The following is a 55,003-nucleotide window of genomic DNA, read 5'->3' as shown; positions in this document are numbered from 1 at the left end:
GGTCGACACGCCGCGCTCGAACCCCAGCAACGCCATGGCGATTTTCCAGCCGTCGCCCGGCGCGCCGATAATATTGGCGGCGTCGGTGCGGGCGTCATCGAAGAACACTTCGTTGAACTCCGAGGTGCCGGTCAGTTGCTCGATCGGTCGCACGGTGATTGAAGCCTGGGCCATCGGGACCAGCAGGAAAGACAAACCTCGATGGCCGACGCTGCCCGGTTCAGTGCGAGCAATCACAAAGCACCAATCCGATTCATGGGCCAGGGAGGTCCAGACTTTCTGCCCGTTGATCACCCAACTGCCGGTCGCTTCGTCCAGCGTCGCGCGGGTCTTGACGTTGGCGAGGTCGGAGCCGGCCCCTGGCTCGGAATAGCCCTGGCACCAGAAGCTCGTGCCGTTGACGATCCCAGGCAGAAAACGCTGTTGCTGCTCGACCGTGCCGAATGCGGCAATAGTCGGCCCGGCCAGGCCTTCACCGATATGCCCCATGCGCCCTGGGCCGCCAGCGCGGGCGTACTCTTCGTGAAAAATCACCTGCCGCGTGATCGACAGCCCACGCCCGCCATGCTTAGGCGCCCAGCCGACGCATGTCCAGCCGCCCTCGGCCAGTTTGCGCTCCCAGGCTTTGCGCTCTTGGGGAAACATGTGCTCATCGCCAGGGCCGCCGCGAAAACGCAGGGACTCGAATTCGCCACAGAGGTTGGCGCTCATCCAGTCGGCGACTTCCTGGCGAAAGCACTCGTCTTGCTCGCTGAAACTGATTTTCATGGTTGCTCTCCAAGAATCACCGCGGCGATCCGCTCGCGATGCCAGGCCGGCAGCCCGAGGAAGCTCTCGCTGGCGCGGGCGCGCTTGAAGTAGAGGTGTGGGTCATATTCCCAAGTGAAACCGACGCCGCCATGCAACTGGATCGACTCGGACGCGCAGTGGAAAAAGGTTTCCGAGCACTGCGCCTTGGCCAGCGCTGCTGCCAGCGGCAGTTCGCCCGCCACGTCGGCATCGCCCCGGGGATCAAGGGCTTCCTGAGCGACGCACGCCGCGTAGTAGCAGGCCGAACGCGCGCATTCGACTTGCAGCATCATGTCCGCGGCACGGTGTTTGAGGGCCTGGAAACTGGCGATGGGGCGACCGAACTGCTGACGCTCCTGCATGTAGGCCACGCTGAGGTCGAGCACCTGCTGCGCGCCGCCGGTCTGTTCGGCAGCCAGGCCGATGCAGGCCAGTTGCAGGACCTGCTCCAGGTGCGGCCAGCCGTTGCCGAATGTACCCAGCAGGCAGTCGGCTTCGAGGTACAGGCCCTTGAGCTCGATGCGAGCCTGGCGCCGGGTCTGGTCCATGGTCGGCAGCATTTGCCGCTCGATGCCCGCCCGCGCGGCGTCAATGGCGAACAGACTGATGCCCGCCTCGCCGGTCGATCCGGGTTGCCGTGCGGCAATGATCAAGAGGTCGGCGCCATGGCCATCCAGTACATGCTTGAGCGTGCCGTCGAGGACAAAACCGTCGCCCTCAGCCACCACCGTGGCCTGGACATCGCCGGCCGACCAGCCGTTGGCACTGCTGAACGCCAGGGTCGCGGTCAGGCTGCCGTCGGCAATCGAAGGCAACCAACGCTGCTTCTGTTCATCATTGGCGGCCAGCAATAACGCTGGCGTGGCCATGCAAGCAGTGGCGAAAAACGGCGAGCACAACAATCGCCGCCCCATCTGCTCCAGCAGGATTGCCAGCTCGACGAAGCCCAGCCCGAGGCCGCCATAGGCTTCGGGAATATGGATCGCGGGCCAGCACATTTCCTGGCATAACCGCTGCCAGAGGGCCTCGTCGAAACCCCGTTCGCTGACCATTGCCGCGCGCACGGCGGCCGAATCCGACACATCGGCGAGCAAGCCCTCGGCCGATGCGCGGATCATTTCCTGTTCGTCGCTGAATGCAAACTCCATCGCGGCGCCTTCTGCTCGTCTGGTGGGGCACGCGTGGCGCAACACCCCTTTGAACATGAAGTCTGCCGCTGTGCGGGCGCGGTGAAATCGTCAGCCTTGCCTAGTCCGAACGAGCGATGCCGTGGACAATGAAGCGCTGCACGCAGGCAAGGCTCGACTAACCTCCATCAACGAGGTCTTATAAGCCGAGAAAATCCTGACCAACCCTTAGCGAGGTTCCAGACACTGTGAGTACTGAGCAAGAAACGACTTTCGACGAACCACGCCTGAACAGCACGGAAATCCGCATTCTGGGTTCCCTGATCGAAAAACAGGCCACCAGCCCGGAAACCTACCCGCTGACCCTCAATGCCCTGGTGATTGCCTGCAATCAGAAAACCAGCCGCGAGCCGGTGATGAACCTCACCCAGGGCCAGGTTGGCCAGAGCCTGCGCGCCCTCGAAGGACGCGGCTTCGCCAGACTGGTGATGGGCAGCCGCGCCGATCGCTGGGAGCACAAGGTCGACAAGGCACTGGAACTGGTGCCAGCGCAGGTGATCCTGACCGGGCTGATGTTTCTGAGGGGACCGCAGACGGTCAACGAACTGCTGACCCGCAGCGGGCGCATGCATGATTTCGAGGATGCGGAGCAGGTCGTGCATCAGCTGGAACGCCTGATCGCCCGTGGCCTGGCAGTGCTGATCCCGCGTCAGGCCGGACAACGCGAAGATCGTTATACCCACGCACTGGGTGATCCGGCGGATATCGAAGCGATCCTCGCGGCCCGCCAAAACGCGCCGGAGCGTGGTGCTGGCGGCGCGGTATCGGTTGAACGAATCGAGGAGCTCGAAGCACGAATTGCCGCGCTGGAAGAGCGCTTGGCACGCCTCGAATAAAGGGGCGAGCCTTTGCGGGCGGCAATTGCGGCTGCCCGTCAATCAATAGGCAAGGCTGCTGCGGGCAAACTCCACGGCTTTTTGAAACTGCTCATCGGTCGGGCGCACACCGGTATAAAGCACGAATTGCTCCAGTGCCTGGATCGCAATCACTTCGAGCCCGGTGATGACATGTTTGCCCTCGGTACGAGCGCGCACGATCAGCGGAGTTTCCGCAGGAACCGCGACGACATCGAAGACGATATCCGCAGCCGCAATGGCATGGGCATCGAACGCCAACTGCTCGGCATGTGGGCCGGTCATGCCGATGGGCGTGACGTTGATGAGCATTTGCGGACGTTGCTCACCGAGCTCGGCTTGCCACGGGTAACCCAGCGACTGGGCCAATGCCTGGCCCGCGCGCTCATTACGCGCCACGATCAGGCCATCGCGGTAACCGCCATCGCGCAAGGCGCTGGCCACTGCCTTGGCCATGCCGCCACTGCCAAGCAACGCAAACGTGGTGTCCTTGGACACCTGGTGGGTCTGCAGCAACTGGGCAATGGCGATGTAGTCGGTATTGAAGGCCTTGAGATGGCCGTCGGTATTGACGATGGTGTTGATCGACTGGATGGCTGCGGCAGAAGGGTCCAGTTCATCGACCAGGGCTATGCAGGCTTCCTTGAACGGCATCGATACACCGCAACCCCGAATTCCCAGGGCGCGAATGCCGCCGACGGCGCCCGGCAGATCCTGACTGGAAAACGCCTTGTAGTAGAAATTCAGCCCCAACTGCTCATACAGGTGATTGTGAAATCGCAGGCCAAAGTTCCCAGGGCGTCCGGAGAGGGACATGCACAGCTGGGTGTCTCTGTTGGGGTTCATCTGCATATGAATCTCCTTGTGCTGCACTTTCGGATGGAAGGGATTAGCCTGCCCATCGGGTTCTGATCAATCATATTTGCGTGCACTGGCGGACGCCGCATGACCGTAAGGATGACGACACAGACCTTACACAAAATTTACCCGGCGGCTGTGCTGTTTTTTTAAAAAAAGCTGTCTTAGAAGTATCCCCGCGACATTCCTTGAGTCTATTGCAGACACAAGCGCCGGGGCGAAGCACCGAGGAGTCATCATGATCCGTAGAATCCCCACAGTGGCTTTGCTGATCGGCGCCCTCGCGGTCGCAGGCCAAGCAGAGGCCCATGGCGGTGGCGGTTGGGAAGGTCCGGCGGTATTTGGCGCGATCGTCGGCTCTGCCATCGTTGGCTCGGCAATCATCAACAGCAACCGGCCTGTGTACGTGACGCCGCAACCGGTCTACGCCCAGCCGGTTTATGCGCAACCGCAGCCGGTGTACATGGCGCCGCCCCCACCGGTCTACTACCAAACCGCACCGGTGTATGTGGGGCAACCGATCTACTACCGCCCGGCACCGGTCTATTACGGCCCACCCCGTGGTTACTACGGCCCACCTCGCGGCTACTACGGTCCGCCCCACGGCTACGGCCGCTGGTAATCCCGCGCGCGCAATCCGCCGTTCGTCGTCACAGGTCTGGAAAGATCCTGTCGGTGTCGTTCTCGGGACAGTGTCGACCGGTGAAGTCGGCAAGATTGACTCGCCCTTCCCTTTTGCGCCAGCAACAGCAATAACGGCGCCTGCAACGGGTCAATAACAACAAGGACGAGCTCATGCCCACGCAAAACCCGCACCGCATCAATGGCCTGTGCACTTGCAGCAAGGTCTACAACGCCCTGACGGAACTCAAGCAGCTCGAAGGTCATCGCAGCGCCAAGTTCCTTTCGCTACTGACGCAGAACCTGGTGAGAAAGGGACTGCTCAGCGAGCAGGAAGTGGTTCATATGCTCGACCAGGTGGTCGTCTGAGCGTCAGCCGGTGGGCTGACCTCACTGGCATCAATGACCACTATTGAAAACGTTGATTTTCCCTCGACGCACCCGGACCGTAAGGTGACTCCACAGATTGATGGAGGTCCCTATGATGTCTCAGATTCAGATCATGTCCGTTATCGGCAGCGCCGTTCCCGCACCGCTCAGAGCGCTTGGGTTGCTCGCCTGCTGGTACCTGGTCCAGGACGGCGAACAAATCAGCGGCCCGCTGACCTCACTACCGGACGCCCAGGCGTTGTCCCTGCAAATCGGCACGGGACAGCCGGGCAAGCTCAGTGCCTAAGGCAGCTGAACCCGCGGTTTGGTCTCGATGAAAATGGCCCAGCTCGACATGAACAGGGCCGCGATCAACGGACCGATGACAAACCCGTTGAGCCCGAACAGCGCCAGGCCGCCCAGGGTCGAGATCAGGATCATGTAGTCCGGCATCTTCGTGTCCTTGCCCACCAGGATCGGGCGCAGCACGTTATCCACCAGGCCGATTACGAATACCCCGAACAACCCCAGCACCACGCCTTGCCAGACTGCGCCGGTCAACAGGAAAAACGCCGCCACCGGCGCCCAGACAATCCCTGCCCCAACTGCTGGCAACAAGGACAGAAGCGCCATCAACACCGCCCAGACCAGCGCGCTCGGAATGTCGAGAAACCAGAAAATCATTCCGCCCAATGCACCCTGGGTAATCGCTACCAATAGGTTGCCCTTCACCGTGGCTCGCACCACGCGGTTGAACTTGAGCTGCAAACGGCGTTTCTGGTGTTCTTCCAATGGCACGGCCATGCGTACCTTGCGCGCGAGTTCAGCGCCGTCGCGCAGGAAGAAAAACAACAGGTAGAGCATGATGAAAAAGCTGACGATGAACTCGAATGTACCCTGGCCAAGACTGAACACCCGATTAGTCACCTCGCCGCCTGCCATCGCGCTCTTGACGATTTTCTCCCGAAGCCCGTTCAACTCTCCCACGCCGAACCGATCGAGCAAATGCTGGAAATACGGTGGCAAGTGATGCTTGAACTGCGTTACATACGCGGCAATGTCCAGCTCACCGCTCTCGATACTCTTGTACAGCGCCGTCCCTTCCTGAACCAGCAGGAAGCTGATGATGATCACCGGCAGGATCGCAATCACCAGGCAGATGCTTAACGTACAGAACGACGTCAGGTTGCGCTCCCAGCCGAACTTGAGCTGCAGCCGGCGCTGCATGGGCGCAAAGACAATCCCCAGGATCACCGCCCAGAACACCGCACCGTAGAATGGCAGCAGGATCCAGATGAACGCGATGCTCACCAACACCAGCAAAACCGCCAGCGATTTATCTTTTAGCGTCTCTTCGTTCATATCCGATCCTGGCCAGTCACCGGGCGCAACGTTGCGCCCTGATGCTTAGGCCATCACAGCGAGCGCGAGTGCCGTACGTTGTTCAAAAAGCATCGGAGGAAGGCGCCCAGGGGACCAATGGTGAAAATTCGGGCAAAAAAAAGGGGAGCACATGCCCCCCCGAGGTTTAAAGCGTTGTATCGCGGCCGTTAACTCAGCCTTCGATCTCGATCAGGATCTCGCCCGGGTTCACCCGGTCGCCCTTGGCCACGTGAATGGCGGTGACTTTGCCGGCGATGGCGGCCTGGACTTCGGTTTCCATCTTCATCGCTTCGGTGATCAGCACAGCCTGGCCCGCCTTGACACTGTCGCCTTCCTTGACCAGCACATCGACGATGTTGCCCGGCATGGTGGTGCTGACGTGGCCCGGTGCGCTGGCCTGCTTGCGCTTGCTGCTACCACCGCCGACGAATTCGTTGAGCGGCTCGAACACCACTTCTTCCGGCATGCCGTCGATGGACAGGTAGAAGTGACGCTTGCCTTCAGCCTTGACGCCCACACCGGTGATGTCGACGCGGTAGGTTTCGCCGTGGACGTCGATGACGAACTCGGTCGGCACGCCTTCGCCGCCAGCCGAAGCGACGCCGCCAGCTTCCGGAATCGGCAACAGCACTTCCGGGGTCAGGGTGCCCGCTGCACGCTCTTCGAGGAACTTGCGCCCGATGTCCGGGAACATGGCGTATGTCAGCACGTCTTCTTCAGACTTGGCCAGGGCACCGATGTCGGCACGTAGCTTGGCCATTTCCGGCTTGAGCAGGTCGGCTGGGCGCACGTCGATCACTTCTTCGCTGCCGATAGCCTGGCGACGCAGTTGCTCGTTCACCGGGGCCGGCGCCTTGCCGTAGCCACCTTGCAGGTACAGCTTCACCTCGTTGGTGATGGTCTTGTAGCGCTCGCCGGCCAGCACGTTGAAAAACGCCTGGGTGCCGACGATTTGCGAAGTCGGGGTCACCAGTGGCGGGAAGCCGAGGTCTTCGCGAACCCGCGGGATCTCTGCCAGCACTTCGCTCATGCGGTTCAGTGCGCCCTGCTCTTTCAACTGGTTGGCCAGGTTGGAAATCATCCCGCCCGGCACCTGGTTGACTTGAACACGGGTGTCGACCGCGGTGAATTCGCTTTCGAACTGGTGGTACTTCTTGCGCACGGCGTAGAAGTACAGGCCGATTTCCTGGATCAGCTCGAGATTCAGGCCGGTGTCGTACTCGGTGCCCTTGAGGGCCGCGACCATCGACTCGGTGCCTGGGTGGCTGGTACCGGAGGCAAAGCTGGAGATTGCGGTGTCGATGTGGTCGGCGCCGTTTTCAATCGCCTTGAGCTGGCACATGGTTGCCAGGCCGGCGGTGTCGTGCGAGTGAATGAACACTGGCAGCGATTGCTCGGCCTTCAGCGCCCTGACCAGTTCGCCGGTGGCGTAGGGGGTCAGCAAACCAGCCATGTCCTTGATCGCCACCGAGTCGCAACCCATGGCTTCCATTTGCTTGGCCTGTGCCACGAACGCGTCGATGGTGTGCACCGGACTGGTGGTGTAGGCGATGGTGCCCTGGGCGTGCTTGCCGGCGGCTTTCACCGCTTCGATGGCGGTACGCAGGTTACGCACGTCGTTCATGGCGTCGAAGATGCGGAACACGTCGATGCCATTGACCGCTGCCTTGGCGACGAAAGCCCTGACCACGTCGTCGCTGTAGTGGCGATAGCCCAGCAGGTTCTGGCCGCGCAGGAGCATTTGCAGGCGAGTGTTAGGCAACGCGGCGCGCAGTTGGCGCAGACGCTCCCACGGGTCTTCCTTGAGGAAGCGTACGCAGGCGTCGAACGTTGCGCCGCCCCAGCATTCCAGCGACCAATAGCCGACCTTGTCGAGCTTGTCGCAGATCGGCAGCATGTCTTCAGTGCGCATGCGGGTCGCGAGCAGCGATTGGTGGGCGTCGCGCAGGATGGTGTCGGTTACGAAAATCTTCTTGGACATTGTTCTATTCCTCACAGGCCTGCGTGGGCGGCAATGGCGGCGGCGATGGCCAGGGCCAGCTCTTCGGGTTTGCGCTTGATCGAGTAGTTGGTCAGTTCAGGGTGGCTTTCGACGAAGCTGGTGTTGAACTGGCCGCTACGGAATTCCGGGTTACGCAGGATTTCCTGGTAGTAGGCCGCGGTGGTCTTGACCCCTTGCACGCGCATGTCGTCCAGCGCGCGCAGGCCGCGGTCCATCGCTTCTTCCCAGGTCAACGCCCAGACCACCAGTTTCAGGCACATGGAATCGTAGAACGGTGGAATGGTGTAGCCGGTGTAGATCGCCGTATCGGTCCGTACGCCCGGGCCGCCGGGTGCGTAGTAACGGGTGATCTTGCCGAAGCTGGGCAAAAAGTTGTTTTTCGGGTCTTCGGCGTTGATCCGGAACTGCAGCGCGAAACCGCGATGCTGGATGTCTTCCTGTTTCACCGAGAGCGGCAGGCCGGATGCAATGCGGATTTGCTCGCGGACGATGTCGATGCCAGTGATTTCTTCGGTGATGGTGTGTTCCACCTGCACCCGGGTGTTCATTTCCATGAAGTACACCTCGCCCTCGGCGAGCAGGAACTCCACGGTACCGGCGTTCTCGTAACCCACGGCCTTGGCTGCGCGCACCGACAGGTCGCCGATGTAGGCGCGCTGTTCCGGGGTCAGTTGCGGGCTCGGCGCGATTTCGATGAGCTTCTGGTTGCGGCGCTGGATCGAGCAGTCACGCTCGAACAGGTGCACCACGTTGCCAAAGCTGTCGCCGAGGATCTGCGCTTCGATGTGCTTGGGGTTGACGATGCACTTTTCCAGGAACACTTCCGCGGAACCGAACGCCTTGGTGGCTTCGGAAATGACGCGCGGGAACGCCTGTTCAAGTTCTTCACGGCTGTTGCAGCGACGGATACCGCGACCGCCACCACCGGAGGTAGCCTTGAGCATCACCGGGTAGCCGATACGGTCACCCTCGGTCAGGGCTTCTTCGATGCCCGAAACGTTGCCTTCGGTACCCGGGGTGACCGGGACACCCGCCTTGATCATGCTGCGGCGAGCTTCGGTCTTGTCACCCATCCGGCGAATGACTTCAGCCGATGGACCGATGAATTTGATCCCGCGTTCGGCGCAGATGTCGGCCAGTTCAGCGTTTTCCGAGAGGAATCCGTACCCAGGGTGCAAGGCATCGCAACCGGTTTCCACCGCCAGGTTCACCAGCTTGCGCGGGTTCAGGTAACCGGCCAGTGGCTCGGCACCAATACTGTGGGCCTCATCCGCACGTTTGACATGCAGGGCATGGCGATCGGCGTCGGAATAGATCGCGACCGAGCGAATGCCCATTTCGGCACAAGCGCGTACGATTCGTACGGCAATTTCACCGCGGTTGGCGATCAGGATCTTTTTTATCACTTGGAGTTTCCCTTGATCCGGTGGTACCCACGACCTGCTAGACCAGGTCGACGAGTGACCAAATGTTTCAATTTGGTCGCACCGCCACACTAGCGCTCACAAGGGATTAACAAAAATGAATAATTATTGGGTCATGCATAAGTAAAGACTTATAGTTGACGCACCAGCCGTGGCCAGAGTGTTCAAAAAATGCGTAAGTCCTTGATGCGAATGACATTACGTCAATTGCAGATCTTCAACGAAGTCTGTGACCTGAGGTCCTATAGCCGGGCAGCCGACGAAATGTCCCTCACGCAACCGGCCGTCAGCCTGCAGATTCGTCAACTTGAAGAGCTGGTTGGCCAGCCCCTGTTCGATTATGTCGGCAAAAAACTCTACATGACCGAGGCCGCAGAAGCGCTGCAACGAGCGAGCCGGGACATTTTCGGGCGCCTGGAAAACCTCGACATGCAACTGTCGGACATGCAGGGCTCCTTGCAAGGCCAACTAAAACTGGCGGTGGAATCGAGCGCCAAGTATTTCGTACCGCATCTGTTTGCCGCCTTCAAGCGCCAGCATCCGGAAGTGAACCTGCAACTGACGGTGGTCAATCGCGCCCAGGTGATTCGGCGACTGTCGGACAACCGCGATGACCTGGTGATCATGTCCATGGTGCCGCAGGACATGGGTCTGGAGTTCCTGCCGTTCTTGAACAATCCGATCGTTGCGGTGGCACCGCCGGACCATCCGCTGTGCCATCAAGGGCCGTTGCGCCTGCAGGATCTTGAGCCTTACACCTTGCTGATGCGCGAGGTGGGTTCGGGAACGCGATTGGCTTGCGAAGAATACTTCAAGGAGAAACGTGTGCACTTCAACCAGACCCAGGAGGTCTCCTCGGCCGAAGCCCAGCGCGAATGTGTGCTGGCGGGCCTGGGCGTGGCACTGTTGACGCGCCACGCCCTGAACCTTGAATTGGCCACCGGCGGCTTGATCGAGTTGCCGATCGAAGAACTGCCGCTCTACCGCAGCTGGTGCCTGGTACAGGCCAAGGCCAAACGCCTGTCACCGGTGGCTCACGCCTTCCTTGCGTTCATTCGAAGCGAAAGAATTCAGATCAGCGCGCTGGTTGAGCGCTTCGACGGGAAGCTGTCGCGGCCGCCTGCCAGTAATTGAGCTCAAGGTCGCCAGTAAAATCGGCAATCTCGGCCAGCAGCTGACGCTGCTCACAACGATCTTCGATCGCACGGCGAAACGCCATGCGGCGCCGGTCTTCCTGCTGGCGACGGGTTTTGACGACACTGTTGCGTTCTTCGTAGGGCTGGGCCATTTGAGTTCTCCCAAGTCGAATACGGGAGTTTCAAGATAGGCGCGAGGGATGACGGTTTGGCGGCGGGTCGGTGACAGAGAGATGAACAATCAAAAGATCGCAGCCTGCGGCAGCTCCTACAGGGATTTGTGAACACCTGTAGGAGCTGCCGCAGGCTGCGATCTTTTGACCTTAGTCGTCCAGCGCTTTCACCGACTTGGGTGACAGGCGCAAGCTGCGCAGGCTGCGCTTGACGCTCTTGAGGTGGTTGACCAGGCTCGGCCCGCGGGCCATGGCCACGCCCATGGCCAACACATCGATCACCACCAGGTGGGCAATGCGCGAGGTCAGCGGCGTATAGATTTCGGTGTCTTCGTGCACGTCGATGGCCAGGTTGACGGTCGACAGTTCAGCCAAAGGCGTCTGGCTAGGGCACAAGGTGATCAATGAGGCGCCGCTCTCACGCACCAGGTTGGCGGTGATCAACAAATCCTTGGAGCGGCCGGACTGCGAAATGCAAATCGCCACGTCGCTTGGTTTCAGGGTAACCGCCGACATCGCCTGCATGTGCGGATCGGAATACGCCGCGGCCGTGAGCAGCAAGCGGAAGAACTTGTGCTGCGCATCCGCCGCCACCGCACCGGAGGCGCCGAAACCATAGAATTCGACGCGCTGGGCCTGGGACATGAGCGTCACCGCACGCTGCAACTCCAGCGGATCGAGCTTCTCGCGAACCTCCATCAGCGTGTGCAGGGTGGTGTCGAAAATCTTCAGGCTGTAGTCCGCTACCGAATCGTCCTCATGGATCGCGAACTGCCCGAAACTCGCGCCCGCCGCCAGGCTCTGGGCCAGCTTCAGCTTCAAGTCCTGGAAACCCGAGCAACCGATGGCGCGGCAAAAGCGCACGATGGTCGGCTCACTGATCCCCACGCTGTGGGCCAGGTCCGCCATGGAACTGTGCATCACGGCCGCAGGATCAAGCAAAACGTGATCGGCGACCTTGAGTTCCGACTTGCGTAACAGGTGGCGAGACTGGGCGATGTGTTGCAGCAGATTCAAAGGGCTGGACTCTTTTTTATTTGGCAGGCGCCGGGGATGTAGCACGCTTGTAGTTATACTACATGAATCGCCTTTTTGCCTGCTCAATAAGTAACTGAATTGTCTTCGTCACACCCTGTTTTGGCGGGATGGGCTTTATGTAGCAGCGGATCCAGCCTTTGCCACCCAGGATTTTTTGCGAAAAAAAGCCCGCAGTGTGAGCGGGCGAAAGACCAAAGAAGCTATATGCGCAGTCGCTTCCAGGTGGAGAAAGCTGCTTGGGGGATCAGCTTCCTCGGTACGTTGAATAGCTGTAGGGCGAAATGAGCAGCGGTACATGGTAGTGATCCTGCTCGGCAGAGATGCCAAAACGCAGCACCACCACATCCAGGAATGCCGGCTCCGGCAACTGGACACCACGGGCGCGGTAATAGTCGCCCGCATGAAACTGAACCTGGTAGACGCCGGTCCGGTACTCATCGCCTTGCAGCAGCGGCGCATCGACACGACCATCGCTGTTGGTTATCGCGCTGGCGACCAATTCCAGCTGCGAACCTTCAACGCGGTACAACTCGACCTTGATCGAGCTGCCCGGGCAACCATGTGCAGCGTCCAAAACATGTGTAGTCAAACGTCCCATTGATTCTGCGCACCTGTCTGCGTGGAGCAGCCAGGCTTCGCGCCTCCCGAAGTCAGATGAAAAGGAGACCGCACCGATTCGGAGCACGAAAAGCTGCGGCGAGCGATTGATTAAGACACTTTTCAAAAAAATTGTACACAATAAAAACGACATTTTTGCGACTGATGGCGCCAACGATAAAAATCCCGCGGATTTCCTGTGAAACCCGCCACCTCTGAACCGTGCAATCATTAACTGACCAGCCAGGCAGGTTTCTTGCAGGTGCTTGTCATTAACACGCGAAGATGACCGTTAACGAAAAATGCAAAAAATCAGGCTTACAAAGTGAATATAAAGTTGTATACAATCACCCCATCGCTGTGACGCCACCCAGTGATCCAACCTTTAGTCGCGTCACACCAACTGTCACCACGAATATAAGAAGGAAGACTGCAGTGAGCGCTGACTACCCTCGCGACCTGATCGGTTACGGCAGTAACCCTCCGCACCCACACTGGCCGGGCAATGCCCGCATCGCCCTGTCATTCGTTCTCAACTACGAAGAAGGCGGCGAGCGCAATATCCTGCACGGCGATAAAGAGTCCGAAGCATTCCTCTCGGAAATGGTGTCTGCCCAGCCGCTACAGGGCGCGCGCAACATGAGCATGGAATCGCTTTACGAGTATGGCAGCCGCGCCGGCGTCTGGCGGATTCTGAAGCTGTTCAAGGAATTCGACATTCCGCTGACCATCTTCGCCGTGGCGATGGCCGCCCAGCGTCACCCGGATGTGATCCGCGCGATGGTCGATGCCGGCCACGAAATCTGCAGCCACGGCTACCGCTGGATCGACTACCAGTACATGGACGAAGCGCAGGAACGCGAGCACATGCTCGAAGCGATCCGCATCCTCACCGAAATCACCGGCGAGCGTCCGCTGGGCTGGTACACCGGTCGCACCGGCCCCAACACCCGCAAGCTGGTGATGGAAGAAGGCGGTTTCCTCTACGACTGCGACACCTACGACGACGACCTGCCCTACTGGGAACCGAACAACCCGACCGGCAAGCCGCACCTGGTGATCCCGTACACCCTGGACACCAACGACATGCGCTTCACCCAGGTGCAGGGCTTCAATAAGGGCGACGATTTCTTCGAATACCTCAAGGATGCGTTCGACGTGCTCTACGCCGAAGGCGCGGAAGCCCCGAAAATGCTGTCGATCGGCCTGCACTGCCGCCTGATCGGCCGTCCGGCGCGTCTGGCTTCGCTCAAGCGCTTTATCGAATACGCTAAAAGTCATGAACAGGTGTGGTTCAGCCGCCGCGTCGACATTGCACGCCACTGGCAGGAAACCCACCCGTACCAAGGGGCCGCGAAATGAGCGCCTTTCAAACATTGAAACCCTCGACCCTGAGCCGCGACGCCTTCGTCAAAGCCTTCGCCGACATCTACGAACATTCGCCATGGGTGGCCGAGAAGGCCTTCGACCTGGGCCGGGATGCCTCGATCGACCAGATCGAAACCCTGCACCAGCGCATGAGCGACATCCTGTTGAGCGCTGATCACGAAAGCCAGTTGGCCCTGATCAACGCTCACCCGGACCTGGCTGGCAAAGCTGCCGTCCAGGGCCAATTGACCGAAGCCAGCACCCATGAACAGGCTGGCGCCGGTATTCACCAATGCACGGCCGAAGAGTTCCAGCGCTTCACCGAGCTGAACGACGCCTACAAGGCCAAGTTCAAGTTTCCCTTCATCATGGCGGTAAAAGGCAGCAACCGGCATCAGATCCTCGCGGCGTTCGAAACGCGCATCCACAACCCGGTAGATACCGAGTTCAAGTGCGCGCTGGCGGAGATCAACAAGATCGCCCTGTTCCGATTACTGACCCTATAGCGAGTTTTGCCCGAGTGTTAAAAACGCTGAAGCACCCAGGGCACTGCAAGCATCCCAAGCCAACTTATTAAAGGCAGACAAGAAGAATGAAAGCTTACGCCGTACCTTTCGAGAAGTTCGTCAACCTGGCCGACGCCCGCCTGGGCACCAAGATCATCTCGGTCACCGATGACTGGTTCGCAGACGCCAACCGTCTGTTTCAACCGACCCCGGCCGTATGGAAGGAGGGCGTGTTCGATGATAACGGCAAGTGGATGGACGGCTGGGAGTCGCGCCGCAAGCGCTTCGAAGGCTACGACAGCGCCGTGATCCGCCTGGGCGTGCCTGGCTCGATCAAAGGCGTGGACATCGACACTTCATTCTTCACCGGCAACTTCCCGCCGTCGGCTTCCCTGGAAGCCTGCTTCCTGGCCGAAGGTGAGCCAGACGAAAACACCCAGTGGACCGAAGTGCTGTCGGCCGTCGAGCTGCAAGGCAACAGCCACCACTACCACGAAATCAGCAACGACCAGGCGTTCAGCCACCTGCGCTTCAACATCTACCCGGATGGCGGCGTGGCTCGCCTGCGCGTGTACGGCATCCCGTTCCGCGACTGGTCGGCGGTGGGTGACAACGAGCAGGTCGACCTGGCGGCAGCCCTCAACGGTGGCCGTGCCCTCGCCTGCTCCGACGAACACTTCGGCCGCATGAGCAACATCCTCAACCCGGGCCGTGGCATCAACATGGGCGACGGCTGGGAAACCGCACGTCGTCGCACGCCAGGCAATGACTGGGTGATCGTCGCCCTCGGCCATCCGGGCGAGATCGAGAAAATCATCGTCGACACCCTGCATTTCAAGGGCAACTACCCGGACAGCTGCTCGATCCAGGGCGCGTTCGTCAAGGGCGGTACCGACAGCCAGATCGAAACCCAGTCGCTGTTCTGGCGCGAACTGCTGCCAAGCCAGAAGCTGGAAATGCACGCCGAACACACCTTCGCCGAGCAGATCAAGGCCCTGGGCCCGATCACTCACATCCGCCTGAACGTGTTCCCGGACGGTGGTGTGAGCCGCCTGCGCGTCCTCGGCAAGGTCGCTAAATAAGGTGTAGATGATCGTTCCCACGCTCCGCGTGGGAATGCATACCGTGACGCTCCGCGTCACAGTGGACGCGGAGCGTCCATGGCGGCGTTCCCACGCAGAGCGTGGGAACGATCAAATTCAAAAGATTAAGAAGACCAGCATGCGCACACTGACGATTGAACCGCTGACCAAAGAAGCCTTCGCCCCTTTCGGTGACGTGATCGAAACCGACGGCAGCGATCACTTCATGATCAACAACGGTTCGACCATGCGCTTTCACAAACTGGCGACGGTGGAAACCGCCACGCCAGAGGACAAGGCGATCATCAGCATCTTCCGCGCCGACGCGCAGGACATGCCGCTGACCGTCAGCATGCTGGAGCGTCATCCGCTGGGCAGCCAGGCTTTCATTCCGCTGCTCGGCAACCCCTTTCTGATCGTGGTCGCGCCACTTGGCGACGAACCTGTATCAGGCTTGGTCCGCGCCTTCGTCACCAACGGCAGGCAGGGCATTAATTACCATCGCGGCGTCTGGCACCACCCGGTGCTGACGATCGAAAAGCGGGATGACTTCCTGGTGGTTGATCGCAGTGGCACAGGCAATAACTGCGATGAGCATTTTTTCAAAGAGGATGAGCGTTTGATCCTCGCCCCCCACCAATAAGAGAAGGTCTGATCACTCGACAACAGAGTGACAGGCGAGAGGTAAAGACTGTGGAAGCACATCTGTTGGAATGGCTGAACCTGAGCGTGCGCTGGGTTCACATGATTACTGGCGTGGCCTGGATCGGCGCATCGTTCTACTTCGTCTGGCTGGAAAACAACCTCAATCGGGTCAACCCGAAAAGCGGTCTGGCCGGTGACTTGTGGGCGATCCATGGCGGCGGTATCTACCACCTGGAAAAATACAAACTGGCTCCACCGACCATGCCGGACAATCTGCACTGGTTCAAATGGGAAGCCTACTTCACCTGGATGTCGGGTATCGCGCTGCTGTGCGTGGTGTTCTATTCCAACCCGACGCTCTACCTGCTGGCTCCGGGCAGCACCCTGAGCGGCCCTGAAGGCGTGGCCATCGGTATCGGCTCGTTGTTCATCGGCTGGTTCATCTACTCCTTCCTCTGTGACTCGGCCCTGGGCAAACGCCCTGCCCTGCTGGGTTTCATCCTGTTCGTACTGATCATTGGCGCCGCCTATGGCTTCAGCAAGGTGTTCAGCGGTCGTGGTGCATACCTGCACGTCGGCGCGATCATCGGCACCATCATGGTCGGCAACGTGTTCCGCATCATCATGCCGGCGCAACGCGCACTGGTGGCGGCCATCGCCGAGAACCGCACGCCCGATCCGGCGCTGCCGGCCAAGGGCCTGCTGCGTTCGCGCCACAACAACTACTTCACCTTGCCGGTGCTGTTCATCATGATCAGCAACCACTTCCCGAGCACCTACGGCAGCCAATACAACTGGCTGATCCTGGCCGGGATCGCGGTACTGGCGGTGTTGGTGCGTCACTACTTCAACACCCGTCACGACAGCCACAAGTTTGCCTGGACCCTGCCGGTGGCAGCGGTGGGCATGATTTGCCTGGCCTATGTGTCCGGTCCGAAACCGATGTCCAGCGCGCCTGAAGTGGCCAAGGCACCTGCCGCGATCGAGTACCAGCCTCTGCCGGAAACAGCAGTGGGTGGTGGTTTGAAACCGGCTGAAGCAAAACCTGCCGAAGCCCCTGCAACCGCGCAAGTTAAGGCGTCCAACGCCGGCCCTGGTTTCGACAAGGTGCACAGCGTGATCCAGGAACGCTGCGCAGTCTGTCATTCGGCCAAACCGACCAGCCCACTGTTCAGCGCCGCTCCCGCCGGCGTGATGCTCGACACCCCCGAGCAGATCCGCCAGAACGCGGCGCGCATCCAGGCTCAAGCGGTTGCCACCCAGATCATGCCGTTGGGCAACATCACCCAGATGACCCAGCAGGAACGTGACCTGATCGGCGCCTGGATCGTTCAGGGTGCCCCGACCAATTAAGCAATAAAAGCTTCGCGAGCAGGCTCGCTCCCACACAGACAATGCAAAACCTGTGGGAGCGAGCCTGCTCGCGAATGGCCGCACCGCGGTCGACCCTGATGCAAAAATCACAAGAATAAAAATGATCCGAGGTGTTGCATGTCCGAGCTCTTCCAAGCGCGCATCCCCGACGCACCCGCCATTCAGCGTTTGCCCCTTTTGCAACTGATCCTGGTCGGTCTGCAACATGTTCTGCTGATGTACGGTGGCGCCATCGCGGTGCCGCTGATCATCGGACAGGCCGCTGGCCTGAATCGTGAAGAAATCGCCTTCCTGATCAACGCCGACCTGCTGGTCGCCGGCATCGCTACCATCGTCCAGTCTCTCGGTATCGGTCCCATGGGCATTCGCATGCCGGTGATGATGGGTGCCAGTTTCGCCGCCGTCGGCAGCATGGTCGCCATGGCCGGCATGCCGGGCATCGGCCTGCAGGGGATCTTCGGCGCGACCATCGCCGCCGGGTTCTTCGGCATGCTGATCGCGCCATTCATGTCCAAGGTCGTGCGCTTCTTCCCGCCGCTGGTCACTGGCACGGTCATCACCTCGATCGGTTTGTCGCTGTTCCCCGTGGCCGTGAACTGGGCCGGCGGTGGTGCTCAAGCCGCTCAATTCGGCTCACCGATCTACCTGACCATCGCCGCGTTGGTGCTGGGCACCATCCTGCTGGTGCATCGCTTCATGCGCGGCTTCTGGGTCAACATTTCCGTATTGATCGGCATGTGCCTGGGCTATGTACTTTGTGGCGTGCTGGGCATGGTCGACCTCAGCGGCATGGCTCAGGCGCCATGGCTGCAATTTGTCACGCCGCTGCACTTTGGCATGCCGAAATTCGAGCTCGCGCCAATCCTCTCGATGTGCCTGGTGGTGGTGATCATTTTCGTCGAGTCCACCGGGATGTTCCTGGCCTTGGGCAAGATCACCGGCCAGGAAGTCTGCCCGCGCATGTTGCGTCGCGGCTTGTTGTGTGATGCTGGCGCCTCGTTCTTCGCCGGCTTCTTCAACACCTTCACCCACTCCTCCTTCGCGCAGAACATCGGCCTTGTGCAGATGACTGGCGTACGTTGCCGCTCAGTAACCATCGTTGCGGGCGGCTTGTTGATCGTGCTGAGCCTTCTGCCCAAGGCCGCGTTCCTCGTGGCCTCGATTCCACCGGCGGTGCTGGGCGGCGCGGCGATCGCAATGTTCGGCATGGTCGCCGCCACCGGGATCAAGATCCTGCAGGAAGCCGACATCGGTGACCGACGCAACCAATTGCTGGTGGCGGTGAGCATCGGCATGGGCCTGATTCCGGTGGTTCGGCCGGAGTTTTTCGCCCACCTGCCGGTGTGGATGAGCCCGATCACCCACAGCGGTATCGCCATGGCCACGCTTAGCGCCCTGACCCTGAACTTGCTGTTCAACATCCTCGGCGGCGCCGAACGCGCGGCCATCAACGACTGTCACGCCCACTAAGACAGAAACGCCCCCCCACTGTAGGAGCGAGCATGCTCGCGATGGACGTGAAGACAACGCGTTTAACCAGATACCACGCGTAATCGTTAACGACCATCGCGAGCATGCTCGCTCCTACAGGGGTTGGGGTTTCCTGCGCCTTGAAAAATAAAAACAAGAGGGAGCAACAGATGATTCGGACACAGAAAAACATGCTGTTGGGTGCTGGCCTCCTGGCCGCGAGCCAAGCGATGGCCGGCGATCTACTGCTGTGGCAAACCAACAGCTTGAGCTATCTGTATGGCAAGGACTTCGCGGTCAACCCGCCGATCCAGCAAACGATCACTTTTGAACATGCCGACCGCTGGAAGTACGGCGACAACTTCATGTTCATCGACAGCACCTACTACAACGGCGAGAAAGACCGCAACAAAGGCGTGCACGCCTATTACGGCGAGTTCAGTCCGCGGCTCTCCTTCGGCAAGATTCTCGACCGCCGTTTCGAACTCGGCCCAATCAAGGATGTGTTGCTGGCCTTGACCTACGAGAATGGCGAAGACGACAGCGAGGCGTACCTGATCGGCCCCGGTTTTGACCTCGCGGTACCGGGCTTCAACTTTTTCACCTTGAACTTCTACTATCGCCAGACCGAAGGCTCGCGTCCCGGTGATGACGTCTGGCAGATCTCGCCGGCCTGGTCCTACACCGTGCCCCTGGGCAACTCGAGCCTGTTGATCGACGGCTACCTGGACTGGGTCGTCGACAATGACCAGAACTCGCGCGGCACGTATCACGCCAACCTGCACTTCAACCCGCAGGTCAAATATGACTTGGGCAAAACCCTCGGCTGGCGGGAAAAGCAGGTGTACGTCGGCGTCGAATACAGCTACTGGAAAGACAAGTACGGCATCGAAAACAACAACAACCTCGATACCCACGAAAGCACCACCAGCCTGCTGGTGAAGGTGCATTTCTAAGATGATCCGCAACCGTGCCCCAAACCTGTCGTCGGTGCGCTGTTGCGGAGCACTTGAGACCTGGCCGAGGAGTCAGTATTCTCCGCGGCCGCCTGAATCCGCTTTAAAAAAAAGCCCGGATTTAATTCCTGACCAGAAAGCCAACTTATCCCGGCTCTGGACGGTACCAAGGCACCCCCAAACCACTCTCAATCGACTGCTCCAGAGCCGCCGAACGGGAGTTTTTTTGTTTTCTGAAAGCCTTGGCGCAGCTCTTGCTAACAGTACAAAGCTGACCGAATGGATGATTTTTTTGCAGTTACGGAAAAAGGCGCCACACCAGAGCGTCGACCTTAAAAAAATAACGTGAAACCACTACTTTTTTGGGAGCAACCGAATGAAACGTACGTGCACTAGCCTGATGCTGGCAGGATCGTTGCTGGCGGGGGGTCAGGCCATGGCCGGCGACTTGCTGCAATGGCAGAACAACAGCCTGACCTACCTGTATGGCAAGGACTTCCAGGTCAACCCGCGCATCCAGCAGACGGTGACCTTCGAACACGCCGACGGCTGGAAATACGGCGACAACTTCTTCTTCATCGACAAAATCTTCTACAACGGCAAGGAAGACGCCTTCGCGGGCAAGAACACTCACTATGGTGAATTCAGCCCGCGCTTGTCGTTCAACAAGATTTTCGATCAGAAGCTGGAGTTCGGTCCGATCAAGGACGTGCTGCTCGCCATGACCTATGAGTTCGGTGAAGACGATACCGAGTCGTACCTGATCGGTCCGGGTTTCGACCTGGCCATCCCCGGCTTTGACTACTTCCAGCTGAACTTCTACAACCGTCATACCGAAGGCGACCGCCCGGGTGACGATGTCTGGCAGATCACTCCCGCCTGGTCCTACACCATTCCGGTGGGTGACTCGGACGTGCTGATCGACGGTTTCATGGACTGGGTCGTTGACAACGACGTCAACAAGAAAGGCGAATACCACGCCAACCTGCACTTCAACCCACAGATCAAATACGACCTGGGCAAGGTGCTGAACCTGGGCGCCAAGCAGCTGTACGTCGGTGTCGAGTATGACTACTGGAAAAACAAGTACGGTATCGAAGACAGCCAGGGCTTCAAGACCGATCAGAGCGTGACCAGCTTCCTGGTCAAGGTGCACTTCTGATTTAAAAACTTCGCGAGCAGGCTCGCTCCCACATTTGATCTTTGTCGCACTGAAGATTCACTGTGGGAGCGAGCCTGTTCGCGAATGCCGCACCGCCAATCTCAAGCGAAACCCACAGGCTCCGCCAACCCGAGAAACCGGCAAATTTCCCCGCGCTTGGCCAACGCATCCCGCCGCCCCAGATCAATCAACTCGCTGCAATACCCCGCCTCGAACAGCAGATAACTCAACACCCCCGCCCCGCTGGTCTTGGTCGCTCCCGGCCCACGCAAGAACAGGCGCAGCGCCGCTGGCAGTTCCTGGCGATGGCGTGCGGCGATCTCGTCGATCGGCTGGCTGGGTGAAATCACCAACACCTCCACTGGCGCCACCCCCAACGTACGGATCGGCGTGCCATCGGGCATGAGGCGACTGAACTGATTCAAGCGCTGCAAAAGTTCGATATCACTTTCCAGGCTATCGATGAACGTGCTGTTGAGCATGTGTCCACCGATTTGCGCCAAGGTTGGCTGCTGACCGGAGTAGGCGCGTTGCAGCGGCTGCTCCGGGTCGATGCCGCGCGGGTTGCCGCTGACACCTACCACCAGCACCCGGTTGGCGCCCAGATGCAGGGCCGGGCTGATCGGTGCCGATTGGCGCACCGCGCCGTCGCCGAAATACTCCTCGCCGATTTTCACCGGGGCGAACAGCAGCGGAATGGCCGAACTGGCGAGCAAATGGTCGACCGACAATTGTGTGGGAACGCCGATCCGCCGATGGCGCAACCAGGCGTCTATAGTGCCGCCGCCCTGATAGAACGTCACCGCCTGACCGGATTCATAGCCGAACGCCGTGACCGCGACGGCCTGCAACTGCTTCTGCTCGATGGCGTGGGCAATGCCGCCCATGTGCAGTTTGTCGTCGAGTAATCCGCGTAGCGGCGAGCTGTTGAGCAACGCCACGGGCACCGGGGCGCCAAGGCCCAACAAACTGTGGCTAACGAACCGGGCGGCCTGGCTGATCACGCCCGGCCAGTCGCTGCGCAACACCAGATGGCTGCGAAAACCCTGCCAGAACGCCGTCAGCCGCTCGATAGCCGCGCGAAAATCCATCGCCCCGCTGGCCAGGCTGACGGCATTGATAGCGCCAGCGGAGGTGCCGACGATCACCGGAAAAGGATTGTCCGCACCCAATGGCAGCAACTCGGCAATCGCCGCCAGCACGCCCACTTGATAGGCCGCCCGAGCCCCGCCGCCGGAAAGGATCAAGCCCGTGACGGGTTCAGCGGGATTCATGAATAACGCTCCATGCTCATTGATGGGGATCGTCCCTTGTAGGAGCGAGCATGCTCGCGATGGACCCGAGGACGCCGCTGGGTGTCAGGCTGCCAGCATTATCGTTGACGACCATCGCGACGGTGCGACGATTCGACATGCTCGCTCCTACAGGGTGCGGCCGTTCAGCCGCGCTTTGGGTACAGCTTCGGTTCACCGGGCGGACGGCTCTTGAAGCGGCGATGGGCCCAGAGGTATTGCTCTGGGCAATCACGCAAGACGCCTTCGATCCACTGGTTGATGCGCAGGCAGTCGGCTTCCTCGGTTTCGCCTGGGAAGCCTTCGAGCGGCGCGTGGATCACCAGGCGATACCCACTCCCGTCCGCCAGGCGTTCCTGGGTGAACGGCACCACCAACGCCTTGCCCAACCGCGCGAACTTGCTGGTGGCGGTGACGGTGGCGGCCTGGATGCCGAACAACGGCACGAAAATGCTTTGCTTGGCGCCATAGTCCTGGTCCGGCGCATACCAGATCGCACGGCCGGCGCGTAGCAACTTGAGCATGCCACGCACGTCCTCACGCTCCACCGCCAGCGAATCCAGGTTGTGCCGCTCGCGACCGCGACGCTGCACATAGTCGAATAGCGGGTTCTTGTGCTCGCGGTACATACCGTCGATGGTGTGTTGCTGGCCGAGCAGCGCCGCACCGATTTCCAGCGTGGTGAAGTGGACGGCCATCAGGATCACGCCCTTGCCCTCACGCTGGGCATTCTTCAGGTGCTCCAGGCCTTCGACATGGGCCAGTTTCGCCAACCGCTCGCGTGACCACCACCAGCTCATCGCCATTTCAAAGAAGGCGATACCGGTGGACGCAAAATTTTCCTTGAGCAGACGCTTGCGCTCTGCCGCGGATTTTTCCGGGAAGCACAGTTCGAGATTGCGCTTGGCAATGCGCCGCCGGTCGGCCGCTACCCGATACATCAAGGCACCCAGGACCCGACCGATCCACAGCAATGCAGGGTACGGCAGCTGGACAATCAGCCATAACAGCCCCAGGCCGCACCAGAGCGGCCAGAAACGCGGCATCAGAAAAGTTGTTCGAAAACGCGGGCGATCCATTAAAGGTTCCGAAAAGACGTTGGCCGCGCATTCTACATCGTTCGACCCGGCTTGCGGCTCGCGGGCGTTCTCGTTATAAGTCTGGGCACTTTTAGTGACAAGTCGTTGTATGCCGACCATGAGCCAAACCGAACCGCTTGACCAAGATCCCGTGTTCCAGTTGAAGGGCAGCATGCTTGCCATAACGGTGCTGGAACTGGCCCGAAATGACCTTGAAGGCCTCGATCGGCAGCTGGCCGCCAAAGTCGCTCAGGCGCCGAACTTCTTCAGTAATGCACCGCTGGTCCTGGCTTTGGACAAACTCCCGGCCAACGGTGGTGCCGTGGATCTGCCCGGCCTGATGCGCATCTGCCGTCAGCATGGCCTGCGTACCCTGGCCATCCGCGCCAGCCGCATCGAAGACATCGCGGCCGCCATCGCCGTCGACCTGCCAGTGTTGCCGCCATCCGGGGCCCGTGAACGGGCGCTGGACCTGAACGAAGGCGTCGTTGCGAAAAAACCGGAAAAACCAGCGGAACCGACCATCAAGCCGACGAAAATCATCACTTCGCCAGTGCGCGGTGGCCAGCAGATCTACGCCCAGGGCAGTGATCTGGTAGTGATCTCCTCGGTCAGCCCGGGGGCGGAACTTCTCGCCGATGGGAACATCCATGTATACGGCCCGATGCGCGGTCGTGTGCTGGCCGGCGTCAAAGGCGACACCAAGGCACGGATTTTCTGCCAGCAAATGAGCGCTGAACTGATCTCTATTGCCGGACATTACAAGGTTTCCGAAGATCTGCGCCGCGACCCGTTGTGGGGCTCGGGCGTGCAGGTCAGCCTGTCTGGCGATGTGTTGAACATCATTCGGCTTTAACGGATACTGCCGCATTTTCCAAGCATCTCTAAAACGTAGCGAAAACGGCTCAAACGAAGTAGGAAACAGGCTACAAACAGTGTTTACCGGGGGTAAATGCCGTCTGCGGCCATATTCCAGCCAAGGCTGTCCAACTGCTGTAGTTTTCAAGAGATGTTTTTCAGGGGCTAAAAGTCCTTTTTCCTTAGGGGTGAAACACCTTGGCCAAGATTCTCGTGGTTACATCCGGCAAGGGTGGTGTGGGTAAGACCACCACCAGCGCCGCTATCGGTACCGGCCTCGCTCTGCGCGGTCACAAAACAGTCATCGTCGACTTCGACGTCGGTTTGCGTAACCTCGACCTGATCATGGGTTGCGAGCGTCGCGTGGTGTATGACTTCGTCAACGTAGTGAACGGCGAAGCCAACCTGCAACAGGCCTTGATCAAAGACAAGCGCCTGGAGAACCTCTACGTACTGGCCGCCAGCCAGACCCGCGACAAAGACGCGCTGACGGTCGAAGGCGTGGAAAAAGTCCTGATGCAACTCAAGGAAGACTTCGAGTTCGTGGTCTGCGACTCCCCGGCGGGTATCGAAAAAGGTGCTCACCTGGCCATGTACTTCGCAGACGAAGCGATCGTGGTGACCAACCCGGAAGTCTCCTCGGTGCGCGACTCCGACCGCATGCTTGGCCTGCTGGCCAGCAAGTCCCGTCGAGCCGAGCGTGGCGAAGACCCGATCAAGGAACACCTGCTGATTACCCGTTACCATCCAGAGCGCGTGAGCAAGGGTGAAATGCTCGGCGTCGAAGACGTCAAGGAGATCCTCTCGGTGGCCCTGCTCGGCGTGATCCCTGAATCCCAGGCGGTGCTCAAGGCATCCAACCAGGGCGTTCCGGTGATTCTCGACGACCAGAGCGATGCAGGCCAGGCCTACAGCGATACCGTGGACCGCCTGTTGGGCAAAACCGTGGAACATCGTTTCCTTGATGTACAGAAGAAGGGATTCTTCGAGCGCCTGTTTGGAGGCAACTAACCAATGAACCTTTTTGACTTCTTTCGTGCCAACAAAAAGCAAAGCACCGCGTCGGTAGCGAAAGAGCGTCTACAGATCATCGTGGCGCACGAACGCGGCCAACGCAGTACCCCGGATTACCTGCCAGCCCTGCAGAAGGAACTGGTCGAGGTGATTCGCAAGTACGTCAATATCGGGTCCGATGACGTGCACGTCGCACTGGAAAGCCAGGGCAGCTGCTCGATTCTGGAACTCAATATCACCCTGCCAGATCGCTGAGTCGATCCGGGTGGAACCACGGCGGTTCAGGCCTGCAGGCCTGAACCGCCGTTGGCGTTTGTAACGAGGCTGTTTGATGCCGCTGTCCAATATTCACATCATCCATGAGGACGCTGCTGTCCTGGTGGTCAACAAACCCACCCTGTTGCTCTCCGTGCCCGGTCGGGCCGACGACAATAAGGACTGCCTGATTACCCGCCTGCAGGAAAACGGCTACCCGGAAGCGCGAATCGTCCATCGACTGGACTGGGAAACCTCCGGCATCATCCTGCTGGCCCGGGATCCCGATACGCACCGTGAACTGTCTCGGCAATTTCACGACCGCGAAACGGAAAAGGCCTACACCGCATTGTGCTGGGGCCAGCCGGAGCTCGACAGTGGCAGCATCGACTTGCCGCTGCGCTACGACCCGCCGACCAAGCCACGTCACGTGGTGGACCATGAATTCGGCAAACACGCCCTGACCTTCTGGCGCGTGCTGGAACGCTGCGGTGATTGGTGTCGCGTCGAACTCACGCCGATCACCGGACGCTCGCACCAATTGCGCGTGCACATGCTGTCGATCGGTCATCCATTGCTGGGCGACGGACTCTACGCCCATGAGCAAGCCCTGGCCGCCTGGCCACGCCTGTGCCTGCATGCAAGCATGCTTAGCTTCACCCACCCACAAAGCGGCGAGCGACTGCGCTTTGAGTGCCCTGCACCTTTTTGAGTGGCTGACCACTGAAAGCGCATTGAAAACGCCCTTGCAATGAAGGGCGCTTTTCATTTGTCGTTACAACATTTGCTGACAACAGCGCGCCTGCATTGCCCCAGGCCAATACGGTAAACTCGCGCTTCTGTTGCCTGGAGCTACTTATGCGCGAAGCGCTGCCCCCCCTGGAAAAAACACCGCACCAGTTGCTTTACCTCATCTATGGCAACCAGGATGTCTACCGGCGCGAAGCCAAGTTCAGCATGCTCACCGCCCTGTCGCAACTCAAACGGGGCGAGTCATTGTGCATCAGGGTCATGACCGATCGCCCGGAAGATTATGCTGGCTGGCCGGTGGACACGATCGCCCTGAACGAGCAGACCATGACCCAGTGGCAGGGCGAAAACGGCTATCACCATCGACGCAAGGCCTGCGCCATTGCCCAAGGGCTGAAGCTTGCGCAAAAGACGCTGTTCGTCGACACCGATACACTGTTCCTGGAATCGCCGCATCGCGTCTTCGACCGCATCGCGCCCGGGCGTTATGTCATGGACCGTTTCGAGTACGACTGGAGCTACGTCTGCGAACGCCCGGACTACGTCAAGCTCGGCCGCTGCCTGCAAACCCATGGCATCTCGGCCAACAACAGTTTCAAGCTGTATAACAGCGGGCTGTGCGGTGTCACCGACGGTGATACGCGGTTGCTCGATGAATCAATCCGCCTGATCGATGAATGGACCCGAGACTCATTCGATATCCACACCATCGAGCAAATCGCCCTGTCGTTCGCGATGCGCAACCAACCCGTTCAGGAAGCAAAGAAGTTCGTCTATCACTACTTCGCGGAAAAACGCTTCTTCCATGCCATGCAGAAGCATTTTTTCTCCCGCCATGGCGAGCAGTTCCGTGCCGAGCTGCCAGCGCTGTGCACAGAAGTCCCGCGCTGCAAGCCCGTGCCCTCACCCTGGCAGCGCCTGCGCATCAAGTGGAAGCTGCGCAACAAGCGCAAGAGCGTGAAAAAGGTCGGTCGTGACCTGCTCTATGGAAGCGCGGCGCCCGAACATCCTTACTACGAAGTGTGCCGCCATGAATGGTGGGAGTCCGCCTCCCGCGAAATCCTGCGCTGGGATGAAGACAAACAGAAAAGGTTTTTCGGCACGGACAAGGGTCGCTGGCCAAAACATCTGCCGCGGCCAGCCAAGTCCAGCGACGAACAAACCATCATTGCCTACCTGCGCGAGCGAATGACCCATTGAGCGCCCGGCCAGGCCCGGTGCTGCAAGCTCTTGTCCAACGCACCGGGCCAATACGTTAAACTGGCGTCATTGCTGTCTGGAGCTACTTATGCGCGAAGAGTTGAACCAAGGCCTGATCGATTTCCTCAAGGCCTCCCCTACCCCGTTTCATGCCACCGCCAGCCTTGTTCAACGTCTGGAAGCGGCGGGCTTCCAACGCCTGGACGAACGCGAGCCATGGAACACCGAAGTCAATGGTCGCTACTACGTCACCCGTAACGACTCCTCGATCGTCGCGATCAAGATGGGCCGGCACTCGCCACTGCACGGCGGCATTCGCCTGGTCGGTGCCCACACCGACAGCCCGTGCCTGCGGGTCAAGCCGCAGCCGGAACTGCAACGCCAGGGTTTCTGGCAACTGGGCGTCGAAGTCTATGGCGGCGCCCTGTTGGCCCCCTGGTTCGACCGCGACCTGTCCCTGGCCGGCCGCGTCACCTTCCGTCGTGATGGAAAGGTCGAGAGCCAGCTGATCGACTTCAAGGCACCGATCGCGATCATCCCCAACCTGGCCATTCACCTCAATCGTGAAGCCAACATGGGCTGGGCGATCAACGCCCAGACCGAACTGCCCCCGGTACTGGCGCAATTCGCCGGGGACGAGCGCGTGGATTTCCGCGCCGTGCTCACCGACCAGTTGGCCCGCGAACACGGCCTGAACGCCGATGTCGTGCTGGATTACGAATTGAGCTTCTACGACACCCAAAGCGCGGCCGTCATTGGCCTGCATGGTGATTTCATCGCCGGCGCGCGCCTGGACAACCTGCTGTCATGCTATGCCGGCCTGCAAGCGCTGCTGACCACGGACACCGACGAAACGTGCGTCCTGGTCTGCAATGACCACGAGGAAGTCGGGTCCTGCTCGGCCTGTGGCGCCGACGGTCCGATGCTGGAGCAGACATTGCGCCGCCTGCTGCCAGACGGTGATGAATTCGTACGCACCATTCAGAAATCCCTGCTGGTCTCGGCCGACAACGCACACGGCGTGCACCCCAACTACGCCGACAAGCACGATGCCAATCACGGCCCGAAACTCAACGCCGGCCCTGTGATCAAGGTCAACAGCAACCAGCGCTACGCCACCAACAGCGAAACCGCCGGGTTCTTCCGTCACCTGTGCATGGCCGAAGAAGTGCCGGTGCAGAGCTTCGTGGTGCGCAGCGACATGGGTTGCGGCTCGACCATCGGCCCGATCACCGCCAGCCACCTGGGGGTGCGTACCGTGGACATCGGCCTGCCGACCTTCGCCATGCATTCGATCCGCGAACTGTGCGGCAGCCATGACCTGGCGCATCTGGTCAAGGTGCTCAGTGCGTTCTACGCCTGCCGCGAATTACCGTAACCGCGCATGAATCTGCATCTTTATCTGTAGGAGCGAGCATGCTCGCGATGGAGGCACAAGCACCGCGAGGTGTCAGACGGCCAGCGATTTCGTTGGCGTCCATCGCGAGCATGCTCGCTCCTACAGACAGCACCCTGCAAAAGCCACCTAGACTTTAACCACTCCTTTGACAAGGCAGTCGCCATGATCACGATGTCCTCATTTCACGCCATGCTCATCCCCATTCTTATCGGGATGATCATGTTGGCAGTCGGTTTCAATTTTCGCGACAAGAACGCCGGCGTGCTCGCCATGTGGCTCGGCATGCTGCTGATCCTGGCCACGGTGATCTTCAAGATCCTCGCCAAACTCAACGAATAAAATCCCCACCCCGCTCGCATTGGTTTTGACGGGCTCGTACACTCGGTCGATCTGCCCATTTCGAGGTTGACCGCCTAGTGTTCGCTCGCCTGTTCGCCCTGCCATGTCTTTTCCTTATCTGCCTGATGACCCTGATGGCGTCAGCGCCAGCCCAGGCCGTCGGGTTGCCGGGCCTGCTTGGCAGCCCGGCAAAAACCCAACCCGAGGCGCAGGAACCCCTTGGGCAATCCCTCGACGAAGTCATCAAGTCGCTGGAGAACGATCAGCAGCGCAGCAAGCTGCTGGCTGATCTGAAGAAGCTGCGCGACGCCACAAAAAAAGCCCAACCGGTGGCCGAGGAAGGCGTGCTGGGGCTGATTGGCGGGACCCTGGCCAGTTTCGAAAAGCAATTTTCCGGCGCCGACAGCCCAATCACTCGCTGGTCCGCCGAATTCGACCTGGCCAAGGATGAATTGGCGGCACTGGTGCTGCCGGCCAGCGAGTGGCTGCCGATCATCTTCGCCTTTGCCATGATCCTGATGGTCTGGAGCCTGCTGGCTGCGGTGCTGATCTGGGTCAGCCATCGGGTACGGATGCGCTTCGGCCTGACCGAGGAATTGCCGCAACACCCCCGGGCCGTGGATATGCTGCGCTTTGCCCTGCGCAAGCTGGGGCCGTGGTTGATTGCCTTGGTCATCACCGTCTACATGAGTTACGCCCTGCCATCGTCACTCGGTAAAAGCCTGGCCATGGTGCTGGCCTATGCACTGGTGGTCGGCACCTGTTTCTCAGCAATCTGTGTGATTGCCTTTTCCCTGCTCGACGGCCCACACCGCCACCGGGCCCTGTACATCCTGCGGCACCAGGCCTTCCGACCACTATGGTTGATCGGCAGTTTCGCCGCTTTTGGTGAGGCCTTGAGCGACCCACGCCTGGTTGAAAGCCTTGGCGTACACCTGGCGCACACGGCGGCGACGGTGGCCAATGTGTTGGCGGCGTTGTCCACGGGGCTGTTCATCCTGCGTTTCCGGCGCCCGATTGCCCACCTGATCCGCAATCAGCCACTGTCCCGGCGCCTAACCCGTCGCGCCCTCAGCGACACCATCGAAATTCTCGGCACCTTCTGGTTTGTACCGGCACTGGTGCTGGTGGGGATCTCGCTGTTCGCCACCTTCGTCTCGGCAGGCGACACCAGCACCGCGCTGCGCCAGTCGCTGATCTGCACCGTGTTGCTGGTGTTGTGCATGGTCATCAATGGCCTGGTGCGCCGCCACGCCCTCAAACCGCAACGCGGCGCGAAGCGTCACGCGCTGTATTCGGAACGCCTGAAAAACTTCTTCTATACCCTGGCCCATCTAGTGGTATGGCTGGCATTCATCGAACTGGGCCTGCGGGTGTGGGGCATGTCACTGATCGGCTTCACCGAAGGTGAAGGACATGAGGTCAGCGTCAAGCTGTTCAGCCTTATTGGCACACTGATCTTTGCCTGGCTGATCTGGATCCTCAGCGACACCGCCGTGCATCACGCCCTCACCCGCTCTCGCAAGGGCCTGGCCAACGCCCGCGCACAGACCATGATGCCGCTGATCCGCAACGTGCTGTTCGTGGCGATTTTCATCATCGCGCTGATCGTCGCCCTGGCGAACATGGGCATGAACGTTACGCCACTGCTGGCCGGTGCCGGCGTGATCGGCCTGGCCATCGGTTTTGGCGCCCAATCGCTGGTCGCCGACCTGATCACCGGCCTGTTCATCATCATCGAAGACTCCCTGGCCATCGACGACTACGTGGACGTCGGCGGCCATCTGGGCACCGTCGAGGGCCTGACCATTCGCACCGTGCGCCTGCGGGACATCGACGGCATCGTCCACACCATTCCGTTCAGCGAAATCAAGAGCATCAAGAATTACTCCCGGGAATTTGGCTACGCGATATTCCGGGTCGCGGTGCCTGCCAGCATGGACATCGACAATGCGATCAAGCTGATGCGCGACGTCGGCCAGAAAATGCGCACCGACCCGCTGCAACGACGCAATATCTGGTCGCCCCTGGAGTTTCAGGGCGTGGAGAGCTTCGAGTCCGGCAACGCGATTCTGCGGGCTCGATTCAAGACCGCTCCGATCAAGCAATGGGAAGTTTCACGGGCATTCAACCTGTCGCTCAAACGGCATCTGGATGAAGCCGGACTGGACCTGGCGACACCGCGCATGAGCATTCAGGTGGTGACGGCGGGTGGCGGGCCAACTGCCGAATAACCCCATAATGTAGGAGCAGCCAGTCGACGCTCGAATGCTCGCGATGGAGGATCAGGCAGCGCGGGGTGTCAGACAGCCAGCGTTTTCGTTGACCACCATCGCGAGCATTCGAGCGTCGACCGGCTGCTCCTACGACAACAACAAATCACAGGCATAAAAAATCCCCGAACCAGTCGGGGATTTTTTATGTTCGATCAATCAGCCCGTGGGCGGATCAATCTTCGCGGTAGCGACGCAGCTTCAACTGCTTACCGGCAACGCGAGTGTCCTTCAGCTTGCTCAGCAACTTCTCAAGACCGTCTTCCGGCAGTTCGACGAGGCTGAAGCTGTCACGCACCTGGATGCGACCGATGGCTTCACGCGCCAGACCACCTTCGTTGAGGATCGCGCCCAGCAGGTTCTTGGCAGCGATACCATCACGCGCACCCAGCGCGGTACGGCAACGAGCACGGCCTTCGGCCAGAGGGATCGGTGCGCGACGCTCGCGGTCACCACGCTCAGGACGATCACCGGAACGCTCTGGACGATCGCCACGCGGTGCGTTGTTCGGCACCAGTGGACGCTCTTTCTCGATAGCGGCCAGGTTCAGCGCTTGACCGTTGGTTGCCTTGCGCAGCAGGGCTGCGGCCAGGGCACGCGGGCTGCAACCGATGTCGGCGGTCAGGCGATCGAGCAGATCACCGTGGGTCGATTCGGCTTCAGCCACCAGCGGCGACAGGCTGTTGGTCAGTTTCTTGATGCGCGCATCCAGAACGGCTTGAGCGTCCGGCAGGCGAACTTCAGCAACCTTCTGACCGGTTACACGCTCGATCACTTGCAGCATGCGGCGCTCACGTGGAGTCACCAGCAGCAATGCACGACCTTCGCGACCGGCACGGCCGGTACGACCGATACGGTGAACGTAGGATTCCGGATCGTACGGCATGTCGACGTTGAACACGTGAGTGATGCGCGGAACGTCCAGGCCACGAGCGGCAACGTCGGTCGCCACAACGATGTCCAGACGCCCATCCTTGAGGGAGTCGATCACGCGCTCACGCTGGTTCTGGGCAATGTCACCGTTCAGCGCAGCGGCTTTGTAGCCTTTGGCTTCCAGGGCGCTGGCCAGGTCCAGGGTCGCTTGCTTGGTGCGCACGAACATGATCAGGGCGTCGAAGTCTTCCACTTCCAGCAAGCTGAGAACGGCGGAAGTCTTCTGGTCAGCGTGAACCAGCAGGTGAGCCTGCTCGATCGCGGTAACGGTCTGGGTCTTGCTCTGGATCTTGACGTGCTTCGGATCGCGCAGGTGGCGCTCAGCGATGGCACGAATCGATTGAGGCAAGGTGGCCGAGAACAGTACGGTCTGACGGGTTTCCGGCATGGCCTTGAAGATGACTTCCAGGTCGTCCATGAAGCCCAGCTTGAGCATTTCGTCTGCTTCGTCGAGAACCAGGTGGTTCACGGTCGCCAGAACTTTTTCGTCGCGACGCAGGTGGTCGCACAGACGGCCCGGAGTGGCGACAACGATCTGTGCGCCATTACGGATTGCTTTCAATTGTGGGCCCATCGGCGCGCCGCCGTAGACAGCCACAACAGTTACGCCCGGCATTTGCTTGGCGTAGGTTTCGAAAGCGGTTGCAACTTGTAGCGCCAACTCACGAGTTGGGGCCAGGATCAGAGCTTGCGGCTCGCGCTTGGACGGATCAATGCGGTGTAGGATAGGCAGGGCAAAGGCAGCGGTTTTACCGGTACCGGTTTGCGCCTGGCCAATCATATCGTGACCGGCGAGAATGATCGGGATCGACTGCTGCTGAATGGCCGAAGGCTCTTCATAGCCGGTAGCGACTACTGCAGCGACAATATTAGGGTGAAGTTCAAGAGCGGCGAAGCCGCCGATTTCCTGGGTCATGGGTCTGCCTCTAAGTGCATCCGCAAAGACCCATGCTCCAAAGCTGCGCATGCCGTGTTGAGACTCAAGAGTCGCCCTGGCAGCTTTGTCGGCGGGGATTTGCGAAAACGAATGAATGAAAGAATCGTTTAGGAAGAGTTCGCTGGGCGAACGTGCAACCGAATCTGACTTCGGGGAATTGCGCCACCTAAACGCGGCCCGGCTAAAGGCCGGCGCGCACTATACCGGAATTTGCCGAAAAAGGGAGCTTTTTTTATCGCAAAACTCCCGCGCACGGCGTTCTATCGCAGGCTTTGCGGATAATCGCTCGAGCGTCTACTTTTCAAAGGCCCTGCCCCGTGGGCGATGACGCTAAAACGGTTCACCCACCCGCCACAGACCTTGAGTCTGCGCGCCCTCAGCCGCTCGAGGAAATGCACCATGAAAGAGCTCAATACCAGCCGTGTGAGTCGGGAAAAGCGTGGTCATGTCCTGTTGATCGGACTGGACCGGGTCGCCAAGCGCAACGCCTTTGATCTCGACCTGCTCAACGAGTTGAGCCTGGCCTACGGTGAATTCGAAGCTGACAGTGAAGCACGGGTGGCCGTGGTCTTCGGGCATGGCGAGCATTTTACCGCCGGCCTGGACCTGGTCAGCGCCAGCGCGGCACTGTCCGAAGGTTGGCAAGCCCCACCCGGTGGCTGCGACCCCTGGGGGGTCTTCGCCGGGCCCAGGGTCAGCAAACCGGTGATCGTCGCCGCCCAGGGCTACTGCCTGACCATCGGCATCGAGTTGATGCTGGCCGCCGATATCAACCTGTGCGCCAGCAACACCCGCTTTGCGCAAATGGAGGTGCAACGCGGCATCTTCCCCTTCGGTGGTGCCACCTTGCGCCTGCATCAGGTGGCCGGCTGGGGCAATGCCATGCGCTGGATGCTGACCGGCGACGAATTCGATGCCCATGATGCCTTGCACCTGGGCCTGGTGCAGGAAGTCATGGCCAGCGAGGATTTGTTGCCGCGGGCTTTTGAACTGGCCGAGCGCATTGCCCGGCAGGCGCCGCTGGGGGTTCAGGCAACATTGATGTCTGCCCGACAGGCCCGCTACGAGGGCGAAACCGCCGCAGCGCAAGGGTTGCCGGCGCTGGTGAAGAAATTACTGGCCAGCGAGGATGCACAGGAGGGTGTGCGGTCACTGGTGGAGCGCCGCCCCGGAATTTTCAAAGGTTGTTGACCCCTGTAGGAGCTGCCGCAGGCTGCGATCATTTGATCTTAAAAAAAAAATCAAGAGATCGCAGCCTGCGGCAGCTCCTACACGGGAATTTGTGTTCTCAGGTCGCCGGGCGAATCGCCTTGATCAGCGACTGCAACGAATAACCCAGCCGCGGCGCCAATGCTTCGGCCCGTGCGGTCAGGCTTTCCATGTCCAGCGCCTGATCCAGTTCCGACGGCACGATCAGGATCACGTTGCCCTCCTTCACCGGCAGCTCCCAGTAATGCCGATGGTAGAGCCCGCGCAGCAACGCGGCGCCCAGTGGCTTGCCATCGTCGGTGGCCCATTGGTTGATCACCAGCCAGCCTCCCGGATTCAGGCGCTTCTGACAGTTCTCCAGGAAGGTCCAGGCCAGATGCCCGACACCCGGACCGACGTCGGTGTAGAGATCGACAAAAATCAGGTCCGCAGGCTCGGCGGTGTCGAGCAGCTCAAGCGCATCGCCCACGCGGATATACAGGCGCGGGTCGTCGTCCAGCCCCAGGTACTCGATGGCCAGGCGCGGCACATCCGGGCGCAGTTCGATGGCTTCGACATCCTCCAGGGGCAGGAACTTGAGGCAGGCCTGGGTCAGCGTTCCGGCGCCAAGCCCCAGGAACAGCGCGCTTTCCGGCTGCTCATGGCACAGCGCACCGATCAGCATCGCCCGGGTATAGTCGTACTCGAGCCAGCTCGGATCGGCCGTGAACACGCAACTTTGTTCGATGGCATCACCGAATTCGAGGAAGCGGTAATCGGCCACTTCCAGCACGCGAATCACGCCATATTCGTCCTGCACCTCGGCGAGCAGATGCTCGACGCGCTCCTCAGTCATTTCGTCTCCTGATCGTTGCCGGGCCTTCTTGGGCAAACAGCAACGCGATAAACCGCAGCGGAAGCGGCAAAGGCGCGATTGTCCGCGAATCGACGGGAACAGGTCACGCACTAATTGCTGATAACATGGTCGTCCGAGCGGAAAACACTAGAGATCATGATGAGCCAACCCTGGAGCCCTGACAGCTGGCGCGCCCTGCCGATCCAGCAACAACCCCAATACCCCGACGCGGCGCATCTGCAGCACGTCGAGCAGACCCTGGCCAGCTACCCGCCGCTGGTGTTTGCCGGGGAAGCCCGGGAATTGCGCCGTCAGTTCGCCGAAGTGACCCAGGGACGAGCGTTTTTGCTGCAGGGCGGCGATTGCGCCGAAAGTTTCGCCGAGTTTTCCGCTGCGAAAATCCGCGACACCTTCAAGGTGCTGCTGCAAATGGCCATTGTCATGACTTTCGCGGCCGGCTGCCCGGTGGTCAAGGTCGGGCGCATGGCCGGGCAGTTCGCCAAGCCTCGTTCGGCTAACGACGAGACCATCGACGGCGTGACATTGCCCGCCTACCGTGGCGATATCGTCAACGGCATCGGTTTCGATGAAAAAAGCCGCGTGCCGGACCCGGAACGCCTGCTGCAGTCGTACCACCAGTCCACCGCCACCCTCAACCTGCTGCGTGCCTTCGCCCAGGGCGGGTTTGCCGACCTGCACCAGGTACACAAGTGGAACCTGGACTTCATCGCCAACTCGGCCCTCGCGGAAAAATACAGCCACCTCGCCGACCGCATCGATGAAACACTGGCGTTCATGCGCGCCTGTGGCATGGACAGCTCGCCGCAACTGCGCGAAACAAGTTTTTTCACCGCTCACGAAGCGCTGCTGCTCAATTACGAGGAAGCCTTTGTCCGTCGCGACAGCCTGACCAACGACTATTACGACTGTTCGGCCCACATGCTATGGATCGGCGATCGCACCCGCCAACTCGATGGCGCGCATGTCGAATTCCTGCGCGGGGTGAATAATCCGATCGGGGTCAAGGTCGGCCCGAGCATGAATCCCGAGGAGCTGATTCGCCTGATCGACGTGCTCAACCCCGACAACGATCCGGGGCGCCTGAACCTGATCGCCCGCATGGGCGCGAACAAGGTTGGCGATCATTTGCCGCAACTGATCCGCGCCGTGCAGCAAGAAGGCCGGCAGGTGCTCTGGAGTTCCGATCCGATGCACGGCAACACGATCAAGGCCAGTAGTGGCTACAAGACTCGCGACTTTGCGCAGATCCTTGGCGAGGTGAAGCAGTTCTTCCAGGTTCACGAAGCCGAGGGCAGTTACGCCGGTGGCATCCACATCGAAATGACCGGTCAGAATGTCACCGAGTGCATCGGTGGAGCGCGGCCGATCACCGAGGACGGTTTGTCGGATCGCTACCATACGCATTGCGACCCGCGGATGAATGCCGATCAGTCGCTGGAATTGGCGTTTTTGATTGCTGAGACATTGAAGCAGGTTCGGCGTTAAACAGCGCTGAATTCTTCGCGAGCAGGCTCGCTCCCACAGTGGACCGCGTCCTACAGGGCAACTCGGTTTACTGTGGGAGCGAGCCTGCTCGCGAAGGGGTCGGCTCAGGCACCATCAATACTGGCCAATGCCACCCGCAATCTTGCCGCACTCGCCCGCGGGCAATTCAACTGGACCTGCGCCAGTCCCAGCCAATCCGCCATCCGCCGCAAATTCACCGCCAACGCCAACATCCCCTCGTCATCCAGCCCCGACGCTTCCTCATGTACCGCATGCACCGCCAACCGCCCGGCCGCCCTCTCGGCACGCAGGTCAACCCGCGCGGCAATCCGTTCATTGTGCAAAAACGGCAGGACGTAATAGCCATAGATCCGCTTGTCCGGCGGCGTGTAGATCTCCAGCCGGTAGCGAAAATCAAACAGCCGCTCGGTACGGCTGCGCTCCCAGATCAGTGAGTCGAACGGTGAAAGCAAGGCACTGGCCTCGACCTTGCGCCGCACCTTTGGCTCAGGCAGGCAATAGGCAGGTTGCCGCCAGCCCTCGACTTCGCAGCAGAGCAACTCGCCTGCCTCGACCAACTCCGCCAGGCGCGGACGACTGTCCCCAGGACCCAAGCGAAAATAGTCTCTCAGATCTTTCTCGGTGCCGACGCCCAAGGCCGACGCAGCATGCCGTATCAGCCCGCGCTGGGCCTCAGCCTCGCTCAGCAGCGGCTGGGCCAGTATTGCAAAAGGAATAACCCGCTCCGGCAGGTCGTAGAGGCGTTCGAAGCCGCGCCTGCCTGCCACTGTCACTTCACCGGCGGCGAACAGCCATTCCAGTGCATGCTTTTCCGCACTCCAGTCCCACCAGGGCCCTGCCCGTTCCTGGCGAGTCGACAGGCTGCCAGCGCCCAACGCGCCCTGCTCCTGAACGCAGGCCAGCACCCGGCGAACCGTGTCCTGCTGCTCACGACCGAAACGCGCCAGTTGCTGATAAATATCTTCGCCACGGCTTGCCCGCTGCATGCGCCAGCGCATCAATGGGTACATCGACAAGGGCAGCAAGGACGCTTCATGCCCCCAGTATTCGAACAAGGTACGCTGTCGTCCCTGGCTCCAGGCGGCTTGATCTAGCAGGTCGGCGCGATACTGGCCAAGCCGGGAAAACAGCGGCAGGTAGTGCGAACGCACCAGCGCATTGACCGAGTCGATCTGCAAAATGCCCAGGCGCTCGATCAATCGATTGATCCTGGCAGGCTTGACCGGAACAGGGGGCTGGCGCCCGACAAAACCTTGTGCGGTCAGCGCCAGGCGTCTGGCTTGCTTCAAGGAAAAAGACAGGGATGCAGGCATCTGGCGACTCTTCGGCAAGGGTCTTCCCACCTTAGCGGCAGGCGGGAAAAACGCCACTACCAACGCCTCATCGCTTGAGAGGATCATTCCAGAATGGCCGGGCAGACTCCCTGCGGACATCGGCTCGACTCAAGCCAATATCACGCAGGCACTCGTCGCTCAGTCGCGCCAACTCGGTTCGATCCCTGTTCAGTTTGCGCCAGCGCTGCAATTGCGTGACCACCGCCCAAACGGGCTGTCGGAGCCTGAGCAGCGCATCGCGCACGCCATGCCTCGCACGCTTTCGTTCAATGCCTTGTCGTTCCATGACACCACTCCTCAATGTTGGGGAGGGGATCTTCGGCCAGCGCAGAACCAGGCTCCAGCAAAGCTCTATGACCATCTGTTTCGGACTCGCGCCTACCCCATCAGCCCGGGGTTTGGCCGGGATAATGGGGTAGTGACAGGACATTTCCATGGGTCGTCGAGCCTATTTTCCATTGCTCATCGGGTCTTGCCAGAAGTGCAGTTCAGCTTCGTGGGCGACGTCGGCACGACTCAAGCCGATGTCCTTCAACGCCTCATCACTCATGCTCGCCAGCATTTCGCGCTCACGGTGCAGTTCGTACCAGCGACTGAACTTGTGCAACAGGTCGGATATCAGGTGAACCGAATGTTTTTCAGTGCCGTGAATTTCATGATGACCTTTCATCTTGTTGCCCTCCGTTTGGATGGCTCAAGTCTCTGCCCAGGTCTAAGATCAATCCAACGAATGTTTCTGATGGTAACCATCTCGGAGATTGATGAATGTCCGCCTACCCGAGTATCGATACCGAAGTGCTGCGTACCTTTGTCGCCATCGCTGACCAGGGGGGCTTCACTCGTGCCGGTGAATTGGTCAACCGTACCCAGTCAGCCGTCAGCATGCAGATGAAGCGGCTGGAAGAAGATGTGCTGCAGCGCCAATTGTTCCAGCGCGACGGACGCCAGGTGCGGCTCACGGCCGAAGGCCAGGTACTGCTGGGTTATGCGCGGCGTATCCTCAAGCTGCACAGCGAAGTATTCAACACGCTGCGCGAGCCACACATGGTCGGTACGGTTCGCATTGGCACCCCGGACGACTACGTGATGCGTTTTCTGCCGGGGATCCTGCGTCAGTTTGCCCAATCCTATCCGCTGATCCAGATCGAAGTGCATTGTGAATCATCAAAACAACTGCTGATGCGCCAGGATCTCGACCTGTCCATCGTCACCCGTGAACCGGGCAGCGAAATCGGCCAGTTGTTGCGCAAGGAGCGTTTGGTCTGGGCCGAGGCGCAATGCTACAGCGCCCACGAGCAGACGCCGTTGCGCCTGGCGATGTTCAACACTGATTGCTTCTGCCGGATGTGGGCCTGTAACGCCCTTGATGCCCAAGGGCGCGATTATCGCGTGGCGTATAACAGCGACAGTCTGTCGGCGATCATGGCGGTCGTCAGCGCTGGCCTGGCTGTCACCGCGCAGCTTGAAAGCCTGATCACCGCGGACATGCGCATCCTGGGTGAAGCCGAGGACCTGCCAGTGCTACCCGAGGCCAGCATCATGCTGGTGCGCAACCTGCATAATCCGTCACCGATCACCGAGTGCCTGGCAGAGCATATCGTCGAAGGCTTCAAGCTTTAAACACAAGCATGACCGCACAGCACAGCAGGAAGCCGCAAAACAAGGCGCGCAACAGGCGCTCCGGCAGGCTGTGGGCGATCTTCACGCCCCAACTGATACTCATCAGCCCGCCGATCGCCAGTGGCACACCGATCATCCAGTTCACCTGGTGATGCACGCCATAGGTGACCAGCGTCACACCGGTGCTTGGCAGTGCCAGTGCCAGGGACAACCCTTGGGCAACCACCTGTGTAGTGCCGAACACGCTGGTCAACACCGGTGTGGCCACCACCGCCCCGCCCACGCCAAACAGCCCGCCCATGGTGCCGGATGCGGCACCGAGCACGCCGAGCCATGGCCAGGAATGGTTCATCTGCGTTGAAGGCGCTGCACTGGTGAAGAACATCCGCACCAGGTTGTAGGCGCACAACGCGATCAGGAACGCGACAAAACCGATGCGCATGCTTTGTGCATCGATACCCACCGCCCAGATCGATCCCAGCCAGGCGAAGCAAAAGCCCATCGAGGCCAGCGGCAGCGCGTAGCGCAACTCGATCTTGTTGCGCTGGTGGTAGCGCCACAGCGCCAGCATCACGTTCGGCACCACCATCACCAACGCCGTACCTTGGGCAATCTGCTGATCGAGACCGAATAACACGCCCAGCATAGGAATGGCGATCAATCCCCCGCCGATGCCAAAGAGGCCGCCGAGTGTTCCCAAGGCGGCGCCGAAAACCAGGTACAGCACAAACTCAATCACTGTGTATCTCTCCCAAACGTCAGGCGATTCATCCTACGCAACTGGTTCTGGCGGCGAAACGCACAGCAACGCACAATGGCTATGCCAAACTCGCACAAGCATCGAGCCACTCATGAATCCCAACCAACTGACCGATCAACTGGGCCTGTTTCTCGACGTTCTGGAAACCGGCAGTTTTTCCGCCGCGTCACGCCGTCATCCACTGACGCCCTCGGCTGTGGCACGGCGCATTGACAGTCTGGAAGGCGCCGTCGGCAGCCAATTGTTCATACGCAGCACCCATGCGGTGCGCGCGACGCCTGCGGGCATGGCGTTCGCTGAGCGCGCACGCAGGATCGTCGCTGAATTGCGCCTGGCCCGGGCCGAAGCGGTGTCCCTGAGCAGTGCTCCGGAAGGCCTGATTCGTATCGACGCACCGGCCGCGTTCGGGCGCCGTCACCTGGCACCGGTGATTGCCGATTTCCTGCTGCTCTATCCCGGCCTCGACGTGCAATTGCAGTTGATCGACAGCTTTGTCGACATGCAGGGCTTGAACCTGGGCAAGGTCGACCTGGTGTTGCGCGCCGGGCAATTGGCCGATACCCGGTTGGTGGCCACGCCTCTGGCGAGCATGGTTCGCATTGCCTGCGCCAGTCCCGCCTACTTGCAACGCCGCGGCGTGCCGAATGATCCGGCGCAACTGGTCGAGCATGATGGCCTGGACTGGGCCGGCCTGGCCCCTCCCTTCGCCTGGCGCTTTGAACGGAACGGCCAGATGCAATTGCATCGGCCGTCGCGCGTGCGCATGAGCGCCAACAATGCCGAAGCGTTGATCTCCAGCGCACTGGCCGGCCTGGGCATTGCCCACTTGCCGACCTGGCTCGTCAGCGAATACCTGTTGCGCGGCGAACTGCTGCCGTTGTTCTGCGAGAACGGCCTGCCAAAGCCGGAAAGCTCCGGGATCTACGCCTTGCGACTGCAGCAACAACCCAACTCCCGCAGTCGCCTTCTCCTGGAATACCTGAAAACCCGTTTCAGCCCCATTCCGCCCTGGGACCTGGAGCTGCAAACCCATCTGGGACGGCACTAGCCAAGAATTGTCTGGCGCGTTAAAGATTTGCCCGCTAGATTCATGAAGATCACTGATCAAGGTTTCCCAATGACCACCAAGCGCGACACCCCGGACAACTGCGACGACCTGCTGCTCGACAACCAGGCCTGTTTCGCCCTGCATTCCACTTCGCTGATGATGACCAAGGTCTACAAGCCCTTGCTGCAGGCGCTGGGCCTGACCTATCCGCAATACCTGGCGATGATGGTGCTGTGGGAGAAGGACGGTTTGACCGTAGGTGAAATCAGTGCGCGCCTGTTGACCGATCCCGGCTCGCTCACGCCACTGCTCAAGCGTCTGGAGGCCGAGGGTCTGCTCAGCCGCACCCGCAGCCGTGAGGACGAGCGCGTGGTGATCGTCGAACTCACCGAACAAGGCCGCGCCTTGCGCGACAAGGCCCGTGACATTCCGCAATGCATCCTCGGTGCCAGCGGCATGACGCTGGAACGTTTGCAGAAACTCCAGGCAGAACTTCAGGAACTGCGCCGGCATCTGCAAGACAGCCTCTGATTTTCAAACCTCCCGAAAATCCTCCCCTGTGGGAGCGAGCCTGCTCGCGAAGAGGGCATGTCAGGCGATATTGATGTTGCCTGGCACACCCTCTTTCGCGAGCAGGCTCGCTCCCACAGTCGTTTTGCGTTTGCGGTGAAAATTCAACTGATCCGAATTTTTTCATAAAAATATCTTGCGCACTAAACATTAGCGCGATACATTCATCTCGCACTTACTTAGCGCGCAAACATTTAGCGCAAACAACCAAACCCGAACGAGGCTTTCACCATGCAAACTCTCTACACCGCCATCGCAACATCCACCGGTGGCCGCGACGGTCGTGCGATCTCCAGCGACAACGTTCTCGACGTCAAGCTCGCCACCCCGAAAGAACTCGGTGGTGCTGGCGGGGCGGCGACCAATCCTGAGCAACTGTTCGCCGCCGGTTACTCCGCCTGCTTCATTGGCGCGCTGAAATTCGTCGCCAGCCAGACCAAACGCAAAATTCCGGATGACGCGTCGATCACGGCCCACGTCGGCATCGGCCAGATCCCTGGCGGTTTCGGCCTGGATATCGACTTGCACATCAGCTTGCCGGGCCTTGAACAAGCCGACGCACAAACATTGGTCGAGGCTGCCCACCAGGTCTGCCCGTACTCCAACGCCACCCGCGGCAACGTCGAAGTGCGTCTGCACGTAACTGTCTAACGTCGCTTTCCACTCAGGCCCGAACAGGAAATGAACATGAACACTTTCAGCAAAGTCTTGACCGGCACCCTTCTCGCCCTGTCTGTCCACAGTGCATTCGCCGGCGACGTTGAACACAACACCCAGGCGTTTCTCGATGTGCTGAATGCCGGCACTGGCAAACCGATGGAACAGCTGACGCCCAAAGATGCTCGCGCCGTGCTGGTGGGCGCGCAATCCGGGGTGAAGCTGACGTTGCCAAAAGCCGATGTCAGCCAGAAGACCATCCAGGTCGATGGCCAACCGCTGGACCTGACCATCGTCCGGCCGGCCGGGGTCAAGGGTGAGCTGCCGGTGTTCATGTTCTTCCACGGCGGCGGCTGGGTGCTGGGGGACTTCCCCACCCACGAGCGTCTGGTTCGGGATCTGGTGGCGGGCTCGGGGGCGGCAGCGGTTTTCGTCAACTACACGCCGTCACCGGAAGCGCACTACCCGGTGGCGATCAACCAGGCTTACGCCGCGACCCAATGGGTGGCCGAGCACGGCAAGGAGATCAACGTCGATGGCAAACGCCTGGCGGTGGCCGGCAACAGTGTTGGCGGCAACATGGCGGCAGTGGTCGCGCTGATGGCAAAAGACAAAGGTACACCGGCAATCAAATTCCAGGTCCTGTTGTGGCCGGTGACCGATGCCAACTTCGACACCGGTTCCTATAACCAGTATGCCGAAGGGCACTTCCTGACTCGCAACATGATGAAGTGGTTCTGGGACAACTACACCACCGACCCCAAGCAGCGTAACGAGATCTACGCTTCGCCGCTTCGGGCGACCCCGGCGCAACTCAAGGGCCTGCCACCTGCGTTGGTGCAAACCGCCGGAGCAGACGTACTGCGCGATGAAGGCGAGGCCTACGCCCGCAAACTCGACGAGGCCGGCGTGGCGGTGACCTCGGTACGCTACAACGGCATGATCCACGACTATGGTTTGCTCAACGTGGTCAGCCAGGTGCCGGCAGTGCGTTCGGCGATGTTGCAGGCGTCGCAAGAGCTCAAGCAACACCTGAAGTAACACCCCCCCTGTGTGTTTCCGACAGGCACAAAAAAGCCCGACTCGATGGTCGGGCTTTTTCATTCCTGAAGCAGTGCTTATTTAGCACGGCCTTTGTAGGAACCGCCTTCGCGGGTATCGATCTCGATCATGTCGCCGATTTCGATGAAGTCAGCAACCGACAGCTCGGTACCGTTCTTCAGTTTGGCAGGCTTCATCACCTTGCCGGAAGTGTCGCCGCGAGCGGAACCTTCGGTGTAGTCAACCTGACGCACGATAGTGGTCGGCAGCTCTACGGAAACCAGGCGGCCTTCGAAGAACACGGCTTCGCAAACGTCGGTCATGCCTTCTTCGATGAACGGCAGAACGCTCTCGATGTCTTCGGCGTTCAGTTCGTACATGGTGTAGTCGGTAGTGTCCATGAACGTGTAGCTGTCACCGCTGATGAAGGACAGGGTCGCTTCTTTACGGTCCAGGATCACGTCGTCCAGCTTGTCGTCGGCGCTGTAGACGGTTTCGGTCTTGTAGCCGGTCAGCAGGTTTTTCAGCTTGGTCTTCATGATCGCGCTGTTACGGCCCGACTTGGTGAATTCAGCTTTCTGAACCAGCCAAGGATCGTTGTCGATACGGATCACGGTACCGGGTTTGAGTTCTTTACCAGTTTTCATTGCGAATATCCGAATTTGGATGGGATTTACAAAAATCTAGGCCGCGTATCATATCCAATTTACATAAAACTGTACCAGCGCCGCGGCAAGATCGGTGTGCAAGGCCTGTTCCAGACACCACGTCTCGGCGTGATTTTGCAGCTGCGGCCAGTGTTTGCGGGTTGATTGCCAGTGGTCGGTCATTGTCTCACCGGCATTCCAGGCCCGCCAGAGACCGCTGATCGCCTCGCCAGCCGCAGGCGAAAGGTCTTTGGTGTAGAGAGAGAGGAAGGCTTCGAGCTTGTCCAGATGAACATCTTCCTCCTGCTGATAGATGTGCCACAACATCGGCCGTCCCGCCCATTGCGCGCGGACAAAGGAATCTTCGCCGCGTACGGCGTTGAAATCACAGCACCAGAGCAGCTGGTCATACTGGTCCTGTCGGACGAACGGCAGTACCTGCACGGTCAAGGCATCGCGCACATGCAATGCCCCCGCCTGCAGGTCCTGCACGCCCAGCCAACGCTCGACGTCACCCAGGATACGCCCTTGCGGCACCAACAGATGAGTGGGCATCGAGTCGCTCGCCAAGGTGTCCAGCCAGCTGGCCAACCCGGAATTTTCATAGGCAAACAGTGAAATCAGTAGCGCACCGGGCGCGCGGTCGACTCCCAGGCCTTGCAGGAAGGTTTGCTGAGCCTCGGGACTCTGCTGGAATTGCCGGCGCCGCTCGAGCAATCCGCTTTCACGCAGCAGGCCGCCCGTACCTTTGTGGAACCCGGGGAAGAAAAAGTGCTTCTGGACGTGTTTGTATTTTACCGACGGCAAGCCGTGGCAGCCGATCACCCAGTCCTCGGCGCTCAGGTAATCGAGGTTCATCCACAGCGGCGTTTTGTCCCGCTGCGCCATGGCGTCCATGTAGGCGCCTGGCAACTGGCAGGCAAACGCGGCGATCACCACATCGGCCGCTTCTACCGGTTGCCAGTCGGCCGACCATTGACATACCTCGACACCCTGGTGCCATTGCCGACCAGCGTGAATGTCGATCTGCGGACACAGGCGCTCGAAGGCACGCAGATCATCGACCCACAAACGCACCTCCACCCCGTGCTCGGCCACCAGTTGCCGGGACAGCCGCCACGTCACGCCGATGTCGCCAAAATTGTCGACCACGGTGCAAAAAATATCCCAGCGGGTTTTCATATCAGGCATTCCAGGCTCCCGTTGGCAAAGGTGCCAATTGTCCGCATAAATCAGCCCGTGCAGAAGAGCCGACGCTGATTAATCTTCGTGCGACAATCGGCAATCGCCCGCGACCCTTCGCCAGGAGGCAACCATGCCCTACCGCCCTACTCCGCGCCGACCCATTGCGATTCACCTCAGCGTCCTGCAACTGACCGGCAGCATCGCCCTGGGCCTGTGGCTGGGTTTCATCGCCATCGCGTTGACCGGCTGGCTGGTGTCCCGGCTGTTTTTCAGCGAACAACTGGCGCCGGTCGCAGCCGCGGTGGAACAACTGGCCAAGCCGCCAGTGGTGGCACGCCCGGTGCCGGACAATCCCGCACAGAGCCCGTTGTTCGAGCAGTATGAAGAAAACCTGCGCAAGAACGAGCAGGCGCAACGACTCGACCAGGCGCGCGGCAGCAACCGCAACCTGTCGAACCCCCGCTGCCAATTCTGGTTACAACAGGATCAGACGGCACCGAGCGAAAAAAGCCGCGCCAACGTCCTGCAATTCTGCGATTGATCATGAATAAGCACACTGTCCACCAACTGATTCTCGACAAATTGCGGGTCGATCTCGACATTGCCGAGCGCGCGGCGCAAACCGCCTACGAAACCGCGACCCACGAAGAAAACATCGCTGAAAACAAGTACGACACCCTGGGCCTGGAGGCGTCTTACCTGGCTGCAGGCCAAGCCAGGCGGGTCGAGGAGATTCGCCAGTCACTGGTGCTTTGCCAGAACCTGGCATTGCGTGCGTATGACGAGCAACGGGGTATCGAGATAGGTGCGCTGCTCGGCCTGGAGGACGAAAAGGGCCGCGAGCAATGGTTGTTCCTGGCGCCGGATGCGGCGGGCCTGAAGGTTGACCTGGTGGGGCAACTGATTACCGTCATCACCCCGCGCTCACCGCTGGGCAAAAGCCTGCTGGGCAAGCTCGCAGGCGACGAGGTGGAGATCCTGGTGGCGGGCGCTCGGCAACAGTTTGCTGTCACCGAGGTGGTTTGACCGGCTGCCCCGCCAACGCGGCGGGCCGCTCTATCAGTGAACCGGCAGTTCGACGCCGTCGAACAGCTCTTCCAGCTCCTGTTTGTTGTGGCACTGGATGGCCTTGGCCATGACTTCGCGAGTCAGGTGCGGGGCGAACTTCTCGATGAAGTCACACATGAAACCGCGCAGGAAGGTGCCGCGACGGAAACCGATCTTGGTCACGCTGGATTCGAACAACTCGCTGGCATCGAGCACCACCAGGTCGTTGTCGAGCTTGGTATCGACCGCCATTTTCGCCACGATGCCCACACCCAGGCCCAGGCGCACGTAGGTCTTGATCACGTCGGCGTCCGCGGCGGTGAACACCACCTTGGGCGTCAGGCCACGGTGGCTGAAGGCTTCGTCGAGCTTGGAACGGCCGGTGAAACCGAACACATAGGTCACGATCGGGTATTCGGCCAGGGCTTCGAGAGTCAACTTCGAGAGTTTGGTCAACGGATGCCCCTGGGGCACGACCACACAGCGATTCCAGCGATAGCAAGGCATCATCACCAGGTCGCCAAACAGCTCGAGGGCTTCGGTGGCAATGGCGAAATCCACGGTGCCATCAGCGGCCATCTCGGCGATCTGCATCGGCGAGCCCTGGTGCATGTGCAGGGCAACGTCCGGATACTGCTTGATGAAATTGCTGATCACCGGCGGCAACGCGTAGCGCGCCTGGGTGTGGGTGGTGGCGATCGACAGGGTGCCTTTTTTCTCGTTGGAGAATTCCTGGGCGATCTGCTTGATGCTTTCGACCTTGCGCAGGATCTCGCCAGCGGTGGTGATAATGCGCTCACCGGCCGGAGTAACGCGCGTCAGGTGCTTGCCGCTGCGGGCGAACACTTCGACGCCCAATTCGTCTTCCAGCAAACGGATCTGCTTGCTGATGCCCGGCTGAGAGGTGTAGAGACTTTGGGCGGTAGCGGAAACGTTGAGGTCGTGGTGCGCCACTTCCCAGATGTAGCGCAATTGTTGGAGCTTCATATGAATCCCTCAAAGCAGGTAGACGCCACGGGCATCAGCGACGGTATATAACTATATTAATGGTTTGAAGAATAAATCTAGAACTTTTTGTCAAAACGCCATTATTCGTGTTCTAGCGATCCCCTTGGCGACGACGCTGCACCAGCGGCACCAGGTAGACCGGTACCTTGGCCAGTTGCAACACACGCGCTGCGGTCCGGCCCAAAGGCGTTTCAGCACCAGCACCGTGACTGTGGCTCCCTACGATGAGCAAATCCACCGAGAGTTTCTGCGCCTGGTCGAGAATCACCTGCGATGGATCACCCTGCAGCACCCGTACCGCCTTGATCCGCAAAAGATCCTGCTCCCCCTCGTCACCCAACTCTTCGCGAAAATTGTCGAGCACCCGCTGCTCGATGCTGGCAATCACCGTGTTAAGACCCTGACTGTGAAATTCGTTCAATGCCTGCTCATCGAGATAACTCTGCAGCACCGATTCGGCAAACAGCCCCATGGGCTCGACGGCGTGCACCACGTACAGGTCGGCATCGAATGTTCGGGCCAATTCCAGGGCATGCTGCATCACCACGGGTGCGTACAGCCCGAGGTCAGTGGCATACAGCATCGAACGAATCATATGACCTCCTCGCGTGCCGACATGGCGGAGATTGATTCAGCTTAGCAGTGCCTTGGCGAGAGCGACATCTGGCGTAACACGTTGAACGGCGGGCTTAAACCTTTTGCTCGTTGCTTATGCCATGCGGCACATGGCCGGTAGCAACCACTTCGCGAGCCAACTCGCAGTGACCGGCCTGATCGTCGAAAAACACATCGGCGGCAAAGGCTTCGAGAAAGGCCGACTTGGTCAGGCCGCCGAGAAACAGCGATTCATCCAGGCGAATATCCCACTCCCGCAACGTACGGATCACTCGCTCATGGGCCGGCGCCGAGCGTGCCGTGACCAGTGCCGTGCGAATCGGACAAGCGTCATCCGGGAACTCGCGCTGCAACAGATTGAGGGCAGCGAGGAAGCCCTTGAACGGCCCACCGCGCAGAGGCTCGCGGGCCGCTTCGCGCTCGCTGGCCTGAAACGCTTCCAGCCCACCGGCCTGATAGACGCGTTCGGATTCGTCGGAAAACAGTACGGCATCACCGTCGAAGGCAATGCGCAGTTCATCGCTGGCTGCACGGCTGGCGCCGCCGGACAGAATGGTCGCCGCGGCGAATCCGGCGTCCAGCGCACTGCGTACGTCTTCGGCGTGGGTTGAAAGAAACAGATCGCAGCCAAAGGCCTTGAGGTAGGGATACGGACTGCGTCCTCCGACAAACGCCGCACGGGAAATCGCCAGTCCATAGTGATGGATCGAGTTGAACACGCGTAGTCCGGTGTCGGCGCTGTTGCGCGAGACCAAAATCACCTCGACCCGTGCCCGGCCGAGGTGGGCATTGAGGTTCAGGAGTTTTTGCACCAGCGGGAAGGCGTCACCGGGCTCGAGTATTTCTTCTTCGTGTTCAATCTGATATTGCCGGTAGGCCTCGACACCACTCGACAGATAGACCTTGTGGCTTTCACTCAGGTCGAACAACGCTCGCGAAGAAATCGCCAGCACCAACTTGTCGTCTATGGACTTTGGCATCCCCTTCCCCCTCCGGTTGATCGACTCAAGTATTACGTCGATCGATGAAACTCAAACTGCGATACATCGCCTCGATCCGTGGCAATTCACAGCCGACGGCCTTCGCCGCGGCCAGAGGCCGAGCGTAGATGGCCTCCAGTTCCAGCGGACGCTTGTGCAAAAAATCGTGGTACATGCTCGGCCAGTAGTCCGGCATTCTCTGCGTCACCTGCAAAAGCTGCTCGGCATAACCGGCGGGCACTTCGTGACCGCAGGCGGTTGCGCCCTGGATCACTTCGGCCATCAGCGAGGTGATCAGCTCACGGCTGTCGGCGTCGGCCATGAGCGGCGTGGTACTCGCCCCGAGCAGCACGGACAGGCCGTTGTACGGAATATTCCAGACCAGTTTCTGCCAGCGCGCCTGGTGCAGGTTAGCCATGGCCTGGGCGTCGATACCAGCCGCACGAAACAACCCGGCCCCCTCCTCGACAATCGCGGCACGCGATGGATCATCGGACGCCGGCCCGCTGTGATAGCCGACATGTACCGCCCCCAGCGCCTGATGAGTGATGACACCGGGGCCCTGGCGATGGACGCAGATATAGCAGAGCCCGCCCAGCACATGCAGCGCATCGGGCAGCAGTTCACGCAGGCTGTCTTCGACATCCAGGCCATTTTGCAACAGCAGCACCCTGGCATTCGGTGCAGCGGCTTGCACGATGGCGGGCGCGAGATCGCGATTACTGGTGGTTTTTGCGCCAACCAGCAACCAGTCGCAAGGTGGCATGTCTTCGGCCGCCGAGTAGGCCTGCACCGGATTCAGCGTCAGCGCTCCATGTACAGCGCTGTGCAGTTGCAGCCCGCGCTCGGCCACCGCACGAAACTCGCTGCGCAACAGAAAATGCACATCGTAGCCGGCCTGCGCCAGCATCATCCCGTAGAACCCGCCGATGGCCCCGGTCCCGATAATTCCGATTGTCGGTTTCGCAACTGCACCCGTCATGGCAACTCCTCTGCTGTTCGACCCAGCGCCTGCCCCAGAGCGGCGTTGAGCTCGGCGCCGGTCAGGCGCGATTTTAGTGCCCCGAAGAATTCGCCGTCGCGTACCACAAACAGCGCCGGCAAGTGAAAGACCTGATATCGCTCGACCACCCCGCCATTGTTGCCGGCATCGATCCAGCACAGGCGATCGACGTCCAGGTCGAGCGCAGGCAGCTGCTCACGGGCAAAACGACAGGAGGCGCAGCCGACACTGGTGAAAATCACCAGCGATACGCCGCTCATTGCCAGCAGCCGTTGGTCGGCGTCGAAATCGGTCAGTTCCAATTCGACCACTATACTGGGTGGAACAATGTCAGATGGCCGACACATGGAGTCCGTGCTCATGGGACGTTTTCTTCCTCATCCTGACGATATACCTGTCGAGTTGACGTTGCTCAAACCTGAGTGCATCTCCAGGCAACAGCTGCACACTATCAGCCTCGGGGGCATGGCTTGCAATTATCACCGCGCCTGGCGCCATGGCACCGCGCTGGAGGTACGCATGCCGACCCTGAACCCGGACCTGCGCTTTCTGGGCTATGTGGCCTGGTGCCTGCGACGAAAGCGAGGCTACCTGGTGGGTATTGCCTTCGTCGACGAACAGACACTTTTCAGCGCAAGAATGGGCGAGCAGGTGTGCCAGATCGAGCGTTACTGCCGCCAGCATGACGCCCACAACGACCTGCAGGAAATCCAGGCCCTGGCCCTGGAGTGGGTCCAGCAGCATGCCGACGAGTTCTCCCACGACAAGGTTCACCAGGCATTTGCACAGGCCGTGCTGGATTAAACCGGGCCAGCCCATTGTCTAGCCACGGTGTAACGCGCTAAGGTTCTGCTCCCCGACGCGCTTAATTTGCTGTGCTCCGCCGCGCGGGTTCGCTGGCGGCCGGCACCCGTGACCTGACGAGTAAACGATGGCTGATTTACCGATCAACGACCTAAACGTCGCTTCCAACGAGACGCTGATCACTCCTGACCAGCTCAAGCGTGATATCCCCCTGAGCGATGCCGCCCTGCGCACCGTCACCAAGGGCCGCGAAGTCATTCGCAACATTCTCGATGGTACCGACCATCGCCTGTTCGTGGTCATCGGGCCTTGCTCGATCCACGACATCAAGGCGGCCCACGAGTACGCCGAGCGCCTGAAGGTTCTCGCGGCGGAAGTGTCCGATACCTTGTATCTGGTCATGCGTGTGTATTTCGAGAAGCCACGCACCACCGTTGGCTGGAAAGGCTTGATCAACGACCCCTACCTGGACGACTCGTTCAAGATCCAGGACGGCCTACATATTGGTCGCCAGCTGTTGCTGGACCTGGCCGAAATGGGCCTGCCAACCGCTACCGAGGCACTCGATCCGATCTCCCCGCAATACCTGCAGGATTTGATCAGTTGGTCGGCCATCGGCGCGCGTACTACCGAATCCCAGACTCACCGTGAAATGGCCTCCGGCCTGTCCTCGGCCGTCGGCTTCAAGAACGGTACGGATGGCGGCCTGACCGTTGCGATCAACGCCCTGCAATCGGTTTCCAGCCCGCACCGCTTCCTGGGCATCAACCAGGAAGGTGGCGTGTCGATCGTTACCACCAAGGGCAATGCCTACGGTCACGTCGTACTGCGCGGCGGCAACGGTAAGCCGAACTACGACTCGGTCAGCGTAGCCCTGTGCGAACAAGCGCTGAACAAAGCGAAGATCAAGCCCAACATCATGGTCGATTGCAGCCACGCCAACTCCAACAAGGACCCGGCCCTGCAACCGCTGGTGATGGAAAACGTCGCCAACCAGATCCTCGAAGGCAATCAGTCGATCATCGGCCTGATGGTCGAAAGCCACCTGAATTGGGGTTGCCAGGCCATCCCGAAAGACCTCGCCGACCTGCAATACGGCGTGTCGATCACCGATGCCTGCATCGACTGGACTGCTACCGAAAACACCTTGCGCAGCATGCATGCCAAGCTCAAGGAAGTACTGCCAAAACGCCAACGCACCTGATTGGCGCTTGCCGCAGACAAAAAAACGCCGGGCTGAGCCCGGCGTTTTTTTATGCAGCGATTTTCTCGAGGGTCACTGGCTCAGCTTGGCAGCATGGCGCTGGTGACGCTCCATGTAGCGCTCGACATAGGAGCACGAGGGAATGACGGTATAGCCCATTTCCTCGGCGTACTGCAGCGCCTGTTCGGTCAGGGCCGCGGCGATGCCGCGACCGCGCAATGCATTGGGCACAAATGTGCGATAGATATCCAGGGTCTGTTTCCCCAGATCCATATAGGTCAGGTAGGCACGATGACCGTCCACATTGGTCTCGAATTGATGACCAGCCTGGTCATGGTGGATGGACAACGCCTCGCTCATCACTACTCCTCGCGGGTCTGGAATTCTGACCCCTACCTTACCGATGTTTTTCCGGCGAAGGAACAACTACGCCACCCCGTGCCTGAATCGACACCGAGAAGAGCTACACCGATCTCGCGCAACCGAGCACGTACAAATAGTAGGCACCATTGGCAGAAATGCTCAAGGTTCGCTCGTCATCATGCTGGTTGGCAGGTGCTGCTGTGGATAACGCAGGAAACAGCTCGACCGAAAGGTCTTGCAGCGATCGGTAGCCTGAACATTGCCGGATGTTGAGACATAAGACGAGCGCCCCTCGTTAAAGTCACCTGAACATCGAGAAAGATATGAGGGACACTGCGCAATTTCCGAACAAAAGTGTAGACGAATGCATCTAGAAGGACTTTAGCCAAGACCGGAAAAAGAGCTTTGAGCCTGGGGAACTTTTCCTTGGCGGCTCGCTCATCTCGGGCCTTGCAGCTGGATATTTTTTATACAACGCAGTTAAAAGTTGCTCGAAAAAGAATCAACGCCTACAATTTTTTTTGCTTCTTGCTTCACGTCAGTTTACTTACGACAAGTAATGGGTAGTATGTACGCCGGCTATTTCCTCACTCGGAGGAGACAGCCACTTAATAGAAAGTCCTTGAAGGGGAACACGATGAACAACGTTCTGAAATTCTCTGCTCTGGCCCTGGCCGCAGTTCTGGCTACCGGTTGCAGCAGCGCATCGAAAGAAACCGAAGCACGTCTGACCGCTACTGAAGACGCAGCAGCTCGCTCCCAAGCTCGTGCAGACGAAGCTTACCGTAAAGCTGATGAAGCTCTGGCTGCTGCTCAAAAAGCACAACAGACTGCTGACGAAGCTAACGAGCGTGCTCTGCGCATGCTGGAAAAAGCTAGCCGCAAGTAATAGTCCTTCGGGATTATTATCAAGCCGACCCATTTTTTGGGTCGGCTTTTTTATTGCCTGCTGTTTCCTGCAGCCAATAAAAAACCCGCCGACGCGGCCTGCGTCGGCGGGTTTTTTTCAGGCATTACTGCAGCGGGTCGATCGGCGCACTCGTCACCATGGCCGCGGTAGTGTTCGGCACGCCGATTTCCACCGGCAGGCCATCTTCGGCAGCCACTACATCACGTACCACATCCCAGTTCATACGCAGGTTATTGGTGATGTCTTCACGCTTGAGCATCGCGTTGATCACCGCAGTGTGCTTGTCGACCACCGACGGGTTGCCCTTGTCATCCAGCGGCGTGTGCGCTTCCAGGTAGACCTTGCCGCCACTCACGCCAAACTTGTAGGAGTCGTTGATGATCCGCACCGACGTTCCAACCGGCACCATGCCTGCCATTTCCAGCACGTTATTGTTGAACATGCGGAAGCAGCCATGGCTGGTGCGCATGCCGATGCCGAACTTCTTGTTCGAGCCGTGGATCAGGTAGCCCGGAGTCCCCAGGGTGAACTTGAACGGCCCCAGCGGGTTGTCAGGGCCGGCCGGCACCACGTTGGGCAGCGGATCACCATCGGCGGCATGTTCGGCCTTGATCGATGCTGGAGGCGTCCAGGTAGGGTTCGGCGTCTTGGCGGTGATGCTGGTGTGGGCAATCGGCGAGCCCCAACCTTCACGACCGATACCCAGCGGGTAGGTGTACACCACGTTCCGGCCTTTCGGGAAGTAGTAGAGGCGGTACTCGGCCAGGTTGATCACAATACCTTCACGTGGTCCTGGTGGCAGGATGAAGCGGGTTGGAAGCACGATTTCAGTGCCGGCACCAGGCAACCATGGATCGACGCCAGGGTTAGCGGCCACCATTTCCGAATAACCCAGGTCGTAGGTCGTGCCCAGGTCGGCGAAGGTATCTTCGTACTTGGCCTTGATCACCTGTACCTGACCAACGATGTCTTCACCAGGCGGTGGCAGGGGTAGCTCCAATGCTGCGACGGGACCCGCTACACAGAGGGCGGCAAGTGTCAGGCAGCGGGTGACGGCGGGAAAGCGCGGCAACATCCGGAAAATCCTTTGCATGATCGACATAGGGTATAAGAACGCGATTGTACACCGCTGGCCGTTATTTCGGGGAGGTTGCGGGGGGTGTAGGCGATGCAAGGCATTTCGTGTCGCCTGCCATTCGACCTATTGTTTGTTAACGGAGTACATATCCATTCCTCCGGTAACGGCCACTTAGGGTTTCGCTTTTACAGCGAGTCACTTGGAAAAGCCCCAAGTAACCAAGGGCTCTTGCCCC

Annotated in this window: 60 protein-coding genes (1 of these 60 cut by a window edge); 33 read left to right on the top strand and 27 right to left on the bottom strand. The window is 59.9% G+C overall.

Annotation, left to right across the window (positions count from 1 at the left end; genetic code table 11):
• Both AC3WWR_RS19950 and AC3WWR_RS19945 read right to left on the bottom strand, forming a co-directional pair.
• Positions 1–768: the 5' portion of an acyl-CoA dehydrogenase family protein gene (locus AC3WWR_RS19950; RefSeq protein ID WP_020800434.1), read on the bottom strand. The gene continues 426 nt to the left of window position 1, outside the view; the window shows 768 of its 1,194 coding nt (coding positions 1–768); the start codon lies at positions 766–768; its stop codon lies off the left edge, out of view.
• Positions 765–1,937: an acyl-CoA dehydrogenase family protein gene (locus AC3WWR_RS19945; protein ID WP_033042888.1), complete on the bottom strand. Its 1,173-nt coding sequence runs from the start codon at positions 1,935–1,937 to the stop codon at positions 765–767. The genes AC3WWR_RS19950 and AC3WWR_RS19945 overlap by 4 nt, the downstream gene beginning before the upstream one ends.
• 227 nt (positions 1,938–2,164) lie before the next feature.
• Between AC3WWR_RS19945 and AC3WWR_RS19940 the strand changes: the two genes are divergently transcribed.
• Positions 2,165–2,812 carry a YceH family protein gene (locus AC3WWR_RS19940; protein ID WP_020800432.1) on the top strand — a complete coding sequence of 216 codons (648 nt, stop codon included), beginning with the start codon at positions 2,165–2,167 and terminating at the stop codon, positions 2,810–2,812.
• 42 nt (positions 2,813–2,854) lie between these two features.
• On the opposite strand, the gene AC3WWR_RS19935 is transcribed toward AC3WWR_RS19940, so the two are convergent.
• Positions 2,855–3,682, bottom strand: coding sequence for a shikimate 5-dehydrogenase (locus AC3WWR_RS19935; protein WP_020800431.1), 828 nt, complete (start codon positions 3,680–3,682; stop codon positions 2,855–2,857).
• A gap of 244 nt (positions 3,683–3,926) precedes the next feature.
• Here AC3WWR_RS19935 and AC3WWR_RS19930 point away from each other — a divergent pair, with 244 nt between their 5' ends.
• The 3 genes from AC3WWR_RS19930 (at position 3,927) to AC3WWR_RS19920 (ending at position 4,985) form a co-directional block, all read left to right on the top strand.
• On the top strand, positions 3,927–4,310 hold the full coding sequence (locus AC3WWR_RS19930) for a hypothetical protein (RefSeq protein ID WP_033042889.1): 384 nt from the start codon (positions 3,927–3,929) through the stop codon (positions 4,308–4,310).
• Positions 4,311–4,483: 173 nt separating this feature from the next.
• On the top strand, positions 4,484–4,678 hold the full coding sequence (locus AC3WWR_RS19925; protein WP_020800429.1) for a hypothetical protein: 195 nt from the start codon (positions 4,484–4,486) through the stop codon (positions 4,676–4,678).
• Between the two features lie 115 nt (positions 4,679–4,793).
• Complete coding sequence (locus AC3WWR_RS19920; RefSeq protein WP_032831464.1) at positions 4,794–4,985, top strand: hypothetical protein; 192 nt, start codon at positions 4,794–4,796, stop codon at positions 4,983–4,985.
• Here AC3WWR_RS19920 and AC3WWR_RS19915 read toward each other — a convergent pair.
• From AC3WWR_RS19915 to AC3WWR_RS19905, 3 genes are all read right to left on the bottom strand, one after another.
• Positions 4,982–6,040 carry an AI-2E family transporter gene (locus AC3WWR_RS19915; RefSeq protein WP_020800428.1) on the bottom strand — a complete coding sequence of 353 codons (1,059 nt, stop codon included), beginning with the start codon at positions 6,038–6,040 and terminating at the stop codon, positions 4,982–4,984. The two genes, AC3WWR_RS19920 and AC3WWR_RS19915, sit on opposite strands and share 4 nt — an antisense overlap.
• 193 nt (positions 6,041–6,233) lie before the next feature.
• Entirely contained in the window at positions 6,234–8,042 is a 1,809-nt protein-coding gene (oadA, locus tag AC3WWR_RS19910) for a sodium-extruding oxaloacetate decarboxylase subunit alpha (RefSeq protein ID WP_020800427.1), read from the bottom strand.
• An 11-nt stretch (positions 8,043–8,053) separates the two neighbouring features.
• Positions 8,054–9,469: an acetyl-CoA carboxylase biotin carboxylase subunit gene (locus tag AC3WWR_RS19905; protein ID WP_008056950.1), complete on the bottom strand. Its 1,416-nt coding sequence runs from the start codon at positions 9,467–9,469 to the stop codon at positions 8,054–8,056.
• Between the two features lie 189 nt (positions 9,470–9,658).
• Between AC3WWR_RS19905 and AC3WWR_RS19900 the strand changes: the two genes are divergently transcribed.
• Positions 9,659–10,621: a LysR family transcriptional regulator gene (locus AC3WWR_RS19900; protein ID WP_033042890.1), complete on the top strand. Its 963-nt coding sequence runs from the start codon at positions 9,659–9,661 to the stop codon at positions 10,619–10,621.
• On the opposite strand, the gene AC3WWR_RS19895 is transcribed toward AC3WWR_RS19900, so the two are convergent.
• From AC3WWR_RS19895 to uraH, 3 genes are all read right to left on the bottom strand, one after another.
• Positions 10,563–10,775 (bottom strand): PA3496 family putative envelope integrity protein, encoded by a 213-nt coding sequence (locus tag AC3WWR_RS19895; RefSeq protein ID WP_033042891.1) that lies wholly within the window; start codon positions 10,773–10,775, stop codon positions 10,563–10,565. The two genes, AC3WWR_RS19900 and AC3WWR_RS19895, sit on opposite strands and share 59 nt — an antisense overlap.
• Positions 10,776–10,946: 171 nt before the next feature.
• Positions 10,947–11,813 carry a transcriptional regulator HexR gene (gene hexR / locus AC3WWR_RS19890; protein WP_008056956.1) on the bottom strand — a complete coding sequence of 289 codons (867 nt, stop codon included), beginning with the start codon at positions 11,811–11,813 and terminating at the stop codon, positions 10,947–10,949.
• Positions 11,814–12,078: 265 nt separating this feature from the next.
• On the bottom strand, positions 12,079–12,432 hold the full coding sequence (uraH, locus tag AC3WWR_RS19885) for a hydroxyisourate hydrolase (protein WP_020800424.1): 354 nt from the start codon (positions 12,430–12,432) through the stop codon (positions 12,079–12,081).
• A gap of 434 nt (positions 12,433–12,866) precedes the next feature.
• Between uraH and puuE the strand changes: the two genes are divergently transcribed.
• The 8 genes from puuE to AC3WWR_RS19845 all read left to right on the top strand — a co-directional run bounded on the left by puuE (position 12,867) and on the right by AC3WWR_RS19845 (position 20,994).
• On the top strand, positions 12,867–13,793 hold the full coding sequence (gene puuE / locus AC3WWR_RS19880; RefSeq protein WP_020800423.1) for an allantoinase PuuE: 927 nt from the start codon (positions 12,867–12,869) through the stop codon (positions 13,791–13,793).
• A complete protein-coding gene (gene uraD, locus AC3WWR_RS19875) occupies positions 13,790–14,305 on the top strand; it encodes a 2-oxo-4-hydroxy-4-carboxy-5-ureidoimidazoline decarboxylase (RefSeq protein WP_033042892.1) in 516 nt (171 codons plus the stop codon). Before puuE ends, uraD begins: the two co-directional genes overlap by 4 nt.
• Positions 14,306–14,391: 86 nt before the next feature.
• Positions 14,392–15,387 (top strand): allantoicase, encoded by a 996-nt coding sequence (alc, locus tag AC3WWR_RS19870; RefSeq protein WP_020800421.1) that lies wholly within the window; start codon positions 14,392–14,394, stop codon positions 15,385–15,387.
• Positions 15,388–15,526: 139 nt separating this feature from the next.
• Positions 15,527–16,030 (top strand): ureidoglycolate lyase, encoded by a 504-nt coding sequence (locus AC3WWR_RS19865; protein ID WP_007988150.1) that lies wholly within the window; start codon positions 15,527–15,529, stop codon positions 16,028–16,030.
• A 50-nt stretch (positions 16,031–16,080) separates the two neighbouring features.
• The gene (locus AC3WWR_RS19860) at positions 16,081–17,385 is read left to right on the top strand and encodes a urate hydroxylase PuuD (protein WP_033044497.1); all 1,305 of its coding nucleotides are present in this window, start codon (positions 16,081–16,083) and stop codon (positions 17,383–17,385) included.
• A gap of 138 nt (positions 17,386–17,523) precedes the next feature.
• The gene (locus AC3WWR_RS19855; protein WP_020800419.1) at positions 17,524–18,876 is read left to right on the top strand and encodes a nucleobase:cation symporter-2 family protein; all 1,353 of its coding nucleotides are present in this window, start codon (positions 17,524–17,526) and stop codon (positions 18,874–18,876) included.
• Positions 18,877–19,046: 170 nt separating this feature from the next.
• Positions 19,047–19,832: an outer membrane protein OmpK gene (locus AC3WWR_RS19850; RefSeq protein ID WP_020800417.1), complete on the top strand. Its 786-nt coding sequence runs from the start codon at positions 19,047–19,049 to the stop codon at positions 19,830–19,832.
• 376 nt (positions 19,833–20,208) lie between these two features.
• Entirely contained in the window at positions 20,209–20,994 is a 786-nt protein-coding gene (locus tag AC3WWR_RS19845) for an outer membrane protein OmpK (RefSeq protein WP_033044650.1), read from the top strand.
• Between the two features lie 101 nt (positions 20,995–21,095).
• Here AC3WWR_RS19845 and AC3WWR_RS19840 read toward each other — a convergent pair whose 3' ends face one another.
• The 3 genes from AC3WWR_RS19840 to AC3WWR_RS19830 are packed head-to-tail and all read right to left on the bottom strand — an operon-like array spanning position 21,096 to position 23,365.
• The gene (locus AC3WWR_RS19840) at positions 21,096–22,268 is read right to left on the bottom strand and encodes a patatin-like phospholipase family protein (RefSeq protein ID WP_033044651.1); all 1,173 of its coding nucleotides are present in this window, start codon (positions 22,266–22,268) and stop codon (positions 21,096–21,098) included.
• Between the two features lie 16 nt (positions 22,269–22,284).
• Positions 22,285–22,407 carry a hypothetical protein gene (locus tag AC3WWR_RS19835; protein WP_020800413.1) on the bottom strand — a complete coding sequence of 41 codons (123 nt, stop codon included), beginning with the start codon at positions 22,405–22,407 and terminating at the stop codon, positions 22,285–22,287.
• Positions 22,408–22,432: 25 nt separating this feature from the next.
• Positions 22,433–23,365, bottom strand: coding sequence for a lipid A biosynthesis lauroyl acyltransferase (locus AC3WWR_RS19830; RefSeq protein WP_020800412.1), 933 nt, complete (start codon positions 23,363–23,365; stop codon positions 22,433–22,435).
• A 118-nt stretch (positions 23,366–23,483) separates the two neighbouring features.
• Here AC3WWR_RS19830 and minC point away from each other — a divergent pair, with 118 nt between their 5' ends.
• The 8 genes from minC (at position 23,484) to AC3WWR_RS19790 (ending at position 31,414) form a co-directional block, all read left to right on the top strand.
• Complete coding sequence (minC, locus tag AC3WWR_RS19825) at positions 23,484–24,221, top strand: septum site-determining protein MinC (RefSeq protein ID WP_033044636.1); 738 nt, start codon at positions 23,484–23,486, stop codon at positions 24,219–24,221.
• Between the two features lie 200 nt (positions 24,222–24,421).
• Complete coding sequence (gene minD, locus AC3WWR_RS19820) at positions 24,422–25,234, top strand: septum site-determining protein MinD (RefSeq protein ID WP_008056976.1); 813 nt, start codon at positions 24,422–24,424, stop codon at positions 25,232–25,234.
• A gap of 3 nt (positions 25,235–25,237) precedes the next feature.
• Complete coding sequence (minE, locus tag AC3WWR_RS19815) at positions 25,238–25,492, top strand: cell division topological specificity factor MinE (protein WP_007974947.1); 255 nt, start codon at positions 25,238–25,240, stop codon at positions 25,490–25,492.
• A gap of 76 nt (positions 25,493–25,568) precedes the next feature.
• Positions 25,569–26,204, top strand: a complete 636-nt coding sequence (locus AC3WWR_RS19810; RefSeq protein WP_020800410.1) for an RluA family pseudouridine synthase — start codon at positions 25,569–25,571, stop codon at positions 26,202–26,204.
• Between the two features lie 146 nt (positions 26,205–26,350).
• The gene (locus tag AC3WWR_RS19805) at positions 26,351–27,442 is read left to right on the top strand and encodes a hypothetical protein (RefSeq protein WP_020800409.1); all 1,092 of its coding nucleotides are present in this window, start codon (positions 26,351–26,353) and stop codon (positions 27,440–27,442) included.
• Between the two features lie 88 nt (positions 27,443–27,530).
• On the top strand, positions 27,531–28,820 hold the full coding sequence (locus AC3WWR_RS19800; RefSeq protein WP_033043385.1) for a M18 family aminopeptidase: 1,290 nt from the start codon (positions 27,531–27,533) through the stop codon (positions 28,818–28,820).
• Between the two features lie 183 nt (positions 28,821–29,003).
• Entirely contained in the window at positions 29,004–29,180 is a 177-nt protein-coding gene (locus AC3WWR_RS19795; protein WP_008056983.1) for a hypothetical protein, read from the top strand.
• 77 nt (positions 29,181–29,257) lie between these two features.
• Complete coding sequence (locus tag AC3WWR_RS19790; RefSeq protein WP_033043384.1) at positions 29,258–31,414, top strand: mechanosensitive ion channel family protein; 2,157 nt, start codon at positions 29,258–29,260, stop codon at positions 31,412–31,414.
• 214 nt (positions 31,415–31,628) lie between these two features.
• Here AC3WWR_RS19790 and AC3WWR_RS19785 read toward each other — a convergent pair whose 3' ends face one another.
• Positions 31,629–33,302 carry a DEAD/DEAH box helicase gene (locus tag AC3WWR_RS19785; protein ID WP_020800404.1) on the bottom strand — a complete coding sequence of 558 codons (1,674 nt, stop codon included), beginning with the start codon at positions 33,300–33,302 and terminating at the stop codon, positions 31,629–31,631.
• A gap of 420 nt (positions 33,303–33,722) precedes the next feature.
• On the opposite strand from AC3WWR_RS19785, the gene AC3WWR_RS19780 reads away from it, so the two are divergent.
• A complete protein-coding gene (locus AC3WWR_RS19780; protein WP_033038621.1) occupies positions 33,723–34,514 on the top strand; it encodes a crotonase/enoyl-CoA hydratase family protein in 792 nt (263 codons plus the stop codon).
• Positions 34,515–34,611: 97 nt separating this feature from the next.
• Here AC3WWR_RS19780 and AC3WWR_RS19775 read toward each other — a convergent pair whose 3' ends face one another.
• On the bottom strand, positions 34,612–35,367 hold the full coding sequence (locus AC3WWR_RS19775; protein WP_020800402.1) for a spermidine synthase: 756 nt from the start codon (positions 35,365–35,367) through the stop codon (positions 34,612–34,614).
• Positions 35,368–35,526: 159 nt separating this feature from the next.
• Between AC3WWR_RS19775 and AC3WWR_RS19770 the strand changes: the two genes are divergently transcribed.
• The gene (locus tag AC3WWR_RS19770) at positions 35,527–36,873 is read left to right on the top strand and encodes a class II 3-deoxy-7-phosphoheptulonate synthase (RefSeq protein WP_033041859.1); all 1,347 of its coding nucleotides are present in this window, start codon (positions 35,527–35,529) and stop codon (positions 36,871–36,873) included.
• A gap of 104 nt (positions 36,874–36,977) precedes the next feature.
• Here the strand turns inward: AC3WWR_RS19770 and AC3WWR_RS19765 are convergent, their stop codons facing one another.
• The 3 genes from AC3WWR_RS19765 to AC3WWR_RS19755 form a co-directional block, all read right to left on the bottom strand.
• Positions 36,978–38,207, bottom strand: coding sequence for a winged helix-turn-helix domain-containing protein (locus AC3WWR_RS19765; RefSeq protein ID WP_020800400.1), 1,230 nt, complete (start codon positions 38,205–38,207; stop codon positions 36,978–36,980).
• A gap of 67 nt (positions 38,208–38,274) precedes the next feature.
• Positions 38,275–38,514 carry a DUF1127 domain-containing protein gene (locus AC3WWR_RS19760; protein WP_020800399.1) on the bottom strand — a complete coding sequence of 80 codons (240 nt, stop codon included), beginning with the start codon at positions 38,512–38,514 and terminating at the stop codon, positions 38,275–38,277.
• A 162-nt stretch (positions 38,515–38,676) separates the two neighbouring features.
• A complete protein-coding gene (locus AC3WWR_RS19755; protein ID WP_020800398.1) occupies positions 38,677–38,898 on the bottom strand; it encodes a DUF1127 domain-containing protein in 222 nt (73 codons plus the stop codon).
• 95 nt (positions 38,899–38,993) lie between these two features.
• Here AC3WWR_RS19755 and AC3WWR_RS19750 point away from each other — a divergent pair, with 95 nt between their 5' ends.
• On the top strand, positions 38,994–39,848 hold the full coding sequence (locus tag AC3WWR_RS19750; protein WP_020800397.1) for a LysR substrate-binding domain-containing protein: 855 nt from the start codon (positions 38,994–38,996) through the stop codon (positions 39,846–39,848).
• On the opposite strand, the gene AC3WWR_RS19745 is transcribed toward AC3WWR_RS19750, so the two are convergent.
• Entirely contained in the window at positions 39,838–40,587 is a 750-nt protein-coding gene (locus tag AC3WWR_RS19745) for a sulfite exporter TauE/SafE family protein (protein ID WP_020800396.1), read from the bottom strand. The genes AC3WWR_RS19750 and AC3WWR_RS19745 overlap by 11 nt on opposite strands.
• 112 nt (positions 40,588–40,699) lie before the next feature.
• On the opposite strand from AC3WWR_RS19745, the gene AC3WWR_RS19740 reads away from it, so the two are divergent.
• From AC3WWR_RS19740 to AC3WWR_RS19725, 4 genes are all read left to right on the top strand, one after another.
• Positions 40,700–41,656 carry a LysR family transcriptional regulator gene (locus AC3WWR_RS19740; RefSeq protein WP_020800395.1) on the top strand — a complete coding sequence of 319 codons (957 nt, stop codon included), beginning with the start codon at positions 40,700–40,702 and terminating at the stop codon, positions 41,654–41,656.
• 69 nt (positions 41,657–41,725) lie between these two features.
• Positions 41,726–42,187 (top strand): MarR family winged helix-turn-helix transcriptional regulator, encoded by a 462-nt coding sequence (locus AC3WWR_RS19735; protein ID WP_020800394.1) that lies wholly within the window; start codon positions 41,726–41,728, stop codon positions 42,185–42,187.
• 270 nt (positions 42,188–42,457) lie between these two features.
• Entirely contained in the window at positions 42,458–42,877 is a 420-nt protein-coding gene (locus AC3WWR_RS19730; protein ID WP_033041858.1) for an organic hydroperoxide resistance protein, read from the top strand.
• 36 nt (positions 42,878–42,913) lie between these two features.
• Positions 42,914–43,924, top strand: coding sequence for an alpha/beta hydrolase (locus AC3WWR_RS19725; RefSeq protein WP_020800392.1), 1,011 nt, complete (start codon positions 42,914–42,916; stop codon positions 43,922–43,924).
• Between the two features lie 77 nt (positions 43,925–44,001).
• Here the strand turns inward: AC3WWR_RS19725 and efp are convergent, their stop codons facing one another.
• Together efp and earP are read right to left on the bottom strand one after the other, a co-directional pair.
• Complete coding sequence (gene efp / locus AC3WWR_RS19720) at positions 44,002–44,571, bottom strand: elongation factor P (RefSeq protein WP_008057003.1); 570 nt, start codon at positions 44,569–44,571, stop codon at positions 44,002–44,004.
• Positions 44,572–44,619: 48 nt separating this feature from the next.
• Positions 44,620–45,762: an elongation factor P maturation arginine rhamnosyltransferase EarP gene (gene earP, locus AC3WWR_RS19715; RefSeq protein WP_033041857.1), complete on the bottom strand. Its 1,143-nt coding sequence runs from the start codon at positions 45,760–45,762 to the stop codon at positions 44,620–44,622.
• Between the two features lie 124 nt (positions 45,763–45,886).
• Between earP and AC3WWR_RS19710 the strand changes: the two genes are divergently transcribed.
• Positions 45,887–46,297: a hypothetical protein gene (locus AC3WWR_RS19710; RefSeq protein ID WP_033041856.1), complete on the top strand. Its 411-nt coding sequence runs from the start codon at positions 45,887–45,889 to the stop codon at positions 46,295–46,297.
• A 2-nt stretch (positions 46,298–46,299) separates the two neighbouring features.
• Entirely contained in the window at positions 46,300–46,782 is a 483-nt protein-coding gene (locus AC3WWR_RS19705; protein WP_033041855.1) for a GreA/GreB family elongation factor, read from the top strand.
• 33 nt (positions 46,783–46,815) lie between these two features.
• Here the strand turns inward: AC3WWR_RS19705 and cysB are convergent, their stop codons facing one another.
• The 5 genes from cysB to AC3WWR_RS19680 form a co-directional block, all read right to left on the bottom strand.
• Positions 46,816–47,790 (bottom strand): HTH-type transcriptional regulator CysB, encoded by a 975-nt coding sequence (gene cysB / locus AC3WWR_RS19700; RefSeq protein ID WP_008057010.1) that lies wholly within the window; start codon positions 47,788–47,790, stop codon positions 46,816–46,818.
• Between the two features lie 112 nt (positions 47,791–47,902).
• Positions 47,903–48,406 carry a universal stress protein gene (locus AC3WWR_RS19695; protein ID WP_020800388.1) on the bottom strand — a complete coding sequence of 168 codons (504 nt, stop codon included), beginning with the start codon at positions 48,404–48,406 and terminating at the stop codon, positions 47,903–47,905.
• Between the two features lie 94 nt (positions 48,407–48,500).
• Positions 48,501–49,406 carry a 5'-nucleotidase gene (locus tag AC3WWR_RS19690; protein WP_020800387.1) on the bottom strand — a complete coding sequence of 302 codons (906 nt, stop codon included), beginning with the start codon at positions 49,404–49,406 and terminating at the stop codon, positions 48,501–48,503.
• Positions 49,407–49,431: 25 nt separating this feature from the next.
• Positions 49,432–50,388 carry a putative 2-dehydropantoate 2-reductase gene (locus AC3WWR_RS19685; protein ID WP_020800386.1) on the bottom strand — a complete coding sequence of 319 codons (957 nt, stop codon included), beginning with the start codon at positions 50,386–50,388 and terminating at the stop codon, positions 49,432–49,434.
• A complete protein-coding gene (locus tag AC3WWR_RS19680) occupies positions 50,385–50,771 on the bottom strand; it encodes a thioredoxin family protein (protein WP_033041854.1) in 387 nt (128 codons plus the stop codon). Before AC3WWR_RS19680 ends, AC3WWR_RS19685 begins: the two co-directional genes overlap by 4 nt.
• Between AC3WWR_RS19680 and AC3WWR_RS19675 the strand changes: the two genes are divergently transcribed.
• Positions 50,770–51,213, top strand: coding sequence for a PilZ domain-containing protein (locus AC3WWR_RS19675; RefSeq protein WP_020800384.1), 444 nt, complete (start codon positions 50,770–50,772; stop codon positions 51,211–51,213). The two genes, AC3WWR_RS19680 and AC3WWR_RS19675, sit on opposite strands and share 2 nt — an antisense overlap.
• A 127-nt stretch (positions 51,214–51,340) precedes the next feature.
• Positions 51,341–52,417, top strand: a complete 1,077-nt coding sequence (locus tag AC3WWR_RS19670; RefSeq protein ID WP_020800383.1) for a 3-deoxy-7-phosphoheptulonate synthase — start codon at positions 51,341–51,343, stop codon at positions 52,415–52,417.
• A gap of 72 nt (positions 52,418–52,489) precedes the next feature.
• Here the strand turns inward: AC3WWR_RS19670 and AC3WWR_RS19665 are convergent, their stop codons facing one another.
• A complete protein-coding gene (locus tag AC3WWR_RS19665; protein ID WP_020800382.1) occupies positions 52,490–52,777 on the bottom strand; it encodes a GNAT family N-acetyltransferase in 288 nt (95 codons plus the stop codon).
• 640 nt (positions 52,778–53,417) lie between these two features.
• Between AC3WWR_RS19665 and oprI the strand changes: the two genes are divergently transcribed.
• Entirely contained in the window at positions 53,418–53,669 is a 252-nt protein-coding gene (gene oprI, locus AC3WWR_RS19660) for an outer membrane lipoprotei OprI (protein WP_003183784.1), read from the top strand.
• Positions 53,670–53,793: 124 nt separating this feature from the next.
• On the opposite strand, the gene AC3WWR_RS19655 is transcribed toward oprI, so the two are convergent.
• Entirely contained in the window at positions 53,794–54,765 is a 972-nt protein-coding gene (locus AC3WWR_RS19655) for a L,D-transpeptidase family protein (protein WP_020800381.1), read from the bottom strand.
• Between the last annotated feature and the right edge of the window lie 238 nt (positions 54,766–55,003).

The organism is Pseudomonas sp. EB271-G4-1 (genome assembly GCF_058791355.1).
Note: the sequence above shows the minus strand (reverse complement) of the source record. Positions and strands in the feature narration are given on the sequence as shown.

Coding starts and splice junctions, on each gene's coding strand:
- AC3WWR_RS19945 (WP_033042888.1), bottom strand. CDS start 1,937: ATGGAGTTTGCATTCAGCGACGAACAGGAAATGATCCGCGCATCGGCC.
- AC3WWR_RS19935 (WP_020800431.1), bottom strand. CDS start 3,682: ATGCAGATGAACCCCAACAGAGACACCCAGCTGTGCATGTCCCTCTCC.
- AC3WWR_RS19930 (WP_033042889.1), top strand. CDS start 3,927: ATGATCCGTAGAATCCCCACAGTGGCTTTGCTGATCGGCGCCCTCGCG.
- AC3WWR_RS19925 (WP_020800429.1), top strand. CDS start 4,484: ATGCCCACGCAAAACCCGCACCGCATCAATGGCCTGTGCACTTGCAGC.
- AC3WWR_RS19920 (WP_032831464.1), top strand. CDS start 4,794: ATGTCTCAGATTCAGATCATGTCCGTTATCGGCAGCGCCGTTCCCGCA.
- AC3WWR_RS19915 (WP_020800428.1), bottom strand. CDS start 6,040: ATGAACGAAGAGACGCTAAAAGATAAATCGCTGGCGGTTTTGCTGGTG.
- oadA (WP_020800427.1), bottom strand. CDS start 8,042: ATGTCCAAGAAGATTTTCGTAACCGACACCATCCTGCGCGACGCCCAC.
- AC3WWR_RS19900 (WP_033042890.1), top strand. CDS start 9,659: ATGCGTAAGTCCTTGATGCGAATGACATTACGTCAATTGCAGATCTTC.
- AC3WWR_RS19895 (WP_033042891.1), bottom strand. CDS start 10,775: ATGGCCCAGCCCTACGAAGAACGCAACAGTGTCGTCAAAACCCGTCGC.
- uraH (WP_020800424.1), bottom strand. CDS start 12,432: ATGGGACGTTTGACTACACATGTTTTGGACGCTGCACATGGTTGCCCG.
- uraD (WP_033042892.1), top strand. CDS start 13,790: ATGAGCGCCTTTCAAACATTGAAACCCTCGACCCTGAGCCGCGACGCC.
- alc (WP_020800421.1), top strand. CDS start 14,392: ATGAAAGCTTACGCCGTACCTTTCGAGAAGTTCGTCAACCTGGCCGAC.
- AC3WWR_RS19865 (WP_007988150.1), top strand. CDS start 15,527: ATGCGCACACTGACGATTGAACCGCTGACCAAAGAAGCCTTCGCCCCT.
- AC3WWR_RS19855 (WP_020800419.1), top strand. CDS start 17,524: ATGTCCGAGCTCTTCCAAGCGCGCATCCCCGACGCACCCGCCATTCAG.
- AC3WWR_RS19850 (WP_020800417.1), top strand. CDS start 19,047: ATGATTCGGACACAGAAAAACATGCTGTTGGGTGCTGGCCTCCTGGCC.
- AC3WWR_RS19845 (WP_033044650.1), top strand. CDS start 20,209: ATGAAACGTACGTGCACTAGCCTGATGCTGGCAGGATCGTTGCTGGCG.
- AC3WWR_RS19840 (WP_033044651.1), bottom strand. CDS start 22,268: ATGAATCCCGCTGAACCCGTCACGGGCTTGATCCTTTCCGGCGGCGGG.
- AC3WWR_RS19835 (WP_020800413.1), bottom strand. CDS start 22,407: ATGTCGAATCGTCGCACCGTCGCGATGGTCGTCAACGATAATGCTGGC.
- AC3WWR_RS19830 (WP_020800412.1), bottom strand. CDS start 23,365: ATGGATCGCCCGCGTTTTCGAACAACTTTTCTGATGCCGCGTTTCTGG.
- minC (WP_033044636.1), top strand. CDS start 23,484: ATGAGCCAAACCGAACCGCTTGACCAAGATCCCGTGTTCCAGTTGAAG.
- minE (WP_007974947.1), top strand. CDS start 25,238: ATGAACCTTTTTGACTTCTTTCGTGCCAACAAAAAGCAAAGCACCGCG.
- AC3WWR_RS19810 (WP_020800410.1), top strand. CDS start 25,569: ATGCCGCTGTCCAATATTCACATCATCCATGAGGACGCTGCTGTCCTG.
- AC3WWR_RS19805 (WP_020800409.1), top strand. CDS start 26,351: ATGCGCGAAGCGCTGCCCCCCCTGGAAAAAACACCGCACCAGTTGCTT.
- AC3WWR_RS19800 (WP_033043385.1), top strand. CDS start 27,531: ATGCGCGAAGAGTTGAACCAAGGCCTGATCGATTTCCTCAAGGCCTCC.
- AC3WWR_RS19795 (WP_008056983.1), top strand. CDS start 29,004: ATGATCACGATGTCCTCATTTCACGCCATGCTCATCCCCATTCTTATC.
- AC3WWR_RS19785 (WP_020800404.1), bottom strand. CDS start 33,302: ATGACCCAGGAAATCGGCGGCTTCGCCGCTCTTGAACTTCACCCTAAT.
- AC3WWR_RS19780 (WP_033038621.1), top strand. CDS start 33,723: ATGAAAGAGCTCAATACCAGCCGTGTGAGTCGGGAAAAGCGTGGTCAT.
- AC3WWR_RS19775 (WP_020800402.1), bottom strand. CDS start 35,367: ATGACTGAGGAGCGCGTCGAGCATCTGCTCGCCGAGGTGCAGGACGAA.
- AC3WWR_RS19770 (WP_033041859.1), top strand. CDS start 35,527: ATGAGCCAACCCTGGAGCCCTGACAGCTGGCGCGCCCTGCCGATCCAG.
- AC3WWR_RS19765 (WP_020800400.1), bottom strand. CDS start 38,207: ATGCCTGCATCCCTGTCTTTTTCCTTGAAGCAAGCCAGACGCCTGGCG.
- AC3WWR_RS19760 (WP_020800399.1), bottom strand. CDS start 38,514: ATGGAACGACAAGGCATTGAACGAAAGCGTGCGAGGCATGGCGTGCGC.
- AC3WWR_RS19755 (WP_020800398.1), bottom strand. CDS start 38,898: ATGAAAGGTCATCATGAAATTCACGGCACTGAAAAACATTCGGTTCAC.
- AC3WWR_RS19750 (WP_020800397.1), top strand. CDS start 38,994: ATGTCCGCCTACCCGAGTATCGATACCGAAGTGCTGCGTACCTTTGTC.
- AC3WWR_RS19740 (WP_020800395.1), top strand. CDS start 40,700: ATGAATCCCAACCAACTGACCGATCAACTGGGCCTGTTTCTCGACGTT.
- AC3WWR_RS19735 (WP_020800394.1), top strand. CDS start 41,726: ATGACCACCAAGCGCGACACCCCGGACAACTGCGACGACCTGCTGCTC.
- AC3WWR_RS19730 (WP_033041858.1), top strand. CDS start 42,458: ATGCAAACTCTCTACACCGCCATCGCAACATCCACCGGTGGCCGCGAC.
- AC3WWR_RS19725 (WP_020800392.1), top strand. CDS start 42,914: ATGAACACTTTCAGCAAAGTCTTGACCGGCACCCTTCTCGCCCTGTCT.
- efp (WP_008057003.1), bottom strand. CDS start 44,571: ATGAAAACTGGTAAAGAACTCAAACCCGGTACCGTGATCCGTATCGAC.
- earP (WP_033041857.1), bottom strand. CDS start 45,762: ATGCCTGATATGAAAACCCGCTGGGATATTTTTTGCACCGTGGTCGAC.
- AC3WWR_RS19710 (WP_033041856.1), top strand. CDS start 45,887: ATGCCCTACCGCCCTACTCCGCGCCGACCCATTGCGATTCACCTCAGC.
- AC3WWR_RS19705 (WP_033041855.1), top strand. CDS start 46,300: ATGAATAAGCACACTGTCCACCAACTGATTCTCGACAAATTGCGGGTC.
- cysB (WP_008057010.1), bottom strand. CDS start 47,790: ATGAAGCTCCAACAATTGCGCTACATCTGGGAAGTGGCGCACCACGAC.
- AC3WWR_RS19695 (WP_020800388.1), bottom strand. CDS start 48,406: ATGATTCGTTCGATGCTGTATGCCACTGACCTCGGGCTGTACGCACCC.
- AC3WWR_RS19690 (WP_020800387.1), bottom strand. CDS start 49,406: ATGCCAAAGTCCATAGACGACAAGTTGGTGCTGGCGATTTCTTCGCGA.
- AC3WWR_RS19685 (WP_020800386.1), bottom strand. CDS start 50,388: ATGACGGGTGCAGTTGCGAAACCGACAATCGGAATTATCGGGACCGGG.
- AC3WWR_RS19675 (WP_020800384.1), top strand. CDS start 50,770: ATGGGACGTTTTCTTCCTCATCCTGACGATATACCTGTCGAGTTGACG.
- AC3WWR_RS19680 (WP_033041854.1), bottom strand. CDS start 50,771: ATGAGCACGGACTCCATGTGTCGGCCATCTGACATTGTTCCACCCAGT.
- AC3WWR_RS19670 (WP_020800383.1), top strand. CDS start 51,341: ATGGCTGATTTACCGATCAACGACCTAAACGTCGCTTCCAACGAGACG.
- AC3WWR_RS19665 (WP_020800382.1), bottom strand. CDS start 52,777: ATGAGCGAGGCGTTGTCCATCCACCATGACCAGGCTGGTCATCAATTC.
- oprI (WP_003183784.1), top strand. CDS start 53,418: ATGAACAACGTTCTGAAATTCTCTGCTCTGGCCCTGGCCGCAGTTCTG.
- AC3WWR_RS19655 (WP_020800381.1), bottom strand. CDS start 54,765: ATGTTGCCGCGCTTTCCCGCCGTCACCCGCTGCCTGACACTTGCCGCC.